Here is a 57671-nt window from a genome sequence, read left to right on the forward strand (position 1 = left end):
CTAATTCCCCTTTTCTGTTATACATCAGAACAACAAAAAAAATGCCGCCAAAGGTTGTGTTTCAACCTTGTGACAGCATTCCTTTCGCTATGATTTTACAGCATGCAGCCGTTTAGAGACTAAGCCGTGCTTCGGTGAAAAGATAAAACTGATCAGAAACACCAGGCCTGTCGCAAAAGCCATTGAGCCGGAGATCGACGTATCGATCCAGGCTGCGAGATAATAGCCGACGATTGCTGAAATGACGCCAAAGGAGCTGCTCAGAACAAGCATTGTCAACAGCTTATCTGTCCACAAATAGGCGGAAGCAGCCGGAGTAATCAGCATCGCCACGACCATAATCGCTCCAACAGCATCGAACGAAGCGACCGTCGTAATCGAAACGAGGCTCATAAAAAGATAATGCATCAGCAGGACCGGTATGCCTAAGCTTGCCGCCAGCGCCGGATCAAATGAGGTGATTTTCCACTCTTTATACAAAGCAATGACGAAGAAGAGGACAATCAGAAAGACAAGGGCCAGCATCGCCGTCGTTCTTGGAATTTCCCCGATGACCGGCAGCTCCATCATATTAAAAGGGACAAAGGTGATCTCGCCCATTAACGCATGCTTCACATCAAGATGAGCATTTCCAGCTGACGTCGCAATTAAAATAACGCCAATTGAAAATAAAGTCGTAAAGACAATTCCCATTGACGCATGAAGCTCAATGTCCAATGAATGGAGCCATTGGACGAGAAAGGCAGTCAGCAAACCGGCGAGAATCGCTCCGATTAGCATATGCGGGCCTTGGAGTTCCCGCGTGATCAAAAAAGCAATGACGATCCCGAGCAGGACGGTATGACTGATCGCATCCGACATCATCGCCATCTTTCGCAAAATAAGAAACACGCCGATCAAGCCGCAAGACAGACCAACTAAAGACGCCGTCAAAAGAATCCAGGCTGTATACGTCATGATCCTACCCCTTTAGTATAAAGCTGTGCCTTCTGCTGCTCCCGCTCTACTTGCTTTTTCTGAGCCTTAAATTGCAAATGTTGGACCAATACCCCTTTTTCCTTGCCGAAAAGAAGGGAAACGACAAAGCAGGCAGCCGCGGCGACAACGATAAACGGACCTGTCGGCCAGCCGCTTCCTAACGCACTGATCGCGGTGCCGACCGAGCCAGCTATCCCGCCAACGATTGCTGATAGCAGAACCATCCATTTAAACGATTGCGTCCAGTAACGCGCGCTGACCGGCGGAATAATCAGTAAAGCGGCGATCAAGATGACGCCGACCGCTTGGATGCCGATAACGATCGTCATGACCAGCACAGCTGTATAAAGTATATTCATCCACGTCAGCGACAAACCGAGCCCTTTGGCAAAGCCCGCATCAAACAAATAAAGCTTCCACTCCTTAAAGCCGATTACAACTACGAAGATGACGAGAAGCGCTAAGCTGGTCATCGTATACACATCGGCGCGGACCATCGATGCTGCCTGACCGAAAATGAAGCTGTCCAGACCGCTCTGATTTCCGCCGGCTGTCCGGTTCACCACCGTTAACAGCATAATTCCGAGCCCAAAAAAGACCGAAAGCACCATGCCCATCGCTGTATCAGCGGTTACCCGTGTCGCCGATTGAATCCATTGAATAAAGAAGGCACCGAGCAAGGCGCTGATCGCCGCTCCGATAATCATAATGAACAAATTCTTTTCTCCTAATAGGAAAAAAGCGAGCACCACCCCGGGTAGGGAGGCGTGAGCAAGCGCATCACTCATCAGGCTCTGCTTGCGCCAATAAGCGAGGCAGCCAATCGTGCCAGCCGCAATTCCAAGAATCATCGTACTAATCAATACCCATTGAGTGTTACTACTTAAGAGAATGGACCACATGCTGCTGCTCCTCTCTTAGTAAACGCATATTTCCACCATATGCTCTCGTAATATTATCATTTGTAAAGACTTCCTTCGTTTTACCATGATCGATCACCGTGCGGTTCAGCAGCAAGACATGGTCAAAATAATCCGCAACCGTCTGCAAATCATGGTGGACGACCATCACCGTTTTCCCGCGTGCTTTTAATTCCTTCAACGTCGTCATAATCGCCCGTTCCGTCGCGGCATCGACCCCGGCGAGCGGCTCATCCATAAAATAGAGATCAGCTTGCTGCACCAATGCCCGCGCTAAAAAGACGCGTTGCTGCTGGCCGCCTGACAGCTGGCTGATCTGCCTGTTTGCATAATCAGCCATCCCCATTTTATCGAGCGCTTCATAAGCCTTTTTCTGATGCGAACGGGATGGCCACTTGAACCATCCGATCTGTCCATATAACCCCATCGTCACAACATCCAAAGCATCGGTCGGAAAATCCCAATCAACCGATCCCCTTTGCGGCACATAGCCGATTCGCTTCTTCGCTTTTTTGAATGGCAGGCCGAAATAGCGGACCGTTCCTGACAAAGCAGGATGAAGCTGCAGAATCGTTTTCAAAAACGTCGACTTTCCCGCGCCGTTCGGGCCGACAATTCCCGTCAACGAACCGGCCTCTACTTCTACATCGACATCGTGCAACACCGTTTGCTTCCGGTAAGCCGCAGCTAAATTTTCCACTTGCAGCACTGCTTCTGCCATCTTACTCATCTCCTCCGCTTAACGCTTCATAGATCGTCTCGACATTGTGGCGGTACATCCCGATGTACGTTCCTTCCTCGGTTCCAGCTTCACCCATCGCATCCGAATACAGCTCTCCGCCCAATTCAATCTCAACGCCCTCATTCGCCGCTCCTTCGATCACCGCCTGGATCGTCCGGGCCGGGATACTCGTTTCAACGAAAATAGCAGGAATTTGGTGCTCCTTCACAATCGCAATCGTTTCATTAATGTCAGAAACCCCCACTTCATCTTCTGTGCTTAGCCCTTGGAGACCGATAACTTCCATCTCAAACGCATTTCCGAAATAGCCAAAGGCATCATGGGCTGTGACAAGGACACGCTGCTCCTCCGGGATTCCACCAAGTTTCTCAAGCGCCTCCTGATGCAGCTCATCAAGCTCGGCGAAATACGCTGCTTTATTGGCTTCAAAATCATCAGCATAGTCAGGAGCGTAGGCTTTTAATTCCTCTACCGCCGCCTCAAGCGCCTGCTTCCAAAGACGGATGTCAAACCAGATATGAGGGTCAACCACTCCGTCCTCCTCTTTTAACAATTGATCCTCTGAAATCGTATCACCAATCGCCACAACCGGTTTTTCCGCAGCAATTTGATTGAAAATCTCAACCATATTGACCTCTAAATCAAGACCACTGTAAAAAATCACGTCCGCTTCCTGCAATGTCGCAATATCTCCCTGAGTGGCATTATAGAGATGAGGATCAACGGATGGTCCCATTAAACTGTTTACCTCAATATAGTCGCCGCCAATCACCGATAACGGTTCCCCGATTTGTGCAATCGTCGTTACGACTTTTATCGTTTCTTCCGCCTCTTCCCCTTCACCACCTGTCCCGGTCTCCGCTTGATTACAAGCAGCGATCATCCAACCGAATAGGACAGCCAACACAACAAACCTCCAACTTTTCTTTTTCATGATTTCCCCTCCAAATTCTTACTCGATTATCCTGGTTGCAAATATGCGTACATGCACAAACATTTTATGTAGACAAATATATTTGTCTAGGTAATGTTTGTTTCCCTAAGGAAACTTTACTCCCAAAAAAAAACATTGTCAATATCTTTTTTTCCGCTGCCGATCTTTCCTAACAAAACCATGAACGTATTTTAACAAAAGAGAATGGACCAGACTGGACCATTCTCTCCCTTTATTCTATGCAATTGTATTCATCCGGGCCACTGGGGTTATCCCGTTCTCTTATAACCTAAGCCTCTCGTATTCCGGGCAATAAACTGCTGAGTTTCTTCCGCAATCCGTTCCTGGTCGTAATCGAGTGAAGCGACATGATAGGAATTTGTCAGCGTACGCACCTCTTTTTGTTCTGAGCCAATCGCACGTAAAATGAGATCGGTGCTCGCCGGCGGGACGACATGATCTTCAGTTGATTTGAAGCAAAAAACAGGTGTATTGATTTGGGCGAGCTTCGCTGGTGTACGGTTCATTAATGTCTGCAGCTGGTGAATCGCGGCTACCGGTACTTTGTCATAGGTGATTTCCTGAACATCCTGGCGTTTGATGTCTGGGTTGACTTCATCGACATATGCAGGAGCTGAGACATCCCGCAAATACTCATAGCCTGGAACGCGCAAAGCGGCATTGATGAGCACCAGTCCTTTCACTTCCGGGTATTTTTCGGCCAGCCAAAGTGCCAATGTTCCTCCCATTGATTGTCCGACGACAAATACAGACGAGCATTGCTCCTTTACGTATTTGTAGCCTGCTTCGATATCAGAAAACCAATCCTGATAGGTCGCGCGCTCTAAATCCTTATAATGTGTGCCATGTCCCTTTAAGCGGGGCGCATAAACAGTGTAGCCGTATTCCGCCAGCTTTTCCCCGAGAAATGCAACACTTTGCGGCGTACCGACAAAGCCGTGCGAGATCAAGATTCCAATGTCGTTTCCTTTCTTATAAAAGGCTTCTGCTCCTTCGATCACCGGGTAGCTTTCTTTCATCTCTGTTTCCTCCTTAGCTTTGTTCGCTTTTATGAAGCGCTCTTCGTTTCCGAACATTGTCATATTCTGTTTCAACCTCTGATAAGGTCAGCTCGTAAAGATGATGGCCATCTTTCTTATAAACGCCTAAGTGCAGTAATTTTTTAATTAATTCTTCTTTCCTCCGAAGAACTGCTTCACTTAATTGTGACATTTGCTTACCTCCTCAACTGATAGGTTCATGTATCAAATTGACATTGGATAAACCAGTTCCTAGCTTTCAGCTGACCTAAACAAAAACGCCTAACCTTAAAGACGAAAAGGTTAGGCCTTCGTTTGCCGATCAGCTTAAGATACACCTATTATAAATCTTATTATTCCGACCTGTCAACTATATTTTATAACAAAAAGAAAAGCAGGGATAAGACAAAAGGGTATTTTTATCTTTTGCCCAGCCCTTACCGAAAAAACAAATAATAACGTAGATATGGGGTGACTTCAATCTGAAGCCGCCGGCAGCGAAAACCTGAATACATAGGCTTGCTCGTATTGCGCCTTCACCTGATCCTGAACCGACTGAAAGTATTCACTCTCTCCAGAAATGTCGATAAAGCTGCCAGGTCTTTTTCTCATCAACTGGACATGGAAGCCTTCATTCGTAAAAGCCGAGGCAATCTGATCAAGCGTATGGACATTCGCCTTTAAATGACTGTACTGTTCAATCGTCTTTTGAAAATGAGCGGCGCTCGGGTTATCACTCAGGTCGGTATACGTTACATAATATACGCCACCCGGCTTCAATGCCTGCTTGATTTTACGCGCATGTGTTTTCAAATCGTCGATTAAATAAATAACCGACAAAGCGAAGGCTAGATCAAACGTTTGCTCCAGCTGTTCAGGAGAGCCTGTCGCCACATAGCTAAGCGGCAGATCCCGCTTTCTTTCATTGGCGAGCTTGACCGACTCCACCCCGCGATCAATGCCGACGCCTGCCTTAAATGGCTTCACGCTGTACAAATAGCGTAAAAAACCGCCGCGGTTGCAGCCGAAATCAAGCACCGAATAAGTGGAAAGATCCTCTTCCTTCATATACGAAACAATCTCTTTCCATCCATCAATATGCTGCGCTTCCATGTTTTCTTCCTCTGCGGCATGATCCCACCAAACATCGTAAAGCTGCTCATTCTTACTCATTGCTGTGCCACTCCTTCTCTATTTTAGTTAAACAGGTTCGGATAAAAGCCTTGCGCTAAAGTTTCCACCGTATAGGCCATCCGGTTTCCAGGAAGAACACTTTCGAGCGTAATTGCGACAAAACGTTCATTTTGTACGGCTTCCAGTTGCGAAAGCGCCGGATCATTTTTAATATCCTCTATTTTCTGCTCCAATGACGGCGAATCGTAATCGTGAACGACGATCACGTCTGGGTCTCGCGCCAGCACTTCCTCGTAGCTTACGGTCGTCCACTGCTGGTCGGTAATATCATCGAATACATTCCTTCCGCCGGCATATTCAATCAGTAACGTTTCAAAATTCGTCCCTCCGGCTGTGAAGACGCCATCGCCACCACTGTCATAAACAAGGACCTTCACCGGTTCTTCGCCGGAAATTGTCTCCTCTACAGCGGCAATCCGCGCTTCCTGATCGGCAACATACGCTTCCGCCGCCTCTTCAATCTCGAAAATTTTTCCGATATCGCGAATTTCCTGATACATTTCTTCAAGAGACGTTGCGCTGTTCATGTATGTTGTCATCCCTAATCCGGCTAATTCGTCAACATCCAGTCCTTCGCCGCCAAATTCCCAGTCAATGCCGTAAATAAAGTCGGCTCCGCTCGTCGTCACCGCTTCTCGCGTCGCTGAGCCATACGTCAATTCAGGAATCTTCGCATACTCTTCTTCATACTCAGGAAGCGGTCCTCTGCTGTGATTTTTAAGGCTGTTGCCAATCACATAATCCGTTAAGCCAAGAGCAATAAACAATTCAGTCGTGTTCGGACCTAATGTCAGCACCTTCGTCGGCTTTTCCGTTACCGTTACTTCTCTGCCGTAGTTATCTAAAGTCAGCGCTTCAAAATCCGTCGCGGCCTCTTCAGCCGTTCCTGTTTCCTCCTGCGAACCCGTTCCTTCTGCTTCCTCCGTCTCGCCTGTTTCCTGATCCGCCGTCCCGCAGCCGGCCAGTAGTAAGCCAATCAGCGCGATCATTATGAAGCCACCTATCCATCTTTTTTTCATCCTGTTCCTCTCCTTTATAAGTGTAGGCTTTCCGGTAAATAAGTAATTGAGATTTTTTTCGTTACCGGATGTATCATCACATCGGCTTTAATGCCGTAAACCTCCTGAATCGTTGCCGGGGTCAAAATGTCCTCCGGCGTTCCGGCCTTTTGCAATCGACCGTCTTTTAGTACGTAAAGCCGGTCACAGTACAAGGCGGCGAGATTCAAATCATGGATCGCCGACAACACTGTTACGCCGAGCCCTTTAATCAAATCAAACATTTGCAGCTGAAAGTGGATATCCAAATGATTGGTCGGCTCGTCCAAAAGCAGAAAATCTGTTTGCTGCGCGAGCACCCGTGCCAGTAACACCCGCTGTTTCTCCCCGCCGGAAAGATGAAGATAATTTCGTTTCGCCATCTCTTTCATCCCGGTCTGCGCCAACGCTTTTGCGACAATCTCTTTATCCGCCGGCGTGTCGCCATCAAACAGCTTCTTATGCGGGCTTAGCCCCATCGCGACGATTTCCTCCACTTTAAAATCAAACGGGACTGCATTTTCCTGGCCGACGACTCCGATTTTCTGAGCGGCTTTCCTGTTGTTCATTTTCAGCAGATTTTCGCCGTCTAAGAGCATCGCTCCGGAATCCGGCTTAAGCGCCCGGTATAAATTTTTCAGCACGGTCGATTTGCCGCTGCCATTCGGACCGATAATGCCGATAAACTCCCCCTTCGTCACATGAAGGTGAATATCTTCAATGATTTTGTTCTCGTCATACGAAAAGCTCAGCTGCTCTACTTGCAGTTTCATCATTTCACCACCTTCATACTCGTGATTTCCGCTTCAAAAGCCAAATGAAGAACGGTCCGCCTACTAAAGCGGTCAATAGCCCGATCGGCAATTCCTGCGGGGCGATCACCATTCGCGCCGCGACATCGGTCCAGACGACGATAATCCCGCCGAGCAAAGCGCTCACAATCAGTACCCGCTTATGGTCTGAACCAATGAGCAAGCGTGTCATATGCGGCACCATTAAGCCGATGAATCCAATCGATCCGCTGACGGCAATCGTCACCCCGGCTAAAAGCGAGGCAATCAGGACGAGCAGCTTTTGCAGCCGGCTCACATTGAATCCTAACGTCCCGGCTGCTTCATCTCCCAGCAATAAAGCATTTAATGCCCGATGCTGAATCATCAGCACCGTCATACAAACGACAATCACAATGAGAGGAAGCTGCAAATATCCCCACTTCGCTCCGGCGAGACTGCCGGACATCCAGAAGGTGGCATTATGTAACCCTAGTGCATTCGGGGCGCTTAAGGTTATAATGTTTGTAATCGCATCCATGATCATCGCGATCGCGACACCCGAAAGCAGAAGCTGGGTAATGTTGATTCTTCCTTTCACCCGGGAAATCGTATAGACGATGATAATCGTCGCCGCCGCCCCGATGAAGGCGCTGATCGAAAGCGCATATGTCCCTAAAAAGGCAAAGACACCGAACAGCATGCCCAATGTCGCGGTTGCCGCCGCTCCTGATGAGACGCCGAGAATAAACGGGTCGGCTAAATGGTTGCGGACCAGGGCCTGCATCGTTACCCCGGTGACAGCAAGCGAAGCGCCAACAATCATGCCGAGCAGCACCCGTGGCATCCGCAAGCCCCAGACGATATTTTCATCGAGGTCCGTCCAGCTCACAACAAAAGACTCGGACAGAAAGGGAATCCTGCTGAGGACGATTTTGGCCACAGTCAGTGGATGTACCGAGACAGGACCGATTCCAATTGCTAAAATAATCGATAAGATACTAATGAGGACGAGTAACGAGACAATCACCTTCATATTCGGCTCATCCCGGTTAAAAAGTTTTCTGATTCCGGCTATTTTCTTCCCAGACATTCTCTTTCCTTTCGCAGTGTTTATTTTCGATTAAGAAAAACGCGTAGTGGCTTTTCTTTGAATCATCCCGCACATTGTTCCCCATTCTTATCTTTTCTACATAACATTGAATTCACTATAAAACGATCGGTGTTACGTTTCTGTAAAATTGTAACACGATTAGACGGACGTGTATAGTTTTAATTATCAATCTTTTTTCTACGGCAGAAAAAGCGGCAGCGCCAAAAGGTAAAAACAACCTTTCGGCACTGCGCCATTTAAAATGCCTTATCTTCCATCGTGGAACTGAACAGGGTGAATGGTTTCTGAAACTTCACAGCTTAAGAGCAACCTCCTCTCCATCATTACTTCAACGAGAAGCTTGCTTTCGTATGTTCACAGAATAGTTTATTTTCCACTCTTCAAATTTATCATTGTATTGAGATTATTTTCATTTATCGGTATGATAAGAATAGTGCAACGTTAAAGGAGGACTTTTCAATGACAGAAGCAGTTAACAACGAGCAGGGATCGGTCAAGCTGGAGCGGCAGGGGGCCGTCGCCGTTCTCATTCTTTCCCGCACCCATGCATTGAATGCGATTACATGGGAAATGTATAAGCAGTTTCAGGAATATCTTCAGCAATTAGCAGAGGATTCAAGCGTGCGTGCCTTAGTCATTCGCGGCGATGGCGAGAAAGCGCTTGCGGCCGGAACGGATATTTCCCAATTTGAAGGCTTTACCGGAGCGGACGGAATCGCCTATGAAAAAAGAATTGATAAAATTATTGATGAGCTCGAAAACTTTCCAAAACCAACCATTGCCGCAGTCCACGGGTATGCCGTTGGCGGCGGAATGATGATTTCAGCCACTTGTGATTTGCGCTACGGAACACCAGATGCCCAATTTGGCGCGCCAATGGCGAGAACACTTGGAAACTGCCTCAGTCTGGCAAACTATCAGCGGTTAGATCGCCAGCTCGGTTCGATGGTGCTGAAAGACTTACTGTTCACGTCCCGCCTGCTAAAAGCGGAAGAAGCTCTGTCACGCGGCTTTTTAACTGCGATTTTTGATCAGGAGAATTTCTTCGATGAAGTTATGGCCATTGCAGAGCGAATCAGTAAGAACGCCCCATTGACGATTGAAGCGACGAAGGAAGCGCTAAACCGGATCCACCAGACTCAGGCTTCCGCTTTAGATGAAGACAGCTTCGATGATGTCGTTTCCAAAGTGTATGGAAGCGACGACTTTGCCGAAGGCGTAAAAGCCTATATGGAAAAACGCAAGCCTAATTGGCAAGGAAAATAAGCCGTTCAACGGCAGCACTGCCGATTTGCAGGCATGCAGAATGAAGCGAAAGAGAGTGTCCTCCGTTGGATACTCTCTTTTTGCCGTGCGCTTCTCCAACAGAAACAACCATCCATCGTCATTGATGAATGGCTGCTTCGTTCATTGCCGCGTATTATCTTACATGCATCTCATTCGGATGTGAGCCGCGGCGTCTATTGATGTTCAGCTGACTGATCTGTTCGATCTCCTCTGCTGTTAACGCAAAGTCGAATACATTAAAGTTCTCTTCAATTCTTGAAGGTGTTACCGATTTTGGAATAACAATTGTGTTGTTTTGCAAATGCCAGCGCAGCACAACCTGTGCCGGAGTTTTCCCGTGAGCCGCTGCGATTTTTGTAATGACATCGTCCTTTAACACATCCCCGCCCTGTTCAAGCGGGCTCCAAGCCTCAACAAAAATATCATGCTTGGCGCAAAATTCCTTTATTTCTTTTTGAACCAAATATGGATGGCACTCAACCTGGTTAAGCACCGGCTTGACATCACATTCATTCAACAGGCGCTCAAGATGCTCAATCTCAAAGTTACAAACGCCGATCGCTTTTACGCGGCCATCGTTATAAAGCTTTTCAAGCGCTTTATATGTATCTACATATTGATCAAATTTCGGTGTCGGCCAGTGGATCAAATATAAGTCAACATAGTCAAGGCCGAGCCGTTCCAAGCTTTCATCATAGGCGCGCAGCGTATTGTCGTAGCCCTGATCACTATTCCACACTTTTGTCGTAATAAACAATTCCTCGCGCGGAACAGACGATTCCTTCAACGCTTTCCCGACGCCGGCTTCATTTTTGTAAATCATCGCCGTGTCGATAGAGCGGTAGCCGACTTCCAACGCCTTTGCCACAGCTGCCGTTGCTCCGTCATTCTCCACCTGCCATACACCAAATCCAAGTTGAGGCATCTTTAAACCGTTGTTTAAAGTTACAAATTCCATCTTCGCTTCTCTCCTTTTTCTTCATACTTTGATCGTATAGCTTTTGTTACTTCGTCGTATGTTATTCTTGGTGAATGGATGATAGCATGGCATCACCTACTGTTATTTTACAAAAGCTACCATAGTATGGAAAGTAGTTCTTTCATTATAATACAGTAAATGACAAAAGTAACTTATTTAGCATTGTAAGGAGAAAGCATTGAACCGTATTGAAATTTAGTTCAGATTCTTCTAGCAAAAAGCGGTTTTAAAGGTTTACATACTGTCATCACCGTTTGTCGAAATCTGCCACGTGACACCAAACTTATCTTTCACCTGCCCATAGGAAGGGCTCCACGGCGTCTCCGCGAGTGGCATCAACACTTCGCCGCCTTGCTGCAATTTCTCATACACGTCTTTTGATTTTTCCACATCGTTTAATGTAATGGCTACATTTACCTGTGAGCCGAGTTCATACGGCTGACCGGGGAAGATATCTGACAGCATAAGAAATGTATTGCCCACCTTCAATTGTGCATGAAGCACCCGGTCCTTCGCTTCGTCAGGCAGAGGAAATTCTGGATTTTTCGGCAATTCTCCAAAAGTTTGCACACCTAACACGACAGCTTCAAGTGCATCCTCATAAAATGCAATAGCCTCTTTCCCGGTCCCATTCATTCTTAAATAAACATGAACGCCGACAATCATCAACACACCTCTTCTCAATTTTTTATTATCACGCGCTATCTGCAGAAAGCTTATAACTCTATCTTGCCCTTTTCTTACTTGCCTATGACAACATTGCAAACAGAGAAAAACTGGTCGTTAAAATCCAAATAACGCATTGACCACATATAGAATGAACGGAATCGTCAGCAATGAGAACACAGTGGAATAAATCGTTGCCATCAGCCCTGTCGTTTCATCGTTCGTATAGCGCGCCAGAAGAACAGGCGCCAGCGTAATCGTCGGCATCGCCAGCAGCACATAAGTAACCTTTCGCACCATCTCCGGCAGTGGAAAAAAGCTTAAGAGAGCGATCGTCAGCAATGGAATTAGCAGCAGCTTCATCACCAGCGAAAGACTGACAAATTTCACCGGAATGTTAATCTTCTTGCGGAAAAATTCAGGTATAAGCAGCCCGATATATATCATCGCCAGCGGAGCAGCGAGACTAGCCAGAAACGCGGCCAAATTTTTTGCAATCACAGGCGGCTCAAATCCAATCAACGCGATCACAAAGCCGGTGACAACCGCCAGGAATGGCAGATTAATAAGCGTTTTCATCCTTTTCAGGGAAAATCCGTTTCCTTCTTGAAGCATGATTACAACGATCGAGAAGACGACCACATCCAAACCGGCATCGAAAATCCCAGCGAGCAGCCCGCCAGTCGGGCCAAATAATTCTGAGCAAAGCGGAATGCCGATAAATCCGGAATTGCCGATCCCCGCCAAAACAGCAAACTTTTTGGCCTTGATGGAGCGGAAGCCAAATAAGTGCGCGCCCCCCCAGCTAAGCGCCAGACAAAAAATATTCAACGCAATCGAGAGAAGAAAGATAGTAAGCATCATTCCCAGTAAACCGTCGTCTATTTTCGTGTTGAAGATCCCATTTAAGATCACAGCCGGGATCGCTATGTTTATTATAATGATCATTAAGAGCTTTTTCGCATCTTGCGTAATTGTTATTCTTGCTCCAATCAACATGCCAAGCACCACGACAAAGCCGAGCATGCTGATTGACGTCACTACACTCATCATATTCATTATGTGTCACCTGCTGTTTCTACCTTTTTTATGTTATGTGTCATTCTTTAGAACGCCGGTGGCGTCACGGAAAATAAAATCGATGCTGGTTGCTGAAAGTCATTTTCCCACTTGTGTGTCATTTGCGCCGGAATCTTTACACTGTCGCCGGCTTCCAATACATATGCCTCATCATTTAAATAAACTTTGACCTTGCCCTCCAGCACATAGGCGACCTCCTCCGCCTTGTGCGCCAGCAGCTTTTCAGACGAAGCCGCCTGCGGCGGAACCTGCAAAATGGCCGTTCCCAAAGTGCCCGTAAAGTCCGGCGAAACAAGCTCATAGGCTAAATCCTCGATCACCATCTTCTTCCGCTGACCGGCGCGTACAACTAAATCGGCCGTCGGCGTATCTTCCATTAAAAAATGGAACGTCGGCACATCAAGTGCTTTGGCGACTACGCGAAGTGTCGTAATCGACGGATTAGCCAGTCCCCGTTCAATCTGGCTTAACATCGACGGCGTAATCTCGGCAATCCTGGCCAGCTCCCGGATACTCCAGCCCTTCTCTTTCCTGTACTTTTCGACCTTCTTCCCGATATCAATATTCTCCATGGCAGCATTCTCCTTACATACGAACCGATTTTGTTAATTACAGATTAACATACGTTAAATATCATTTCACTATTAAATTTTTTAAAACAAAAAAAGAGGGTGTCATACGAGACTACTGAAAAAGTGTAAATCGTCCTTTTACAGCAGATTCGTGCATACACCGCTCTTGAAATAGACTCCGTTAAGTTATTGCTTTGTTCGCATCAGGCTCCCTTGCACTTAGCGACCTTCATCCTTATCATACCAATAGGCAAGGAACTTGTAGGCTCCCCATTTATCATAGACGCTTTCCATTTTGCGTCCCTTCACTTTTTCGCCGTTGAAGTATTTTGTCATAACATGCGCTTTATAATCAGAATCAACCGGTAAGGAATCATATTTTCCAAGTATCATGGAAAGAGTATTGAACGCATAGGGACCGACCCCTTTAATCTCGATTAATTTTGCCAAGCTGTCTGTAGCGGAGGTAAGTCCCTCCAGCTTAAAGGCCGGGTCCAGCGCTTTTTCAGCAGCATCAATGATATATGTACTGCGATAGCCGACTCGTATTTGTTCTTTTAAAAAGGCTTCGCCTGCTTCCAGGATTCTCTCCGGTTCGGGAAAAATTTTATACTCCTGTTGATTGATAGGTAGCGTCTCTCCGAGCTGATCTACGAGGTTCCGAGCCATATTGATCGTCTGTCCCCACCTCGTATTCGTTGTTAAAATCACTTTAACAACATCCTCAAAAAGTGTCGGCGAGCGCAAAAGTCGGCCTCTTCCATTATGAGGGAGATGAAGCAGCTCGTTAAAATCGCTGCACATCGTATAAAAGGGTTCAAATGTCTCGTCCAGCCTGAACATCCACGCCACCTGCTCCTTGATGTTCTGCTGATCCGCATCATCCAAAGGGGCTTCACTTTCCATCTCAAACTGCAAATGATGCTCAAGCTTGGAGATACGAACAAGCGCCTTTTTCTGATTGCGCAATCTTACCGGGCGGCTAAGTATGTGACGCTGATCGTCCCACTCATTCGGAGAGAGCATCCACCAGCCGTGGTCGGTTACCGCCGCTGCGAAATTAAAATCCTCCTGCAAAGGAATTTTCATCGTCGAAATCATCCTTTTTCTTCTATATTACCATTTATCCTCCAATTAAAATGAGTCCGTTTTAGAAAAAAATAAAAAGCGGTTATTCAAAAAAGTTATCCCGCTTAAATGTGTTCGTCCAAGCAGCTTTTATCCCACAATCAGCCTGAACTATTGGAGAAAATGATTTGACAGAAGCGTTATTAGATGATAAATTTTGATCGACCAATCAAAATAAATATTTATCAATCAAATTGGAGTTGATCGCTGTGAGTAATAATGTAGATGAATTTCGTGACTTTCCCCGTTGGCTTCAACGGATGATCCCATTCATAAGCGTGATGTTAGCGATGCTTGCCTTTTCATATGCGTTATATCTATACAACCAAGAGTCATTAGAATTTGTACACTGGGTTCGTTTGATTGTTTTTACGATGATAAGTGTGGTGTTACTGTTTTCTGCCATTCTTTATTTTTTTCGTGCAGAGTTGGCTTGGAAATGGTTCATTGGCGGGTTAGGATTGTTGCCTATCCTGCTCCTACTGCAGCTTATTCTATTTCTTATGACGATGATAAAAATGGTGATTGCTTCCCTCTTTCAAGGAAGCCTTCCTGAACCGGTTCGATTGTTTATTGAAAACTACCCAAGCCCATTTGATAGTGTGATCCTAGCAGTGCTTTTTATCGCGGGGCTAGTATGGCTCATTCAAAAGCTGAAAAAACAAAAAACGAAGGAAAGGGAGGAATGATTATGGCGGATCGACCGTCGTTTATAGCGGAAGCAAGAAGAGAACAAATTATAAAAGCGACGATTGAAGTATTGGATGAAATCGGCTATGTCAATATTAGTTTGGCTAAAATCGCCAAAAAAGCGAAGATCAGTACGGGATTAATTTCCTATCATTTTAACGACAAGGAGGATGTGCTCAATCACACATTATTTTATTTAGTAAAAACGCAATTTGATTATATTAAAGAACGAGTCTCCAAAAAAACATCGGCCTATGATCAACTCGTTACTTTTATTGAGGCTTCGTTAGCTTATCATCAGACGCATAGCGTCAATAATATCGCCCTGCTGGAGATTCTCTTTAATGCCCGTACGGAGGATCATATTCCCTATTATAAATTATCAGCGGAGGAAGAAGATCCTTTGTATGTCTATTTGCAGGAGATTTTACAGTATGGACAAGAGACAAACGAGTTTTCCAAGTTTCAACCAAAAAGCCTTTCTACTATGCTACAAGGAGCCATCTCTGAAAGTATGCTTGTGAATGGAGAAGAATTTAACCTGGAAGAATACAAAAATGACTTAGTGACGATGATGACAAAAATCGTTACGTAAAATGGGGAGGCTTATTTATGACTGAATTGGATGCTGCTGAAACAGCTAAAAAACAACGGGCGCTATCTTTAGATATCGCCCGGGGCTCGATGCTCTTTTTGATTATCCTTTCGCATATCCCCCTGTTTTTATACATGATAGAACCGGGCGTGCTAACGAAAGTCGCTGGTAGTACCGCTTTAGATCATTTGTTGAATGTTTTAATGGAAATCATCGTAGATAACCGGGCGCGCCCCTTATTCGCCATCCTGTTTGGTTACGGGCTGGTCATGATTTACCGTAAGCAACAGGAAAGAAAAGATGCCGATGAAGCAAAACGGATTATAAAAAGACGGTGCTGGTACTTCATCATATTTGGCGCCATACTCGCTGGTGTTGCCGGTGGGCAGGATATTCTCATGACGTATGGGATTGCCGGTCTCCTACTCGTTTCCAGTTTAAACAAGGACAACAGCAAAATTCTAAAATATGTCCTTGTTTCTACAATCATATGTCTCCTGTATATCCCCCTTTTGTGGGGCGGTATTTTACTTGGCAATCAAGCTTACGGCTTGCCAATAGAATTAACCGGTCAAGAAACATACGTGAACACCTTTCTTGAAGGGCTAATTGCTATCCCTATCATTCCCTTGTTTACTCATCTCTTCTTTCCGGTGATCCCCTCCGTCCTAATCGGCATTTGGCTCGGAAATAGAAATCTCTTAAGTAAGCCGCATGACCATATCAAACTGCTGAAGCAATTAACGATTGGCGGTCTCACCCTTTCACTTGCGGGCGCCATCCCACTAGTACTGATTAATGATGTTTGGTTTCCCGGCTTTTTCGCTGCAGGGATTGCATACGGGGTCCATATTATTACCGGTTTCGCAGGCGGTGTTGGGTATGCTGCACTGTTTGGGTTGTTAGGAATCACGATAAAAAAGCACGGCACGATTGTTAAAGCGATCACGGCCATGGGGAAACGCTCGCTGACCTTTTTTGTCACACATGAAGTTTTGATTGTTCTCTTCCTGTCGCCGATCGCTTTCAATTTGGGAGCCGTCTTAACTGTCACCACTTCCGTCCTATTCGGACTCGCGATGTGGGTCGTGACGTTATCAGTCGCCTACTTGATGGATCGTCATCAAATCGAAGGACCATTAGAACGATACATGCGTTATGTAACGTATAAAAAAGGATAGCTTTTTCATCTTCGTCGTGCACCCCCGGCTTGGCCATGCCGCGGTGTAGTAATTGCTGGGCTAAGCTATGTTCTTTGCGGCACGGTTTAACCACTTGTCAACGGATAGGGACACTCTTCTCTTTCAACGTACTGACTTCAATGAACATTCCATAAGGTCTTCCCTTTTTCCCAAAAGGAATTGGACAATAAAAGGGAAAAATAGAATCATCTCGAATGTACATTTAGAAAAGTACGAGGCGCTTGGGGGTGAAGTCGTGAGTCTGGAGATCGGGATGTTTTTGATTTTGTTCGTTGCGACCCTTATCACGCTCTTCATTTCCATTCTTGCAAATCGCAGACGGGACAACTTTCCAGATACTTTTGCGGGCCATCTCGTTTTATTCTTTCGGACACGACTTTGAGATTATCAGCACACCGCCGGTTAATTTTACGACCATGGCTTCGGCACGCTCCTTATTGGTGCCGATGAAGATCGTAAGAAGTAATGGCGTCTCATATGCGGGAATCATATGGCTCGCGATTGGTGATTAACGGGACCGGAAACGGAGAGTTAAATCCGCATACCTACTAGTGCAGAACATATCAACTCAATGATGCCTTCATAAAAATTCCTGATCGCAAATTCCCCTCCTTTCATATACGAGCATCCGTTGATTTACTACCATTTGCAGATAATCATCATTCTTTAAAATACCCTTCCAATTCAAAACCTAACTTTTCAGGAATGGAACGACTTTTTGATGAAGGGAACCAGACCCTCTTTACAAACAATTGTTCTCACAAAGGGTCTCGCTCCCTGTAGGATAACTTTTCATATGCAATACATTCTGATAATAGCACAGCACAATTAATCTATACGCATCAATCGTGTTAATGTTTCTTCAAGTCCTTTTTTGAAAGGGGTTTTTGGAATCGGGCCGATTCGCTTTTTATACTTTTCGCCACTCAAAATAAACCCATCTTTAGTGAGGTACATCATTTCGACAATTTCTCTCATAAATACATCGAACAAGCCAATAAGGCGAATAGCATTTTTAGTTAGTGGAATGATAGGCTTTCGACTACCTGTTACTTGACGAGCAATTTTGATAATTTCTTTACCAGAAATCAATTCTGCGCCTGGTATATTCCAGTTCTCCCCATAAGAATCATCTTTCATAGCTATATTTACAATCATTCTAGCGGCATCTGGCAAATAGACGTATTCCCGAGGTGTTTTCAGGTTTCCAATAAAAAACGAAATTTTATTGGCTGCCATTCCTTCTAGAGTGGGCTGCAAATAAGAATTTTGTGATGTAGGACCATAATAATCCGGCAACCGAACAATTAATGCTTTCGCACTTTTCCATTTGGGACTGAATATCAACTGTTCGAATTCCACTCGAATCTTACCTTTCTTAGTATGTGGTTGATGCGGATGACTTTCATCTCCCTTTGCAACCTGATGACCATATACATAAATTCCATCTACAATAACGATCTTCTTCCCTAGAGTATCTGCTGCTTTCATCACACTTTCTCCAAGCAATAGGAGTTTATCCTTCATCTCTTGGTACTTTACATTCGCACATTGAAAAATGACTTCCACGTCTTCAGCCGCTTTTATAATTGCCTGATAATCGAATATATCCCCCAGTTTATATGTTAATTTTGGATGATAATCATGTTCCGCCATTAGTGCATTCAATTTACTTTGGGACCGACCGAAAGCAATAACTTCTATTCCTCTGCCCAATAATTCCGAAACAATAACTTGGCCTGTTCCACCAGTTGCTCCTAATACAATCGCTGTTTTCATTTACAACACCCTTGTACGTTAGTGATCAATCAATAACAAGTATATGAAAAAAAATGATCTATTACTACCTTACACTCCTTTGATTTATACATTTTGTATTTCATTTCCATCAATACTAACAAAACATTATCGTTAAACCCCCGTCATATAGCAATTTATCTTAATCCCACAATGTGAACAATGCGACCACAATAGCTATAACACCCAATACAACGGACAATGGGGAAATAGAATTCTCCTTATTGCTATTATTCATCTGTATCACCTCCTATTAGTAGGTTGATCATTTATTTTAGTCCAACCAACTAATGATACAAACGACAATTATCCCGATTGAAAGGTAGTCAATTTTGGCGAATCTCAAATTTTTCACCTCCTTTTACTATTTAGTGTTTAATCAATAAATGATCAACTAAACTTGGGTCATTTACTTTTTTTCTCCATCAATCAACTCAGGGAGATCTAAGAAGTAAGAAATATTACATAATATCCCTCTCGCTAAAAATGTAGTAACTTCGCTTTCCACATTTTTTATCCCTGCTTCTTTAAATCGTTCTAAGGTGTAGCTTCGGATACTCGACAACCCTTTTTGGGCTGCATTTCGTACAGCATTTTCTGTTACGGAGATTCCTATCACCTGTAATGCAACTTCATTAGGATATAATTCAGAAAGCTCTTCATATGCTGCGATCATTTTTGCAACGAGTTGTTCCTGATCAGCATCCACATTTTTAAAAGCTTGAAGAATTCTTTCATATGCTCGATCTAAAGCAGCAATAAACAATTCTTCCTTTGTTTTAAAAAATCGAAAGACATAAGGTTGTGATATGCCTGCTCTTTCTGCAATATGCGCGGTAGTTGTATTATAATAACCTCTTTTTGCAAATACTTCTAATCCGGCTTCAAGAATTTCCTCTTTACGATTTTCCTTACTAGACCTAACCAAAACGAACACCTACTTGTAGTTAGTTATTTATTGATCAATTACATTATAATGAAATGTAAATTCAAAGTCAAGATGGACGCAATACAAAATGCTCATCGTGCCTTCTTTTCATTATTTGTAACTAGTTCTTTCACGTCCACCTGCACACGGAAACGGTTTATTGTTCGGTAGTTTGGTTCATACCCTTAAACATAGGAATGCTTTCTTTCGGAAGAATAATAACCTTGTTACACAACCTTGCTCGTTAGCTTAAGTATATTGTTCCACAAAGCCACCTAATGTTACGCAGGATGTACCTACTATGCATTAAAGACCACTAACCCGCCCGTTGGTGACATAAGGATTTTTAAACAATTTTATTATTTTATATGACTGAATCAATTTCATAATGCCTAGTTCATGGATGACAGACGAACCCTATTTCGACTTTTTGGGAGGTACTCCTTTTTTCTTGTCTTGAAAACCGTGCGAGACTTAGGGTTCAAATTATGAAATTTACTCAAGTAAAAAAGCTTAATTCTCTTTATCCTTAAAGTGAAATTAAGCTTTAGCTTACCGCATTCGCGTTACTTTGGAATATAATTTTCTGAATATTCTACGCACTTCTTAGTAATCATTGGTTAGCAACTTTTTCAAAGGGCTCCTTGAATGTATTTTTTAATAGGAATTCCTTTTCTGTAATCCCATATTGATTTAACCTCCTCAGTAGCGGGAAACCCTGTATAGCCCACCAAGTAGCTATCCGGTAAACTCCGTAATGCTAGCTTGGCGGGTTAACCTTACTTTTTCACCTATTAGAATAAAATACTGCGTTTTTATCTTCCACAGTATAAAATAATACTCCTTATTTAATTCTTCTCTCTGTTTGGTAGCTTTAGTGCCTTTAAATAATTTCATATAAAGGGTTGGGTATACAATTATGAAGATGACTCCTAGGGATTCAGTAGTTTAATTGTATGTTTTTGTATTTCCTTTCAGATATTCCACAATTTCTTCTGGTGATTTATCCTCTAACCCCAAATCAGTTAATTGTAAGGCATTTGCTCGTAAATCCTCTTTTCTAATTAAGGATGCTAAATCAATCAGTAAATTGGAGGCAGGCGTTTCTACACCTAATTTTTCCCCTAGCTTAACAAGTGGGTGTAGCCCATAAGGAATATCTTCATAAATATATCGATAATTGATCGTTGTTGGTGCTTTTCCCGTTTTATAAGCTGGATTGTTTTGCAATGCATCGTATATATTATCTTTATCTACATCATAGAATCTGTTCAGAAGTTCTGGACAAGTAGATAGATTTATATTTAATTTTTTGCCGATTTCTAGTCGTTCCTTTTCAATTGCCTCAATTACATTTACAACCGATGGGCTGGCACCATCTGGGTAAAAGAAGAAATCTCCCTCTGATTCGATTCTTCCAGTATTCAACAACAGTATAGGCACATGAAATTGAGGGTTCAAATTGTTTAAGGTAGTCGTTAACACACTATCGGTTATCACTAATTGCGGATAAACTTCTTCGAGTCTTTCTTTGACGATGGAAGCATCCGTTGCTGGGAGAGTGGCAAACTCTAAGTTCTCCTTGATCTTTCTAATACGAACATGCCCTGGTTCAATATAGCGGCACGTATAAATAAGTGATTCCGTTTCAGCAACATAAACCTTTTTATTCATTCCCACTTCATCAAAAATATTTCTGAACTCAAGAGCTCCCCAATATCCTGGGAACATCATAATTACCTGATCATCCTTAAGATAAGGCGCTATAGCACGAGCAACACTCTTATGGGCCGTTCCCGTAGTTGTGACCATTATGACTTCGGGTTCACTCATAGCAAACTCTAAATCGGTTGTTGCCGTTACAGAAGCAAATCCATCAAAGACCCCCTCGGCCTTAATGCCGCCATTTTCTTTTATTTTTGCAATTAATTCCGTTTGGATATCGTATAAGACAACCTCATGATTTAAAACGGTAAGATGTGCAGCCATGCTTTGGCCACCATTTCCAGCTCCAATAATAGTAAATTTCATTTTTTCATCCCTCTATTTCATTTAGATTTTTTGATACTTGTTGCTCTAGGTTTCTTCGTTTTAAAAAAACTTGAATAAGCACTGCACCTACTATTAATCCCAAGCCAATTGCATCGGTCATGACCCCAGGAATAATGAGTGCTAACGCAGAACATAGTAAGAAAATTCTGGCTATTACATTTGCACGGTTGCCAAGAAACCATCCTTCTACACCACATGCTAATCCAAAGGCCCCAATTAGTGCTGTTAATGTAGAAACGATAATTTGAGTCGGTGTACCTTGTAATAAAATAGCTGGCCCATAGACGAATACAAACGGAATGATAAAGGCTACAAGTCCAATTTTCATCGATGTAAAGGCCACTTGCATTGGCTTCGCATCTGCTATACCTGCAGCTGCATAGGCTGCCAATGCCACAGGAGGTGTAAATGCGGATAAACAAGCAAAATACAAGACAAACATGTGGGCAGCTAAAGGCGATACCCCCATTTGAATTAAGACGGGAGCCACAACGGCAGCTGTAATTAAATAAGCGGCTGTAGTAGGGAGACCCATTCCCAAAATAATCGTTGCACACATCGTCATGATTAAAGCCAATGCTAAATTATCTCCAGCGATGGAAAGAATTAATGATGCAAACTTTAATCCAACACCTGTTAAATTTAAGACCCCGATTACAAGCCCGGCCGTTGCACATGCCGCAATCATTCCCAGCGCAGATTTGGCACCATCCACTAAACATTTTATAAGCTTTGAAAAGGTCATCCGTGTATGCTTTTTAATAAAAGATACAAGAATGGTTGAGGCAATCGCCCAAATCGCTGCTTTAATTGGACTTGTATTTAAAACCGTCATTGTAAAGATTAAAACAAGCAACGGAATAAACAAATGTCCTTCTTTCATCAAAACATTCTTTAAGTTAGGAAGTTCCTTTTTAGGTAATCCTTTTAAGCCTAATTTGGCTGCCTGTAAATCGATCATAATAATGACGGTAAAAAAATACAGCAAGGCAGGAACAATGGAGGCATAGACAATATTGATGTAGGATGTTCCAATTAATTGCGCCATAATAAATGCGGCTGATCCAAGGATTGGCGGCATAATTTGTCCACCAGTTGATGCTACGGATTCCACCGCTCCAGCGTAACGAGAAGGGTAACCTATTTTCTTCATCAACGGAATCGTAAAAACCCCTGTCGAAACGACATTTGCCACTGAATTTCCAGAAACTGAACCAAATAAGGCACTAGAGACGACTGCCGCCTTTGCTGGTCCTCCCCTTTTTCCACCAGTTAGACCAATCGCAAAATTGATAAAAAATTTACTTCCACCCGTCATTCCTAAAAAAGACCCAAATAGTATAAATAAGAAGACAAAGGTAGCGGAGGCACCAATGGGCACACTAAAGATGGCATCCATACTGTTTAAATAGCTTAATATCCGGTTCCACTCATATCCCCGGTGTCCGAGATCCCCTGGGATATACCTTCCATAATGTGCATACAGGATAAAAATTAACGCAAGGATAGGCAGAACCAATCCTGTCGTTCTTCTCGTAATTTCTAAAACCGTCACAATTAAAATGACACTCACAACTAAGTCCAACGGGGTTGGCGCCACACCGATTCTATAAACCAGTTCATCCATTTCAATAATGAGGTATGATCCGGCAAATAAAACTAGCACTATTAATAGATAATCAATCATCATCGTTACACTATTAGGAGCAGATTTCCTCATTGGATAAATCATTAAAATCAAAATAGCCCCTAACCCTAAGTGAACGGTGTACAAAATCCATGGTGTGATTGGATAAAATCCTAATACATATAAATGAAATACAGACATAAATACAGCTACGAACGTAATTACTTTTTGCTGTATTCCACCAAGAACTGTCTGTGATCCAGCATTTTCTTGAATGTTCAAATCAGCTATTTTATTTTCAGACACGACAAACCTCCCGTTAACAAATTCGTTCAAAATCTTCTAAGCCATTTAACCTACTTGCCTTGCTAATAGATCCCTTCTTTATTGATAGTGTCATAGAATTGGGAGGTTTTTGATTTACATTTCACCCATTAATTAATAATACCTATCATTTGATTAAAAACAGAAAATTATATATAATTGAAATGAGGGTTTCTAGGCAACATTTGTTGCCTAGATCGATTTCTGTTAAACTTACTGTGCGTCAGGAGGCATAAGGTGATCAGGAATTTCAATTCCTACTTCCTCGTAATACTTAACGGCTCCTGGATGATACGGAATCGTACTATATTGAACGTTTTCAACTAATGTTTCTTTTGCACTTGGATCTACGGCTAATAGGTCCTCATGTTTTTCAAATGTTGTTTTTACAAGGTTATATACTAAATCTTCAGGCAATTCAGACGAAGCAATGGCTATGTTCCAAAATCCTGGCAACAATATATCTTCTTCTTGGTGCTTATACGTACCATTTGGGATAATCGCCTCAGACCAGTAAGGGTACGTTTCTAATGCCTTTTTCATTTCTTCTTCTGTTAAACCAATATGTTGAACCTCATGTGTTGTTTCAAGATCAAGCATGAAGGGTCCTGGGACTCCTGTGACCGCAAAACCAGCGTCAATGGTTCCATCACGCAATCCGTCAATTGCCGTATTAGTTGGAATGGCACTAATCCTAGACGGCTCTATTCCTAATACGTCTAAAAGTCCACTTCCCGCTTCAGCACTAGTACTTCCTGGACCGCCTGTGCTAACATTATTACCAGTAAAGTCACTCATACTTGTAATGCCCTTATCTTTTAAGCTATACATATGCATCACACTTGCATACATCGGGAAAATGGAACGAATCTTTGTGTACTTTTGATCTGCCCACCCTTCACCATTATAGGCTTCACCACCTAGCCACGCTGTCACAAAGCCTAAATCCATTTCTCCACTTTCAATTAATTGAATATTTGAAGTTGGACCTCCTGTCACTTCAACTGCAATATCAGTTCCAGCGACATTCTTGCCGATAATATCGGCCCAGCCACCTCCCCATACATAGTAAGTACCACCTTGACTAGAGGTACCTAGGAGAAGTCTATATTCTTCTACCTTTTCTTCCTTACTTGTATCGTTATGGCTTACGTTTGATTCGCTGTCACTGCTTTCAGATGTGCCTCCCTGCGAAGAACATCCTACAAGTGCAAGAGTTAAAATTACCATTAAGAAATATAGCTTTGACCATGTGCTTTTCATTCATTTCTCCTCCTATCAACCATTGGTAAGTCATTTTCGTTACGAACTTGTCAAAAATTAATTCCTGCATTCCTCCTTTTCCTTGGTCTACTATCACGCTTGAACTTTTGACAATTGTTGCTTTTTATGATGAATACTATCTTGTTGCTCATTTAACCACTCTCTATCTCGTTTCAATGATTCATTTAGTTTCATTACCTGCCTTTTAACTTCTTCGGGTGCAGGCCCACCACTCGTATTTTTTAACTCAACACTTTGTATCGGATCCAACGCTTTTTGAATGCCTTCTTTTGTTAAACTAACTTCTCTGCCTATTACTACTTTTGATATATCTTTAACAATCTCAGAATTTATCTTAGAAACTGAGATTTTTTTATCCATGATTTCACTTACTAGGTACCCTACAATCTGATGAGCTTCTCTAAATGATAGATTTGCTTCACGAACGATTGTATTCGCAAGCTCAGTAACCGTTGAAAAGTTTTCTAATGTACGTAAAAACATTTTTTCTTCATTGAATTTTAACGTCTTTACTGTTACCGTCATCAGATGAAGACTCGCGTCTACCTCAGAAAATGCATCCCAAAGATATTTAAAACTCTCCGTTGCATCTCTGCTATGGCCATATGAGGTATTCTTCAAACAACTTGTTGCCGAAACTAACGCCCCCATGACATGTCCAGATTTTGCCTTGATATGTTCCAATGTAATTGGGTTTTTCTTTTGAGGCATGATGCTGCTGCAAGCTGCTACTGAGTCATCTACCTCAACTGTACCAAATTCATCCGTAGACCATATGTATAGGTCATGACTAAAACGACTTAAGTTATTCATGAGTATATTCATTGCTGAAAGTGCTTCTAATACATAGTCCCTAGAAGCTACACCATCAATGGAATTATTCATAGGGCCGTTAAACCCTAAAAGTTGAGACGTTTCTTCGCGGTCAATTTCAAAAGATGTTGATGCCATCGCTCCGGAACCTAGTGGGGAGATGTTGATCTGGTTGAAGGTTTGTATAAACCGTTGATAGTCTCTTTCCAGGGCTGAGAGAATCGCTGACAAATAATGGGCAAGTGTCACCGGCTCTGCTGGCTGCATATGAGTATAGCCAGACATTACGGTATAAAAAGAGTTTTCAGCTATCTTGATAAGTTCATCCCGTAGCCTGATGATTTGTTCACAAATCGTCAGAAGGCTATCCCTACTATTCAACCTTGCCAAAGTGGCATATAAATCATTTCGACTTCGTCCAGTGTGAAGTTGGCCCCCCACCTCAACACCCACAATATTAATTAAGGCCGCCTCTATATTGAAATATAATTCTTCTAATTTAGGGTCTAATTCTAGGTTAGATGCACCTTTTTGAATAATTTCCTCTAAGGCATCCATGATTTTTTGCCCATCTTCTCGAGTGACAATTCCTTTAGAAATTAACATGACTAAGTGCCCCTTATTAATATCCATAATATTGGTAAAAGACCTCTTCTGCTCAGCCTTTAGGGCTGGCAAAAGAAGGTACTTAATCACTTCTTCTGAAAGATCTACCTTTAAACGCTCTCTCATAACAAAAATCACTCCTTTAGTTAGTTACGTCAGAAATCATTTAATTTCAGATGAGATATACCCTTCATTCTGAACTAAATAGCAGCTTACATCTGTCTCCTCTAAAAATACTCGTACTCAACATCACAGGGTTTCCCTGCGGTGTCATTAATAGCTTTGTTATTTTTAGAGCCGGTTGATTTTCTTCCACTTCTAATACATTAGCTTCGTAAGAATTCAAGAGTACAGGCTCGATAGAACTTTTATATTTGGTCATTGTAATTCCGTACTTCTCTGTAAGGAGATCATTGAGTTTCCCCTCAAGACTATTTTCAAGCAGGTCAGGAACAATGCCTACAGGAATGTACGTTTTTTCTATTGCTGCTGGCTCTTCATTAAAAAACCGTAACCGAATGATTTCATGTACTTTTTCATCGTCTTTTAAATTAAGTGCTTTTAAATTTCCAACTGTACCTTCTATAGCTTTTATACTTATAGGAGTATGTTTTGTTCCTAGTTCCTCTGGATAAGAGAAGGTAATAAAGTTCCCTTCAAATTTCGGCTTAGAAACAAAGGTACCAACCCCTTTTTTTCTTGTCAAAATCCCTTCATTAACTAATTCTAGAATAGCTTGCCGAATTGTTGCTCTACTGACCACAAAATCCTTTGCTAAATCTAGCTCATTCGGTATTTTATCACCAGCTTTCCAATTACCATTATCAATTTTCCCTCTTATCAATTCCTTTATTTGGTAATACAGTGGAATTCTACTTTCCTCATTAATTAATTCTTTCATTTTTAATACCTCTTTTACTCACATTATTTTTTTACTCTCTGTTATTTCTTTTTAACATACCCAACCTATTTGTTTTAATATGTACGTATGTCTGTACATATGGAATTATAAATTATTATTTTTCTGAAATCAACAAAAATTTAAATTTTTTTACTTGTTTCTTACAAATAATTAATAACAATGAAATATATGAGTGGGGTATTAGAACAGTTCTTATATAACTAGTTTTTATCCTTTACACAAGAATTAAGACGATTACACTAAGTATAATTGTCTCTGTACAAGCCGAGACGATGCAGGACGGCGCGGTCATTATCGACAACGACGCCAAAAAGATTTTCGAACCATTTCTGAAATGGAACGGTGTCCGTTCATCAAATCTTTGCGTCTCATCCGGATCCGTTAACGTTTGACTATTCAAATGATTTCTAATTTCAGCCAATTTCTCTGGCGCTTCAATCAAAAAAGGGTCAGCCTCCTCACCCTCTCCTGCAAAAATGATCGCTTCAAGATTCGTATCGGCATGTGGCACTACATTCATAAACAACGCCCCTCATGATTAGCACAAGTTTACCCTTTCAAACTTCATCTGTCCCCCCGTCTAGTATTTTATTATTGCTCTAATCCAAAAATTCACGGCCTCGCAGAGTGTGTTTCCTGCAGCTCAGAGGCCTCAACGTCTAATCCTGACTCTTCTTTAAATTCTCTAACTATTGTTTCAGCTGTTGTTTCACCAGTCTTCACGGCTCCTCCAGGTAAAGTCATTGTTCCACCAGCTTCATTTGAAATTAAAATTTTTCCATCCTTTTCTAAAATTCCACAAGAGCGAACAGCAAAGCCATTTTCACTAATTTTCACTCTAATATCAGAGTTATTATACATTAGCTTCTCTTCTTCCTTTACTTAATAAAATAAAGCATAAATCGAAAATTTATGCTTTCATTCGCAATAAAAAAACCACCAACTATGTATTGGTGGAGACGGTGGGAATCGAACCCACGTCCAGAAATAACGACACTTACGCTTCTACGAGTGTAGTTGCTGTATTAGCAGTTCGCCAACGTGTCAGCCCAACAACAGGCTTCGGCGTGGCTAGTCTGATTGTTCTCTTCCTTCGCCCTCAGACGGGGGGCAACCGGCGTAGCCCACTTAGAGTGAGTCCCAGATCCTACCACATGGGCGATGGAGGGTGGAACCGCAGAGTGCTATTAGGCAGCTACTGCGAAGTTGTTGTTTTCTTTGCCAATTATAGGCTTTGGCGTTTTAACGAGGCCGACCCCCTCGACTCGCAACGTAAGCACGACCTATCCCTGTCGAATCCTAAACGTCCCCATGATCAGAGAACTTCAGGAATAGTGAGCTTAGCATCACTATTTAATTGAAGGTATGTCCAGAACATCATTGCTCTGGACTTATTATTATACCATATCGTCACCAGGTTGCAACTGTCAGGTTTATCCTTTTTGCCGTTCGCGCAGAGCGCGTTCGATATCGCGCTTCGCATCCTGACGTTTCAGCGTTTCACGCTTATCGTAATTTTTCTTCCCTTTGGCCAGACCGATCAGCACTTTGGCAAAGCCGTTTTTCAAATAGACCTTCAACGGAACAATTGAATAGCCTTTTTGCTGCGTCTTACCGATCAGCTCATTGATTTGTTTCTTATGAAGCAGCAGCTTGCGGGCCCGCACCGGATCGTGATTGTAGCGGTTGCCCTGTTCATATTCGCTTATGTGCGCGTTGTGAAGAAACGCTTCCCCGTTGGAGATGCGGGCGAAGGAATCCTTCAGGTTCATCCGTCCGGCCCGCATCGATTTTATCTCCGTCCCCTTTAAGACAATCCCTGCTTCATATGTTTCTTCGATAAAATAATCATGACCTGCTTTTTTGTTTTGTGCGATTACATGACCTTCTTTTTTCTTTGCCATTCTCCTACACCCTTTTGCCTCAAGTCGTTACTTCATCATAGCAAATTGGAAAGTTAGGCGTCAATTTCCTATTTGCGGCGCTTTTTGCCCTTTTTCCGTTTGGCGCTCGGCGCATTTTCATAAAAGGCCTTCTTCTTTTTCTTTTTCCGGCCTGTTTGTTCCGGTTGCGCCCCGTTTGACCCGCGCTGCTTCCGCTGGCCGCCGACGATCACCTTCGGCCGCTCTCTCTTTTCACGCGGCTTGCGCGGCTTCATGCCGACAATTTCAAAATCGACAGAGGCTTCGTCGGTATTGACGCTGACGACCCGCACTTCAATTTCATCGCCGATGCGGAACACCTGGCCTGTCCGCTCGCCGATCATCGCATAATGCTTTTCGTCGTAGCGGTAGTAATCGTCGGTCAAATAGCTGACGTGGACGAGGCCCTCAATCGTATTCGGAAGCTCGACGAACATCCCGAAGTTCGTCACTCCGCTGATCATGCCGACAAATGTTTCGCCGATTTTATCCTCCATGTATTGCGCCTTTTTCACACTGTCCGTGTCACGTTCCGCATCAACCGCCCGCCGCTCCCGTTCTGAAGCATGCCTTGTCAAATCAGGCAGAATATCATTCATATGCTCCTGCGTTTGCTGGTCGGTTTTTCCGTTAATGACATACGTGCGGATTAAACGATGGACGAGCAAATCCGGATAGCGGCGGATCGGCGACGTAAAATGCGTATAAAAGTCAGTCGAGAGCCCAAAGTGACCGAGACTGTTTGTGTCATATTTCGCCTGCTGCATCGAGCGGAGCATGACGGTGCTAATGACCGTTTCCTCAGGCTCGCCGCGGATTTCATCGAGCAGCTGCTGCAGGGCGCGCGGATGAACCGTGTTGGCATTGCCGCGGACGACATAGCCGAAGTTCGTGATGAACTCCAAAAACTTGTTCAGCTTTTCCGCTTTTGGATCTTCGTGAATCCGGTAAACGAACGGCAGCTTCAGCCAGTGGAAATGCTCGGCGACCGTTTCATTGGCAGCAAGCATGAATTCTTCGATCAGCTTCTCGGCAACGGAACGCTCGCGCAACACGACATCGGTCGGTTTGCCATCTTCATTGACGAGCACTTTCGCCTCTTTAAAATCAAAGTCGATCGCCCCGCGCTCAAACCGCTTTGTCCGCAAAATTTCGGCGAGCGTTTCCATTTCTTCAAAAAATGGCACGAGCGCTTCATAGCGGGCGCGCGTTTCCTCGTCTTTCTCGACGAGAATTTTATTGACGTCAGTGTACGTCATCCGCTCCGTCGTTTTAATGACGCTTGGAAAAATCTCATGGCTGACGACTTTCCCCGCCGCGTTAATTTCCATCTGGCAGGAGAGCGTTAGGCGGTCGACCTGCGGATTCAAGCTGCAGATTCCGTTTGACAGCCGGTGCGGAATCATCGGAATCACCCGGTCAACTAAGTAAACGCTCGTCGCCCGGTCCGCTGCTTCCTTGTCAATCGGCGAACCTTCCTTAATATAATGGCTGACATCGGCGATATGGACGCCCAGAAGATAGTTGCCGTTTTCAAGCCGTTTGACGTGAACAGCATCATCGAGATCCTTCGCGTCGGCCCCGTCGATTGTCACAATCGTTTCTTCGCGCAAATCGCGGCGCCCATTCAGGTCAGCCGGATCAATTTCATCCGGAACTTCGTTTGCCTGCCGAATCACTTCATCCGGAAACTCGATCTGAATGCCGTGCTTATAGATAATCGATAAAATATCCATCCCCGGGTCGTTTTTATGACCGAGAATTTTTATCACTTCACCTTCCGCGCTCATGCGCCCTTCAGGGTACTTCGTAATTTTGACGACGACTTTATGTCCGTCGACCGCTCCTTTTTCACTGCCCTGCGGGATGAAGAGATCGTTGGCGATCCGCTTATCATCGGCGGCGACAAAGCCATATTTCCCTTGATCGAGGTAGGTTCCGACGACCTCGGTCGTCCCACGCTCAAGGATGCGGATCACCTTCCCTTCCGGACGCTGGCCGGACGAGCGCTGGTTTAGGCGGACGAGCACCGTATCCCCGTTCATTGCGCTGCCAAGATCCGGATGGGCGACATACACATCATCCTGCCCCTCTTCCTCCGGTATGACAAAAGCAAATCCTTTTGCATTCCCCTGTACCCGGCCACGGATCAGGTTCATTTTCTCCGGAACCCCGTAGCGGTTGCTGCGGGTGCGGACGATCAGTCCGCGGCTCTCCATTTCATTGAGCGCTTTGATCAGCTCTTTAAACTCATCACTTTCCGTAACGCCAAAAGCTTCCTCGATTTCACTTGTTGATAGCGGCTTTTCTGCTGTCTCGCGAAAGTATGTTAATAATTGCTGGATTTTGGCTTCATTCATAAGGAAAACTCCTTTCGTATTCGAACAGCTTAGGCTCGCATCATATTAGACTGTCCAATCAAGTCCCTCTAAAAAATGATACACGTCCTGATGAAGCTGTTCTTTTTCTTTATCTAACGTAATGACATGGGTCGAATTCTCATACCATTTTAATGTTTTCTCGTCGGTCTCGACGCCTTCATAAATGATCTCCGCACTGTCCACATCAATCATTTGATCATGACGGGCCTGCACGACGAAGACAGGCGAGTAAATATGATCAAGATGCTCCTTGACCTCTTTTATCAGCTGCTGGAGCCCTAAAAGCGTATCCATCGGTGTCTTCTCAAAGGCTTCCATTTCAGCCTGAATCTGTTCATCCGACTTTTGCTCGCGCTTTTTATACTCCCTGGCGTAGGCCAAGACACCTTTGTATAAAGCATCCTCTGTTTTCGGTCTCATCGGTGCACACATTGGGACAATACCCTTTATAGGAAAAGTGTAACCGATTTTCAAGGAGAATACCCCTCCAAGCGAGAGACCGACCACGGCAATTTCATCGTGGCCGCTCTCTTTTAAAAACTGATAGCCTGCCTTTACGTTTTCCCACCAGTCCTCAGGTCCGGTCCGCACGAGCTGCTCCGGCGGCACCCCGTGTCCCTCATATAAGGGAGCATGGCATGTGTAGCCTTCTTTTTGTAAAAACCTTCCGAGCATTCTCACATCCGCCGTCGTCCCGGTAAAACCGTGCAACAGCAGAACGGCTCTTTTTCCTCCTTCAAATGTAAATGGTTTAGGAGCAACCACTTTCATCTTCATCTTCCTCTCCACACAAAAATACTTCGATGTTGTTTATTAGCTGTTTCTGTTCAAAGCCGTGGCAAATCATATGCCTCGCTTCAGGAAGGAATTGGATTTCCTTCTGTTTTGATTGGATCGTATCGTACAAAAATTTGGCGCTTTTTTGCGGCACGACCTCATCCAGTCCTCCCTGAATGATCAATGTTGGTACTTGAACCCGGTTAATAAACGGACGAATGCTCTTGACCGCCTGCATAAATTGAAAAACCGCCGTCATCGGCGTATCGATAATCTTTTTCCGATAAAGCTGATAATGCTCATCTTGCTCGAGCTCACCGCGCAGTCTGAGCCGGACGACCTCCTTCAGCTCATGCAGCAGCTGCAGCGGGTTAATATAATAAGCCGCCGCACTTAGCAGCACAAGCTTGTCAATCGGATACTTAGCGGCGATATAGCAGGCAAGTATCCCACCCATCGAAAAGCCGATCACAAACACTTTTTCACAGCGGCTGAGCAATTCCTGAACCGCGACCTCCGCCGCATACACCCATTGTTTATAGGTGACATCCTTTAAGTTGCCAGCCGGTCCGTGTCCCGGCAAGGTTGGCGTGTAGACGAGCCATTTTTTCTGTTCGAGAAAATAGTCCGCCACAGGCTCGACCTCCCATGGTTCCCCAGTAAAGCCATGCAGGCAAAGACAACCGATCATCCCTCTCACCTTTTTCTACGTGACCTCATTTCTTCTATTGTACCCTAATCGCGAGATAAACAATCGTTTTTCGCCTCGGGCGCAGTAACAACATGAAGAGCCGAACAAATGAAAAAGAGGGTCACCCATCACTGCTGAAAACGTATCAGTACCTTCTTTAACAGCTTTCTTCCAAGGGTCTCTTCATCCACTCTGTTAGGATTTGTTCTAGTAGGTATGTGCCAGCCTTCTTTTTTCCTTTCAGGCCTTTAGACAAACAAAAAAGATGCTTCAAAGTGAACGAACCCCCTTTGAAACATCCTGTCGTCTCAATTACATAAAGTAAGCGACGGTAATCGTCAATACGAAGAATAACACAGCTAATACAACTGTCGCTTTACTTAAAACGGCATCAATGCCGCGTGCTTTTTGTTTTCCAATTAACTGTTCAGCCCCACCTGAGATCGCGCCGGAAAGACCTGCACTTCTTCCAGATTGCAACAGGACGACAGCAATTAAGCTAATTGATACGATAATCAGTAAAATCGTTGCAACTAATTGCATAATCGAACACCTCCAAGCCCAGTTTACGCTTCTATTAATGTACCACAGGCAGGAATAAAAGAGCAAGAGGGTGCGACAAAAGGATTCGTTTTTCCTTTCGTCACACCCCCGAAACAGCGGGTCGTATCCAGCACCGAACCACGCCCTCGCTCATCTTGCTTGCGAAGTCTGTCAGACCATTATTTTTTCAAGTTATAAAACGCGTTAATGCCGCCGTAGGTTGCTACGTTGGCAAGCTCGTCCTCAATGCGGAGCAGCTGATTGTACTTCGCGACGCGGTCTGTCCGTGATGGCGCACCCGTCTTAATTTGACCGGCGTTTGTCGCGACGGCGATATCCGCAATCGTCGCATCTTCTGTTTCACCAGAACGGTGAGAGATGACAGCCGTGTAGCCGGCGCGCTTCGCCATTTCAATCGCTTCAAAGGTTTCTGTCAACGTTCCGATTTGGTTCACCTTAATAAGAATCGAATTGCCAACCCCTTTTTCAATGCCTTCTGAAAGCTTCGCCGTATTCGTCACAAACAAATCGTCACCGACGAGCTGAACTTTTTTGCCAAGGCGGTCTGTCAGCAGCTTATGGCCTTCCCAGTCGTTTTCATCCAATCCATCCTCGATTGAAATGATCGGATATTTCGCGACAAGCTCTTCATAGAAGGACACCATTTCCTCGGAAGAAAGCACCTTTCCTTCTCCAGCCAGGTGGTATTTCCCGTCTTCTTTATTAAACAGCTCAGAAGACGCGACGTCCATCGCCAGCTTGACTTCCTCACCCGGCTTATAGCCTGCTTTTTCGATCGCTTCAATAATCGTTGACAGGGCTTCTTCGTTTGATGAAAGGTTCGGCGCAAATCCGCCTTCATCGCCGACTGCCGTGTTGTAGCCTTTGCTCTTCAGTACAGCCTTCAGGTTATGGAAAATTTCCGCTCCCATCCGCAATGCTTCACGGAAGTTTGGCGCACCTACCGGCATTACCATGAATTCCTGGATATCAACATTGTTATCGGCATGCTCCCCGCCATTGATGATATTCATCATTGGCACTGGAAGCTGCTTCGCATTGAATCCACCCAAATAGACGTACAACGGCAGTCCAAGCGCATCAGCGGCAGCATGAGCGACAGCCATTGACACACCGAGGATTGCGTTTGCTCCAAGCTTGCCTTTATTATCCGTTCCATCAAGCTCGATCATCATCTGGTCGATCCCAACCTGATCAAGCGCGTCAAAGCCGATCAGCTCAGGGGCAATGATTTCATTGACATTATCAACCGCCTGCAGGACGCCTTTGCCCATATAACGCTCGCCCCCGTCACGCAGTTCAACGGCTTCATACTCACCAGTCGAGGCACCACTTGGTACGAGCGCACGGCCCATTGCTCCCGATTCTAAATAAACTTCCACCTCTACTGTCGGATTCCCGCGGGAATCAAGTACTTCACGAGCATATACATCTGTAATCATTGTCATATTACATTCACTCCTTTAGTAAAATATGGGGCGGTTTCAAATTGGCGATGGCCTGCGTTCACTACCCGCTTACAGAAAAGGGCCCCGGTCTCCTCAGGCGCGAAACCTGTAGTGAGGCCGCTCATCGCTTTTTTAGTTTATCAAATTAAAATAATGGCTTCCCTGTCATTTCAGGCGGCTGTTCAGCCTGCAACAGCTTCAGCACCGTTGGAGCCAGGTCGGCTAAAATCCCATCCGTACGTAACGTTACTCCTTTTTCGGTCACAATAACCGGCACGTGATTCGTCGTATGGGCAGTCATCGGCTTCCCATCCAATGTCACAACTTCGTCAGCGTTACCATGATCCGCCGTGATAATGGCCGCGCCACCTTTCGCCAGAATCGCGTCGACGATCCGACCCAAACATTCATCAACGGTTTCGACCGCTTTTATTGTCGGTTCGAGCATGCCGGAATGTCCGACCATATCAGGGTTGGCAAAGTTTAAAATAATCGCGTCATGGCGGTCAGCCTCAATATCGGCAAGCAGCGCCTCCGTTACTTCATAGGCGCTCATCTCCGGCTGCAAATCATACGTCGCCACCTTTGGAGAGTCAATTAAAATCCGATCCTCTCCCGGAAACGGCTCCTCACGTCCTCCACTGAAAAAGAAAGTGACATGCGGATATTTTTCCGTCTCGGCAATTCGCAGCTGGGTAAACTTCTGCTGCGCGAGCACTTCACCTAGCGTATTATCGAGGTTCGTCGGTTTAAACGCAACAAAGCCATCGACCGTCTCGCTGAAATGGGTCAGGCAGACATAATGAAGCCGCTTCGGCTGCTTCTCCCCGCGGTCAAAGCCGCGGAAATCATCATTCGTAAATACTTGGGACATTTGAATCGCGCGGTCAGGGCGGAAATTAAAAAAGATGACCGCATCATCATCCTGAATCGTCGCAACCGGCGCGCCATTTTCGCGGGTGATGACCGACGGAATGATAAATTCATCAAAAATGCCATTCTTGTAATTATCCGTGATCACTTCAAGCGGCTCACTGTAGGTTGGCCCTTCGCCATACACCATCGCGCGGTACGATTTGTTGACGCGCTCCCAGCGCTTATCGCGGTCCATCGCATAATAGCGGCCGTGCAGCGAGGCGATTTCGCCAAGGCCAAGCTCATCGAGCTTTTCCTGAAGACCGCGCACGTAGACTTCGGCCGATGTTTGTCCAACATCACGTCCATCAAGAAAACCGTGAATATAGACGTTGTCGACTTGTTCTCTTTTCGCCAGCTCAAGCAAAGCAAACAAGTGATCAATATGGCTATGAATGCCCCCGTCAGAAAGCAAGCCATAAATATGTAATGCACTTTTCTTTGCTTTCACATGGTTCATCGCATTCAAAAAGGTTTCATTTTCAAAAAACTCACCTTCCCGAATGGAGAGATTAACCCGCGTTAAGCTCTGGTAGACGATCCGGCCGGCACCGATGTTTAAATGACCAACCTCGGAATTTCCCATCTGTCCTTCCGGCAATCCAACCGCCTCGCCCTGGGCTTCCAGCGTCGCATGCGGATACTGCTCCCAATAACGGTCGAAATTCGGCTTCCGGGCCTGCGCCACCGCGTTGCCAATAACTTCATCACGGATCGCAAAACCATCAAGGATAATCAAAGCTACCGGCTTCTTACTCATTGAGCCGCCTCCACTAACGCGACAAACGATGCAGGTTCCAGACTCGCCCCGCCAACAAGTGCCCCATCAATGTCAGATTGAGCCATGTACTCTTTTATATTAGCAGGTTTTACACTTCCGCCATACTGTATTCTGATCGCCTGCGCCGCTTCTGCGGAAAACTGTTCAGCTACCACTTGACGAATATAGCGGCACACTTCATTCGCATCATCAGCAGAGGACGATTTTCCGGTACCGATCGCCCAGATTGGCTCATAAGCAATCACCGTTTGTTTGATTTGCTCCTCATTGAGACCGTCTAGGCCAGCCTCTACTTGAGATTTGACAACGTCATTTGTTTTTCCTGCTTCACGTTCGGCATCCGTCTCGCCGCAGCACATAATCGGGGTCAGCTGATGGGCAAAAGCGGCTTTCACCTTTTTATTGACGGTTTCATCCGTTTCCGCAAACATTTCACGACGCTCCGAGTGGCCGATAATGACATAGTCGACATTCATATCAGCTAAAGCGACAGGGCTGATTTCTCCTGTGAACGCGCCGCTTTCTTCAAAGTGGACATTTTGTGCACCGACTTTTAAATCCGTTCCAGCTGCTTCCTTCACCAGGCTTTCTAAAAAAAGGGCCGGCGCACAGACGACTGCATCAACCGCTGCTGCTGAAGGAATGCTTTCTTTTACTTCCTGCACAAATTGCTTTGCTTCGCCGAGCGTTTTGTTCATTTTCCAGTTTCCTGCAATAATTGCCTTACGCATCATTTCACCTCTTTTAATTCTTTCCTGCTTATTTATCCGTTAATGCGACAACACCTGGAAGCTGCTTGCCTTCCATAAATTCCAATGACGCACCGCCACCTGTGGAAATGTGGCTCATTTTATCAGCAAGCTTAAACTTTTCCACCGCGGCGGCTGAATCGCCACCGCCGATAACCGAATACGTGTCCGTGCTCGCCGCAAGCGCCTCAGCAACACCTTTCGTTCCTTTTGCAAATGAGTCAAGCTCAAAGACGCCCATCGGGCCATTCCAAATGACGAGCTTCGACTGTTCGATGACCTTACGATATGTATCAATCGTTTTCGGCCCGATATCCAATGCTTCCCAATCGGCGGGAATGGAATCGATATCCACCACTTTTTTGTTCGCATCATCTGAAAAATCATCGGCTACGGTGACATCAAGCGGTAAATGAAACTGTACCCCGTTCGCCTTCGCTTTTTCCATAAATGATGCGGCAAGGTCAATTTTATCTTCTTCCAGCAACGATTTTCCGACTTCATGGCCGCACGCTTTCACAAATGTATAAGCAAGACCGCCGCCGATGATCAAATTGTCGACTTTATCAAGCAAATGATCAATCACGCCAATTTTATCTTTCACTTTAGCTCCGCCGATAATTGCGGTAAATGGCCGCTCCGGATCGGACAGCGCTTTGCCAAGCACATCCAGCTCCTTTTCCATTAAAAATCCAGCCGCCGCCTGAAGATGATGAGCAATCCCTTCTGTCGAAGCATGAGCCCGGTGTGCCGCGCCAAACGCGTCATTGACATACAGGTCCGCCAGTTCGGCAAAGGCTTTTGCCAGTTCAGGATCGTTTTTCTCTTCTCCCGGGTAAAAGCGGACGTTCTCAAGAAGAGCGACTTCGCCGTCCTGTAACGCCGCTGCCGCTTCCTGCGCAACCGGTCCATAAGCTTCCGTAACCATCTTAACGTCTTTTCCAAGCAATTCTCCCAAGCGTGTGGCGACAGGGGCAAGCCGCAGTTCTTCCACCACTTCTCCTTTTGGACGACCAAGATGCGAGGCGAGCAAAACCCGCGCTCCTTGTCCGATTAAGTATTCGATCGTCGGAAGGGCAGCCCGGATCCGGGTTTCATCTGTAATGACCCCATCTTTCATCGGGACGTTAAAGTCTACTCGGCAGAAGACCTTTTTTCCTTTCAGTTCCAAATCATGCAACGTTATTTTGTTCAAGCCGCTAACCTCCTTATTCACCAAAACATTCTACAAACAGCGGAAAAAGAGAGGCAGAATTATTTTTCTCCTCTCTGCATCCGTCTACTTGATTATAGACCTTGCTTCGCCATATATTCAACAAGATCAATCACGCGGTGTGAATAGCCTGATTCGTTATCATACCAAGAGATGACCTTGACCATGTTACCTTCCATCACCATCGTGGAAAGAGCATCGATTGTCGAAGATGCCGGATTGCCATTGTAGTCCCCTGAAACAAGCGGCTCTTCACTGTAAGCAAGAATGCCTTTTAACGGACCTTCCGCAGCTGCCTGGAATGCGGCGTTAACTTCTTCCACTGTCACATCCTGATTCAGTTCCGCTACTAAATCAACTAGTGAAACGTTAGGCGTCGGTACACGCATGGCACCGCCATTCAGCTTTCCTTTAAGCTCAGGCAATACGAGAGCAACGGCTTTCGCAGCGCCTGTCGTCGTTGGAATAATATTTTCCGCTGCGGCACGCGCACGACGGTAGTCTTTATGCGGCAAATCAAGAATTTGCTGGTCATTCGTATACGAGTGAACAGTTGTCATCATGCCGCGCTTGATGCCAAATTTATCATTAAGTACTTTCGCAAACGGCGCAAGGCAGTTTGTTGTACAAGAAGCATTAGAAATGACATGGTGGCTGGCCGCATCATATTTTTCTTCATTTACTCCCATAACAATTGTAATATCTTCATCGGAAGCCGGTGCAGAAATAATGACCTTCTTCGCTCCTGCTTCAATATGTTTTGCCGCATCAGCCCGCTTCGTGAAGAAGCCTGTCGATTCAACAACAATTTCCACTCCGCGCTCATTCCAGGCAAGCTTAGCCGGGTCGCGTTCAGCAGAAACGTTGATTTCCTGCCCGTTCACAATTAACGCATTTTCCTGCACCGACACGTCAGCGTCGAGCTTTCCGTGTACAGAATCATACTTTAACAAGTGAGCTAGCATCTTCGCATCGGTTAAATCATTGATCGCCACTACTTCTACATTCGGGTTTTTCAACGCTGCACGGAAGACATTACGACCAATCCGGCCGAAACCATTAATTCCAATTTTTGTTGTCATCTTACATTCCTCCTAAAAGTTTAAGGCTACTCAGTTTATTTTCGGTGCTGGAAAGTCAATTGCCATTCCATCCACCTTCTACAGTTCATCCGCATGCATCAGACAGTTTCCAGCCATGCTATAGGAAGCCCTGTATTCTTCATTCATTCCCCGGGACACGTAGCAGTGATCTGGCTGCTGCTTCATCTGTAATGAGGACATCGCTCGGCCGGTACTTCATATAAGCCGCAATCGCTTCTGCCTTTGAACGCCCACCGGCAACAGAGATGACATATTTGTGCTCACCTAAATCATCCAGCTGGAGACCGATCGTTCGTTGCTTATGAATCGGCTGACCGGCCCGGTTAAAGTAGTAGCCAAATGCTTCTGCTACCGCCTCTTCCCGTTTCAGCTTATCGATAAACGAACCGGAAGAATCCCGACGCTCCGCCATCATTTGAGCATCACCGATGCCGTGGATAACCGTGCTAGCAGACTTTATCAGCTTTAGGATATCCTGCACGGACGGTTCTAATACAAGCGATGTATACGCCTCTTCACTTAGCTGATCAGGCACATGCAGCAGGCGGTACTGCGCCTTGGCGCGGCTCGCAAACTCGGCACTGATCGTATTGGCCTGATTCTCAACCTGTTCACCAAGCCCGCCACGAGCCGGCACAAACACAACTTCACGCGTTTGCGTATCGGGCGTCATCATTTCCGCGACGGCCGCCAATGTTGTCCCTCCCATTACGGCAACGACATCCTTTGGCCTTAGCCTTGCTTTTAATTCGCCGATACAGGCCCGCCCCATTTCACGCTTCACCCAGGAATCCTCGTCGCTATCTCCGGCGACAACAAGCACCTGCTTTACGCCGAGCTGTTGGGAAAGGCTCATTTCCAAATGCCTTAATCCTAAAAGCTCCTTCATCACATCTTCAAGCTGACTGAAAAGCTGCTCGCCTTCTTCGGTCACACTCATTCCCGAGGTCGCAAAGTGCACAAGGCCCTGCTCTTTCAGAAACGTTACCTCGCCTCTTAGCACCCGCTCTGATAGCTGAAGATTTGTAGATAGACTGCGCCTTCCAATTGGTTGCATCAGCTTAATATAATGGAGAATCCGATAGCGCTTTACCATCACATCAAGCAGATCCGGCAATAATTTCTTTTGGATATCCAATAATCCTTGCATCTGCCACACTCCTAGTTGGACATAATATGTCCCTCATAGACTTTTTCTGTCCCGATATAGCCAAAAAAAGACCAGATCCTTATCTACGCTTTTATTTTAACAAGGATAAGGTCAGGCGACAAGTTATATTTCACTCGAATTTTTTTAAGAAAAGCGCGCAGCGTTTTTCTTAGCTTCCTTCCCTTTCAAGCAAACGCTTCCTTACCTTCTCCTTTGAAATCTGGCCAAAATCGACTTCTTCGGCTCCAATCCGGACGACCGGGATCATAATTTGATACTTTTCCAACAACTGATCGTCCTGATAAATATCAATAATTGTCAGCGTAAACGGAATGTCCCGCTTCAGCTCCTCCAGCACCGTCTCTGCTTTATCACAAAGCGGGCAATCCGTTTTAGACAACAGCTCTACCTCTAGCATCCGTCCTGATCTCCCTTTTTATTCATTTACTCAAAACGCTTTCGTTTGGATGAAGACGGAATTCCCAGCTCATCACGGTATTTGGCGATTGCTCTTCTGGAAACCGTTATCCCTTCCTGCGCTTTAAGCTCCGCTACTATTTTAGCATCTGAAAGCGGCTTTTGCTTATTTTCTTTCGCAATTAATTGCTTCATATGCTCTTTAATCGATTGGCTCGACGCGCTGTCGCCGACGCTTGTTTTCACGGCGGAGGAGAATAGAGCTTTCAGTTCAATGACTCCCCGCGGCGTTTCCGCATATTTATTCGTAGTCGCCCGGCTCACCGTTGATTCATGCACGCCAATTTCGTCGGCGATTTGCTTTAACGTCAATGGCTTCAGCACACCATTATACAGAAAATACTCAACCTGGTGCCTCGCGATCGCCTCACCAACTTTGATAATCGTCTGCTGCCGCTGCTGAATGCTTCGGATCAGCCAGTGTACTTGCTGCACCTTTTCCTTCGCGTATTCTGAAGCGGTTCGATCCTTTGAGCTGATCAACAATCGTTCATAGTGGGTATTGAGACGAATCGTTGGAATAAGCTCATCATTAAGCTGAACATGGAGCCGGTCCTGTTCTCGGAAAATTTTGATTTCTGGCGTCACAAATGGAATCGGTTCTGCACTAAATTGCAAGCCTGGTCTTGGATCAAGTGTTCGGATCAGGTCATTGACCTTCTGGATATCATGTAATGTTACATGAAGGGCAAGCGAGACGTCTTTCCATTTTCGCCTGGCGAATTCGTCCATATACAGCTCGACGATTTTTTCAGCTAACGGTTGACGCTTCGGCAGCCGCTCCAGCTGCAGCAGCAGACATTCCTGCAAATTTCTCGCGCCGACCCCGGCCGGCTCAAAACGTTGCAGAATCTCCAGCAATTCTTCTCCTTGTTCAACGGTTATTTGCGCCTCTTGACAAATTTCTTCAAAAGGCCGTGAAAAATAACCATCCTCTCTTAAACTATAAATAAAATAAGTAATTAGCTTCTTCGTTTGGTGAGATAGGCGCAACTCGGTGAGTTGGGCGAGTAAATGATCATTTAAACTTCTGCGGTCGATGACGGCATAATCAAGCGGTGACATTCTTTCCTCGCGGCCGGATTGCTCATAGACCGGGTAGGCGTGCACATCAGAAAACTCTTCTTTCACCACTTTTTCATCAGGCTGCTCCTGCACGTCCAGTAACGGGTTTTCAAGCGCCTGCTCCTGAAGGAACGCCGTCAGGTCCGCGGCTGAATATTGCAATAAACGAATCGCCTGACTCAACTCCTGAGTCATCACGAGGCTTGTTGACTGCTGCTGAAAAAGTCCAAATTCCATGCCAAACCTCCTCCCGTTTTTATTATAGCACATTTTCCAATGAAAGCGTTTTCTTATCAATATGCAATACATCTTCCGACGATGCGTGAACCGCTTGGCTGTTTTTTAGTTTTTGTATTCGGAACGTTTGCTGTTTGAGAAATTCAAAAAACGGATAACATGAAAGGAGGGTTTATTTAGCTTGATAGGGAATAGTTATGAAGAAAAGAAGTGTTCTCATTTGACCTTCTTTGACCATTTAGGTATGATGTACATAGAAGTTGCACATGATGATCAAACATTAAGGAGGAACTAGTAATGAACTTAATCCCAACAGTTATTGAACAGACGAACCGCGGAGAGCGTGCTTATGACATCTATTCCCGCTTATTAAAAGATCGTATTATTATGCTTGGAAGCGGAATCGACGATAATGTCGCCAACTCGATTGTCGCCCAGCTCCTGTTCTTACAGGCCGAGGATCCTGAAAAAGATATTTCGCTTTACATTAACAGCCCAGGCGGCTCGATCACAGCCGGAATGGCGATTTATGATACGATGCAATACATTAAGCCTGATGTATCTACAATTTGTATCGGAATGGCCGCTTCAATGGGTGCTTTCCTGCTTGCCGCCGGCCAGAAAGGTAAACGCTTTGCGCTGCCTAACAGTGAAATTATGATTCACCAGCCATTAGGCGGTACACAAGGTCAAGCGTCCGATATTGAAATTCACGCCCGCCGCATTATCGAAATGCGCGAAAAACTTAACCAGATTCTTTCTGAGCGTACGGGTCAACCGATTGAAGTCATCGAGAAGGATACGGACCGCGACAACTTCATGATCGCTGAAAAAGCAAAAGAATACGGCTTGATCGACCAGGTCATCCCGGCAACAACAAAATAATTCAAAAAGGGAAGTTCCGAGTGCGGAACTTCCCTTTTTGATTAGTAGTCAGGGCTTGACTCTTCGACCTCGCTGCTTACGGCTGATCTCAAAAGGAAAAGCACCTTTTGAGATCAGCGTTGCAGAAGTTCCGCCGGGATGGTGGTGAGGTCGATGCCCCAGACGAGTGGGACTAAATAATAGACGCTGGCAACAATCAGGGCCGAGCCGACGAGGTTGATGATGAAGCCGGTCCGCGCCATTTCGATTATTCTCAGCTTCCCGGTTCCGAAGATGATCGCATTCGGCGGTGTTCCGACAGGCAGCATAAACGCACAGTTGGCCGCCATCGCACATGGAATCATCAGCGCGAATGGATGAATATTTAACGCGAGAGCCAATGCTGCCACGACAGGGAGAATCATCGTTGCCGTTGCTGTGTTGGACGTGATTTCCGTCATAAACATAATTAGCAACGTCGCCGCTGTAATAATAACGATTAAGTGCAGGCCATCAAGCACGGTCAGCTGTTCACCCATCCAGTCTGATAACCCGGTCTCCCTGAACCCAGATGCAATGGCGAGCCCTCCGCCAAACAGGAGCAGCACTCCCCACGGAATATCGCGTGAATCTTTCCACGATAAGAGGCGCCCTCCGCTTAAGCGGGTTGGAATCGTAAAGAGCAAGACCGCAGCAAGGACGGCGATCATCCCGTCCGAAAGGCCTGGAATCACATAAATTCCGCCTTCCGACCAGAGAAAACTGCGTGAAATCCACATAAAAGCCGCAAAGATAAAGACAGCGCTGACCATTTGTTCTTCATATTTAATTTTGCCAAGCTTCTGTCTTTCCTGTTGAATTAATTCTTTTCCGCCAGGCAGCTGAGTCAGCTTCACTTTAAAAGCGGATTTGCTTAAATAGAGCCAAGTGAAAATAAGCATGACAATGACGACCGGAACAGCAAATAACATCCACGTTGCAAATGAAAGCGTTATCCCAAACAGCTGCTCTAATTGACCGGCAAGGATGATATTCGGCGGTGTGCCGATTAACGTACCGAGTCCGCCAATCGTTCCAGCGTAGCCGATACTGAAAATAAGCGACTTCTCAAATTTCGGCAGTTCTTTTTCATCCGGCTTCCCTTTCAGGACATCGGCGACCTGGGCTGTGATCGCCAGGCCCATCGGAATCATCATCATGACGGCAGCCGTGTTCGAGACCCACATTGACAAAAATCCGGTCGCGACCATAAAGCCAAGCAAAATCCGTTGTGTGCTCGTGCCGATGACGGCGATAATAAACAGAGCCATCCGTTTATGAAGATTCCATTTCTCCATTGCCGTAGCGATAAAGAAACCACCAAGAAATAAGAAAATGATGTCATCACCGTAGGAAGACGCTACTGCATTGCCCTCCATCGCTCCCATAATCGGCAATAAAATTAACGGTAATAAGGACGTAGCCGGAATTGGAATCGCTTCTGTAATCCACCATGTTGCAATCCAAAGCGTAACGGCGAGAACAGCCTTCCCTTCAGGCGCCAACCCTTCCGGATGAAAAAACAGCATCGTGACAAGAAACAAAGCAGGACCAAGCAAAAGACCGATAAGCTGCGCCTGCGAGTACGGACGCGACGGCTTTTCCGAAGGGGGACGCGGCTCCCTTCCGCCGAGAGACTCATCCGTGCCTCCCTGGCCGGCCGCCGCCGCATTGCTGCCCGCATGTTTATGCAAAGCAAATATGTTTAACAGGTTTTTCGTACGTTGATGTTGTTTCCAAAGATTTTCCCATGTTGACGTAAGCAAATTGTTCATTCTTATCTCCCTTTCATGAAATCGCTTACAGTCATTTTCTTAAATCTTACAACTTTTGTATAGTTTTTTTAACTAAATGAAATCAGATTGTTCCAACACTTTTTTTCCACTTTCAGCAAGGCGGTATTGCTGAAGCGGGCGACCGAAGCTGTGATAGACGACATCCTTTTGAATCCAGTTCTGCTGCTCGAAGTAGCGCAAGTATTTACGCAGGGACACATGGGAAACGCCTATCATGTCGCTTAATTCAGTTGCCGACTTCCAGCCCTCCTGCGCTGCCATCGCCTGCAAAATCCGGATACATGTTTCCTTCGTAATGCCTTTCGGAAGAACATAGCTGCTTTTCGGCTGTCCTGGCTGACGCGGATAAAAGAAACGGTCAACCTCTTCCTGCCGGAAATGAGCAGAAGACACGGCCATCTCATCCTTGTAATGCAGCAGCGCTTCCTGAAAGCGCTCAAATGTGAACGGTTTGATTAAGTAGTCGACGACGCCGTAACGGTAGCCTGTCTGCACAGATTGCTGGTCATTCGCTGATGTGATCAGAATGACATCGACATTCACATTTTGCGCTCTGATTTTTTTTAAGAGATCGAGGCCGTTTTGGTCATGAATATAAATGTCAAGTAAGACAAGATCAACTTCCGGCTTCTTGACCAGCTGCTCACCCTCTTCAATTGTTGAGGCGCTGCCAAGCCATGAAAAGCCTTCAACCTTTTCAACATATTTACGGTGAAATTTAGCGACAAGTGGATCATCTTCAACGGCTACAATTTTAATCATGCTGCTCATCCCCTGTTTTCTGATTATGTGACGTGATTGGCAGGCTGACGCGAAAGGTCGTTCCGACTCCCGGTTCTGAAGCGACATGATAATTGCCGGCTGCCGCCTGGATCGCCTTGATCATGATCGACAGTCCGTATCCTCTGTTCATTCCCTTCGTCGAGACTCCTTTTTCCACCAGCACAGGCAGGCTCTCCTGCGGAAAGCCGCGACCATTGTCCCGAAGCTGATAAACCATTTCTCCGTTTTCAACTTCAAATGTCAGCTCAACTTGCTTCTCCTCTTGGCCAACCATCGCTTCGACCGCGTTTTCAAGGCTGTTTCCTATAATGGTAATCCAGCGGTCAACCATCACGGGATCGTCCAGTGTCGGCCACTTTCTCGCTCCACGCAGCTCGATGCTAATATTGGCACGCTCCAGCCGCTCCATTTGACTGAATACAAAGCCGGCAATCGCCACATCGTCAATATGGGCCGAGATCCGCCCTGTTTCCTTTTGGTAATTTTGCGACAAATGTTCAACATATTCTTTCAACTCATCATAGGATTCCGTATAAACCATCGCGCTAATAATATGAAGCTTATTCATAAATTCATGTGTCTGCATCCTTAACGTATGAGCGTAGGACTCTACCCCGGAGAGCTGCTTCATCACCGCATCAAGCTCATTGCGGTCACGGAAAGTGACCAATGCACCGACGCATTCCCCGTCAACAATTACCGGCACCGAGCTCGTCATCATGTCAAACTGCCCGAGCTGAACAACCTGATCGTAGACGGCTTCCTTGTTTATAATTTGCGGCTCAAGGGTAAGAGCGGGCCACACCTTACTGATCGGCTCTCCCGTCAAGCTTCCTTGATAGCCTGCCGTTCGTAATAATTGTTCGGCTGCCCGGTTTGTGATAATGATTGTCTGATCGGCATTGACCGCCACGATTCCTTCCCCGACACTTTCCAGCATCGCCTCGCGCTCCTGCATCATTTTGGCAATCTCCCACGGTTCAAGATTGAATAAAGTTTGCTTCAGCCTGCTTGCCAAGACGTAGGAGCCGAGCAGACCAAGCATCAAACTGATCGCCGTCCCGAAAAAAGTGCTGCGAATGCTTTCCCATACAGCTCCATCAATGAATTCTGTGGAAATGCCGACCGAAACGGCGCCGATTTGCCGGCCTTGATGAAACACCGGCTCAAAAGCCCGCATCGATGGACCCAACGTCCCAACCGCTTCCGACGTATAGGTCTTTCCTTCGAGGACATCTCCGACATCACCGCCAACGAAATGCTGACCAATCCGTTCTTCCACTGGATGGGTCAAACGGACTCCCTCCATGTCAACAATGACGATATATTGCAGCTGATGACTTTCGCGTATGCTTTTTGCCAAATTCCGTAGCTCCTCACTCGCTTCGCCGGCTTCAAGCGCCTCTGCGACGAGCGGCATTCTCGCAAAGTGACTCGCACTTAAGCTTGCTTTGCTGGCGAGTGCTTCTTTCGTCTGAACAGCTTGACCATAGCCGATCACCAGCCCCATCACAAGCAGCGTCAGGCATAGTAAGCCACTGGAAAATAACATCATCTGATAAGTAAGTGGAAGACTTCTTTTCCTCATAAGCTGCTCTCTCCTCGTTCAACATTCTTCAACCTTTTAAAAATACCATAATTTTGCTTGAAGAAAAACGAAGAAGACATGCGAGCGAGCATCGCCCCAGCTAGTTGATCATTCTCCGCAGCTTCACGATGACAACGTCCGTACCTGACTGACAGCCTCTTAACAGATAGAAAGCTTCCTCATTACCGCGCTCCTCCCGAATGATGCCATTACAGCTCATTTCTGCTTTCACCGGCCCCGAGCCTCTGTATTGATCCTCGGAACGATCGACCTCAATCTTTATTTTCTCTCCGTCATACTCAAGATCATATAATAGTGGATCCCCTTCATTTGTATATTCAACAATCCGCACCTGGTCAGGCGTCTTCCCCTCGACCTTTGTTAAAAACGTCTGCAAAACAGCAACGTTATAGACATCTCCGTGTACGTTGATCACATCGCCATTTTCAATCCCCTGCTCAAAATCGTAGGAACAGGCAGCTAACGTGACCGTCATCACCAAAAGCATCGCGTACATTAAACGGTTCATCTTATCCCCCCTTGAATAGAACGACTGTCCCTGCTTGAAAGTTGCCGTATCATAATCAGTAAAATAAAAGGGGCTCAGACAAAAGGTTGTTTTCCCTTTTGCCCGGCCCCTAAAGTCACGATGATGACTGCTTTATTCTGATTCAATGAAAGCGACCAACGCTTCCAATGCTTCTTCCTCGTCTCTGCCCTCCGTCACAAGCGTAATTTTCGCTCCGTGGCCAACGGCAAGGCTCATTAAGCCCATAATACTTTTCGCGTTAACTTTCTTGCTCTCTCTTTCAATGTAAACATCTGAATTAAAACGGTTCGCTTCCTGTACGAACAATGCAGCCGGTCTGGCCTGCAATCCTGTTTTTTTCTTAACAACTACCTCTTTTTTTACCATAATTGTATTCCTCCTTAGCTTTATTCGTTTATTTTTTTGCTGTAAACGGTTGCCCATTTCGAAGTTTATCGGCAATTTCATCGATTTTGCGCAGACGGTGATTGACACCCGACTTGCTCACCTTCCCGCTTTCGACCATTTCACCGAGCTCCTTAAGCGTTACATCCTGATGCGCCACGCGAAGCTCGGCAATCTCCCTCAGCTTCGGCGGAAGCTGACTTAAGCCAATTTCACGCTCCAGAAAGCGAATGTTCTCAACCTGCCGCAACGCCGCTCCGACCGTTTTGTTCAGATTAGCGGTTTCACAATTGACAAGCCGATTAACTGAATTTCGCATATCCTTCATAATTCGGACATCCTCAAAATAGAGCAACGCTTGATGGGCCCCAATAATACTGAGAAACTCTGTAATTTTTTCGCTCTCTTTTATATACGTGATGAACCCCTTTTTACGTTCCAACGTTTTGGCATTTAATTGATATTCGTTCATCAATTCACATAATGACTGATTATGCTCGCCATAGAGAGAGAAGATCTCAAGATGATAAGAGGACGTTTCCGGATGATTGATCGAGCCTCCCGCGAGAAAAGCTCCCCGCAAATAGGCGCGCTTGCAGCATGGAGATTTCGTAATTTCCTTTGAAATCGTCCGGACAATGACGAATCCTTCCTCTAAAATACCCAAGTCCTCTAAAAGCATTTTCGCCTCATGCTTCATCCGCACAAGGTAGACGTTATTTTTTTTCAGTCTCATTTTCTTACGAACGAGCAGCTCGACAAAGATTTCAGCATACAGTCTTTTGATCAGGACATAAATCCGTCTGGCAATCGCGGCATTTTCCGTTGTGACATCTAAAACGAGCTTCTTTTGATTAAAGGAAAGCGACCCGTTCATCCGAATGAGTGCGGCCAGCTCCGCTTTTGCACAACAATCCTCTTGTTCAAGCTGCGTTAATTCTTTTTTTGTGGTCGCGGCAAAAGACACAGTACTCACTCCTTTCGGCCGAGGGCGGCAGCTTTGCTACCTTCCGAGCAGCCAACCTCTTGATACGTACTTTATGATGAAAGATTTAGCAGGGCATGGGATACTTTCACAGCATCATGCCGCAGCATATGATGCCACTCCAGGACAAACCGGTCTGCTATAATTTCGACCCCCATATGACGTAACCGGTTCTGATCCACGACAACCTGGCTCGCGCCTTCCTCCGCATACCTTACCTGCAAAGCGGATGAAACGGGTGAGCTGTGGACAAGAATGTCTTCGACAAGCCCCTCTCCGCAATGGTCGACAATCGCCTGCAAATGATCAGCAGCGGAATAACCGTCCGTCTCACCTTCCTGGGTCATGACATTGCATATATACACTTTTCTTGCTTTTGCCTTTCGGATCGCCTGCGAAATTCCCGGAACGAGTAAATTTGGCAGGACGCTTGTGTACAAGCTTCCTGGTCCGAGGACAATCAAGTCTGCTTCCTCAATCGCCTGGATACTCTCCTGCAACGGTTCCACTTCCTCAGGTGTCAGAAAAACACGCTTGATTTTCTTGTGAACCCGCGGAATTTGTGATTCCCCCGTGACAATGCTTCCGTCCTCCATTTCAGCGTGAAGAACGATGCTGCGATTGGCCGCAGGATAGACTTTTCCCCTGACGTTTAACACCTTAGAAAGCTCTGATATCCCCCGAGCAAAATCGCCTGTAATCGACGTCATCCCGGCCAGAAGCAAATTTCCAAGTGAATGACCTGATAAGCCATTTCCGTTTTCAAACCGGTGTTGAAAGAGCTGCTCGACTAAAGGCTCAACTTCCGCTAACGCGACAAGAACGTTGCGGACATCCCCCGGCGGCGGAATATCTAATTCCTTGCGCAGCCTGCCTGAGCTTCCGCCATCGTCGGCGACTGTGACAATCGCCGTAATCGAAACAGGGAATGTTTTCAGTCCTCTCAGCAACACGGACAGGCCCGTTCCTCCCCCAATGACAACAATATTCTTTTTTTTCACGTAATCCTTTCCTTCCCTTTGTCAATATCCCGATGACTGACATGGAGCATATATTCTTCAGAGAAGGCTTTACCGAAATACTCCGCAAGTGTCACCGAGCGATGCTTGCCGCCAGTGCAGCCAATTCCTATGACGACCTGGCTTTTCCCTTCCCGCTTATACTGCGGGAGCATAAACGAAAGAAGATCGGTCAGTTTTTCCACGAATGTTTGCGTTTCCGACCACTTCATCACATAGGAGGAAACCTCCTCCTCCAGCCCCGTTTTCGGACGCATATGGTCGATGTAATGAGGGTTGGGCAGAAAGCGAACATCGAAGACGAGATCAGCGTCAATCGGAATCCCGTATTTAAAACCAAATGACATAATGTTTACCGAAAAAGGATGGCGCTCCGTTGAACAAAAGCGCTGAATAATACGCTCGCGCAATTGAATCGGCTTCAAATCAGTTGTATCAATAATCTGCTGACTTCGCCCTTTCAATTCCTCCAGCATTTCCCGCTCAAGCTGAATCCCTTCAAGTGGAAGACCGTTCGGAGCAAGTGGATGAGAGCGTCTCGTTTCCTTGTAACGCTGAACGAGCTTCGCATCCTTCGCATCCAAATAAACAATCTGCACCTTCAGATTCATATCAGGCGGCTGCGTAATTGAATCAATCGCTTCAAAAAGATGGTCGAAAAACTTTCTGCCGCGCAAATCGATGACGAGAGCGACTTTATTCATTTTTCCGTTTGAGCCGTCAATCAGTTCGACAAATTTTGGAATAAGCGCCGGGGGCAAATTATCAACACAGAAATAGCCAAGATCCTCAAAGCTTTGCATCGCTACAGTCTTTCCGGCCCCTGACATACCTGTAATAATGACAATTTGAATTTCTTCATTTTCCGCTTTCATCGTTTGCTCCCCCCCATCCCTTTTTTATGTATATTCAGGCTCTAAGCGATAAGATAGTAAATCAAAATCCTTCGTATAATAGAACGTGCCAAACATCATCCCTTTTTCCTTTAAAATGTGATGGAAAATATGCTTATCCCCTTCAGCCATCGGCAGATTGCTCACTTCTCCGATTTCCTTCCAGGCAAGCTTTCCTTCAGGAGATGTTGCAAGGAGTTCGCCGGAATAGTCGGTGGCCTGAAAGGTAAACATCATCCACTCCTTAACCGGCTTGTCATTTTCCATGATGATCATCGTCAGCACAGCCCGCAATTGGCAATCTTTAAGCGAAATACCTGTTTCCTCACGAAACTCGCGCTCTGCTGCTTCCTTTATTGATTCTCCCTGTTCCATTTTCCCGCCTGGAGCGACCCACCAGCCGCGTCTCGGCTTTTGTAATAACAGGGCTTTATTTCCTGATGTCAAGATACAGTTTGCTACTCGTTGCAATCCATTCACCTCAGTTCTCCTATCCACTTATTATACAATTAATCCAAACGTCTCACAATTCCTAAGCTATACACTGTGAGAAGAAAAAGTGAAAGTTACACCGGATGTGGAAGGTACACGCACTGAGGTGACAAGCAACAGTATGATGTAAGCCCTTACTTATTTGCGCAGCAAGGAAACTGGAGGAAATGAAGTTAAAAAAAGGGCACGGACGCAAAGGTCCGTGCAACAATTATATAAAAAAGGGGGTCAATTACTTAATCCTATAGTAACCCTTTTTTATTTCACATGTGTTACAGAAGCATTAAGAACGAATGACGTTTCTTATCTTGATCAAGCGTTCAGCTTCTCTTCAAGGCTTTCCAGATAATGCTGGACATTTTGCGCCGCCAAACTACCGTCTCCTGTCGCCGTCACAATTTGCCGTAATGATTTTTCCCGGATATCGCCAGCGGCAAAAATCCCCGGCACCTTCGTTTCCATCTCTTCATTTGTCACGATATAGCCTTCGTCGTTAGTGATTCCCAAGGAAAGCACGCTGCTGTTTAACGGCAGCAATCCAATATAAATAAAGACGCCATCCGTTTTAAATTCGCGCTGTTCTCCTGTTTCTGTACTCTCAAGCGTCACGCTGCCGACCTTGCCATTTTCCGCGTTGATTTCCTTGACGACATGATTCCAGATGAAATCAATTTTTTCATTTTGAAAGGCGCGGTCTTGAAGAATCTTTTGCGCACGCAGCTGATCGCGACGGTGAACAACCGTTACCTTTGAGGCAAAGCGCGTTAAATAGACCGCTTCCTCAACGGCGGAATCGCCGCCGCCGACGACGACAAGCTCTTTTCCTTTAAAGAATGCACCATCACACACCGCACAATAGGATACCCCGCGTCCACCTAATTCCTGTTCCCCGGGAACGCCGAGCTTTTTGTATTCCGCGCCGGTAGCAACGATGACGGCACGGGCCTTGTATTCCTTGCTTCCCGCTTTCACGAGCTTCCATTCCCCTTGATCGACGATTTCTTTAATGTCGCCATACCCATATTCGGCGCCGAATTTCTTCGCATGCTCGAACATTTTATTGGAAAGCTCCGGACCGAGAATATGGTCAAAGCCCGGATAGTTTTCTACATCCTCTGTGTTTGCCATTTGTCCGCCCGGCACACCACGCTCAAGCATGAGGGTTGACAGGTTGGCGCGTGACGTATAGACGGCCGCCGTCATTCCTGCCGGTCCCGCCCCGGCGATAATGACATCATATACTTTTTCTTCAGTCATGGTTCTTCACTCCTTTTCCAGCTTGTACTCACTTTTATCTTTATCCAGTCATATCGTAGCCAAAAAGCGGCCCTTTGTCTAACTTCCTGCTCAGTTATTCAGCCCAAATCTGATACCGTAGCTCACTAAGCGACAGCTTAGATTGTAAAAACCGCTCCGCTTGCCGACACGAAAGCCTCGCAGCCCGTTCAATCAGCTGCTTCGCCTTTTTTTCCTCACCGACATGAGCAAGCGCGACCGCATAACAAAAGAGAAGCGCCGGCCTCTGTTCCAGCTGCCATTGCTGTAATTCCTTCAGCCTCTCATAGGCCTCCTGATAGTGGCCGACCGCGCATAACGTTTCGGCTATTTTGATATAGTGATCTTCCTGAAGAGGATAGACATTTTTTAACGTGCGTATATAATGGTCTGCCTGCTTAGCATCCCCTTTTTCGGTATAAAACAATGCCAGGTTGCAAATGGCGATCAAATTTCCTTTATCCTTTTCCAATACAGCTTCGCATATCGCAAATGCCCGCTGCTCCCCCTGTCTGAACAAGGCCTCCGCCAAATGGTTGTGAGCGGCCCAGCAGGTTGGATGATCGTTCACAATCGCTTGCAGAATCGGAATGGAAGATTGAACTTCCCCTTTTCGCAGCAGTCTATGGGCATGCTCATGTCTGGCAACCAGCTCATCCTCCTGCGCGTCCAATTCCTCCCAGTCGTCGTCCTCTTCCCGTTCAAACCGCAGCAAGTCGAGCAATTCATACGCATCCGCAGAGAAACGCTCATTCGGATGAAGCTCTAAATAGCGCAAAGTGGCACGTTCCGCTTGTTCAAACAGACCTAAATAAGCGTAATTATTGGCCATGAAAAAATAACATTCCGATAATTTGTCCCCTCTTTCATTCAGGACATCGTGCAAAATATCATTGGAACGCTCATATTCGCCGAGCTCCGAGAGCACAGCCGCGAGCTGAATGCGAAAGACAGGCTCCTGAGCTGTGAGCTTTACCGCTCGTTCAAAAAGCCTGACTGCTTTTTGCAAATGATTTTTGCGGTAGGCCTCAAGTCCGCGTTGAAAAAAATAATCGCCGTTTTGATACAATGGAACGACCTTGCGTTTGTTTTGTTCATTTTGTGGTGTTACATCCATGAAGTTATGGTCCTCCAGCTTCTCATCATACCACCTAGTATACATCATTTTAACAATGAACAGTACTATGTTGTTCGATAACACGTCTATCAAAAAGCTTCCGAAAAAAATGACGAATTGTAAAATAAAAAAACATGAGCTGCAGCAGTTCATGTTTTTGGCAAAGACTATTCATATTAATCAAATTTCCGGTGCTTATTTGCCCGCTACTGTGGGTAGGAATGAACAATCGTACCATCATGATCGTACGCGGTTATTGAAAAAGACAGGATCTCTTCGTCGGTCATTCGTAAAAAAAGACGTGTCTGATCAGTTCCGGTGATAAAATCAGTGATTTCATACAGGTTCTCATTTTGTTCGACAATCACTTTATTGACAGCAGGATTGTCAATCATCCCAAAGAAAAAAGACTTATTTTCATTTGAGCCGGCATCTGAATAACCCGCGCCCCCTAACACGACAGTTGAGTCTGTCTCTTCGATTGGAATACTTCCCAACAAAGCCTCACCTTGGTGAAAGTCAACTAGATCCCACGTCCCGAACAGATTCTTTTCTAATCTCCCAAGTTGGAGAAAGTCGCTCGTTCGAAAAAAGACAAACCAGTCATCATCGATCTGCTCAATGGCAAGAACATCCGTCACCTGCATCGTCCACGGTTCCGTTATTCGATAGATGTCCCCTTCGTGCGGATCACGTTGATGAAGAAACACGTAAAACAAGAAGAGACATACGATTATAGATGAGATTATTAGCTTTCGTCTCATTGATTTTCTCCTGGCTAGTTTTGTCTTTTACCCAACTTAGCCAAGCCTGCCATCCGTGTAACACGCGAAGCCGGCGCCCTTCCTCGAATCTACCTGAAAGTTTTATACTTTCTTAGCTCATAAAAAAAGCCAAAACCGGGCTTTCCCTCGCTTCGCTCTGCCTGTCTTCACCAGAAAATCACTGGTGAAGAACTGTTGGGGCAGGCTTCGCTGGAGGGGTCGCTCATAAAAAAAGCCTAAACCGGGCTTTCCCTCGCTTCGCTCTGCCCGTCTTCACCAGAAGAGCACTGGTGAAGAACTGTTGGGGCAGGCTTCGCTGGAGGGGTCGCTCATAAAAAAAGCCTAAACCGGGCTTTCCCTCGCTTCGCTCTGCCCGTCTTCACCAGAAGAACACTGGTAAAGAACTGTTGGGGCAGGCTTCGCTAGAGGGTTCGCTCATAAAAAAAGCCTAAACCGGGCTTTTTTTATGAGCTGCTGTGGCGTTCTTCGAGGACGCTTAGGACTTGGTCGAGGGGGAGTTTTTGTTCGCGCAGAAGGACGAGAAGGTGATAGAGGAGGTCGGCGACTTCCCATTTCAACTCTTCGTGATCGCGGTTTTTCGCGGCGATAATCACTTCGCCCGCTTCTTCTCCTACTTTTTTCAGGATTTTGTCGACGCCTTTTTCAAATAAATACGTCGTGTAGGCGCCCTCTGGCATTTCCGCTTCCCGTTTGGCGATAACCTGCTCCAGCTCATTAATAATCGCAAAGCGGTCTTGGCTTGTCTCGTTCTTTTCCTCCGTCAGCAAGGAGTCACTAAAGCACGAGTACACACCTTTATGGCAGGCCGGGCCGGCCGGTACTACAAGGACGACAAGCGCGTCGGCATCGCAGTCAAAGCGGATATCAACAATTTTCTGCGTGTTGCCGGAGGTTGCCCCTTTGTGCCACAGCTCCTGGCGCGAGCGTGAATAGAACCATGTCTCCCTCGTTTCCAGCGATTTCTCGAGCGACTCCTTGTTCATATAAGCTAACGTCAGCACTTCCTTGCTTTGGGCATCCTGGACGATTGCCGGAACGAGGCCGTTCTTATCAAAGTTGATCTCTTGCGTTGTCATCGTATGCTCACTCCCTGCTCTTTTAAGTACCCCTTGACCTGGGCGACTGATGTTTCTTTATAATGAAAAATCGAAGCTGCCAGCGCTGCGTCCGCCTTCGCTTCCTGAAAAACAGCGGCGAAGTCTTCCTTTTTCCCTGCCCCGCCGGAGGCAATCACGGGCACGGTCACAGCTTCGCTGACTGTTTTCGTTAAGGCCTGATCAAAGCCGGTCTTCGCTCCGTCCTGATCCATGCTCGTCAGCAAAATTTCTCCTGCTCCAAGCCGGACGGCTTCGCGCGCCCAAGCGACAACCTCCCAGTCAGTCGGTGTTCGTCCGCCATGGGTGTAAATCCGCCACGAACCAAGCTCGGCATCATACTTCGCATCAATCGCGACGACGATGCATTGCGAACCAAAAAAGTCCGCACCCTCGCGAATCAGCTCCGGACGCTTGACAGCCGCTGTATTAAGCGACACTTTATCGGCGCCGGCGCGCAGCACGCGCTTCATATCGGCAAGAGAGTTGATCCCGCCGCCGACCGTAAACGGAATCGCCAGCGTCCCCGCCACCTGCTCGACGACTTCAATCATCGTTTCCCGGCCTTCATGCGAGGCGGAAATATCAAGAAAAACGAGTTCATCGGCGCCTTCCTGATCGTAAAACGCCGCCAGCTCGACCGGATCGCCGGCATCGCGAAGATCGACGAACTGCACGCCTTTCACAACGCGTCCTTCTTTTACATCAAGGCAAGGAATAATACGTTTTGTCAGCATTCTACTCCTCCCCTTTCAACGCCTCGGCAAGCGTAAACTGATTCGTGTAGAGCGCCTTTCCGACAATCGCGCCGCTCACTCCGCGCTTCGAACGTTGACGAAGCTCCGTTAAATCCGCTAATGAGCTGACACCTCCGGAAGCGATGACCTGCTTTCCTGTTGCTTCAGCGAGCGCCGTAATCGCTTCTGTGTTCGGCCCTGATAGCATTCCGTCACGTGAAATGTCGGTAAAAATAAACACCTCTGCTCCGAAGCGGGCCAGCTCCTGCGCCAGCGTCTCAGCTTTAACAGATGACGTTTCCAGCCAGCCTTCCGTCGCGACATAGCCGTCCCGCGCGTCGAGACCGATCGCAATCCGTTCTCCTCCATATGTAGCGAGCATCTCTTTCGTAAATGCCGGATCGTTGACGGCGACACTGCCAAGAATGACACGGTCGACTCCTTGATCGAGATAATAAGCGACATCGTCCGCTGTGCGGATGCCGCCGCCAACCTGGACCCGGACGTCTAGCTCTT

The 57671-nt window shown here is 45.7% G+C and carries 57 protein-coding genes and 1 other RNA gene (1 of these 58 only partly in view); 5 read left to right on the plus strand and 53 right to left on the minus strand.

Annotation, left to right across the window (positions count from 1 at the left end):
- Positions 1 to 87 precede the first annotated feature (87 nt).
- The 10 genes from M3202_RS10675 to M3202_RS10720 all read right to left on the minus strand — a co-directional run bounded on the left by M3202_RS10675 (position 88) and on the right by M3202_RS10720 (position 8651).
- On the minus strand, positions 88 to 957 hold the full coding sequence (locus tag M3202_RS10675; protein ID WP_251223326.1) for a metal ABC transporter permease: 870 nt from the start codon (positions 955 to 957) through the stop codon (positions 88 to 90).
- Positions 954 to 1880, minus strand: a complete 927-nt coding sequence (locus M3202_RS10680) for a metal ABC transporter permease (RefSeq protein WP_251223327.1) — start codon at positions 1878 to 1880, stop codon at positions 954 to 956. The genes M3202_RS10675 and M3202_RS10680 overlap by 4 nt, the downstream gene beginning before the upstream one ends.
- The gene (locus M3202_RS10685; protein WP_251223328.1) at positions 1858 to 2619 is read right to left on the minus strand and encodes a metal ABC transporter ATP-binding protein; all 762 of its coding nucleotides are present in this window, start codon (positions 2617 to 2619) and stop codon (positions 1858 to 1860) included. The genes M3202_RS10680 and M3202_RS10685 overlap by 23 nt, the downstream gene beginning before the upstream one ends.
- A gap of 1 nt (position 2620) precedes the next feature.
- Entirely contained in the window at positions 2621 to 3574 is a 954-nt protein-coding gene (locus tag M3202_RS10690) for a metal ABC transporter solute-binding protein, Zn/Mn family (RefSeq protein WP_251223329.1), read from the minus strand.
- Positions 3575 to 3843: 269 nt separating this feature from the next.
- On the minus strand, positions 3844 to 4614 hold the full coding sequence (locus tag M3202_RS10695; RefSeq protein ID WP_251223330.1) for an alpha/beta hydrolase: 771 nt from the start codon (positions 4612 to 4614) through the stop codon (positions 3844 to 3846).
- A gap of 13 nt (positions 4615 to 4627) precedes the next feature.
- The gene (locus tag M3202_RS10700; RefSeq protein ID WP_251193281.1) at positions 4628 to 4807 is read right to left on the minus strand and encodes a Fur-regulated basic protein FbpA; all 180 of its coding nucleotides are present in this window, start codon (positions 4805 to 4807) and stop codon (positions 4628 to 4630) included.
- Positions 4808 to 5091: 284 nt separating this feature from the next.
- Complete coding sequence (locus M3202_RS10705) at positions 5092 to 5787, minus strand: class I SAM-dependent methyltransferase (RefSeq protein ID WP_251223331.1); 696 nt, start codon at positions 5785 to 5787, stop codon at positions 5092 to 5094.
- Between the two features lie 23 nt (positions 5788 to 5810).
- Entirely contained in the window at positions 5811 to 6827 is a 1017-nt protein-coding gene (locus tag M3202_RS10710) for an ABC transporter substrate-binding protein (RefSeq protein ID WP_251223332.1), read from the minus strand.
- Positions 6828 to 6841: 14 nt separating this feature from the next.
- The gene (locus M3202_RS10715; protein ID WP_251223333.1) at positions 6842 to 7618 is read right to left on the minus strand and encodes a heme ABC transporter ATP-binding protein; all 777 of its coding nucleotides are present in this window, start codon (positions 7616 to 7618) and stop codon (positions 6842 to 6844) included.
- A gap of 13 nt (positions 7619 to 7631) precedes the next feature.
- Positions 7632 to 8651 carry a FecCD family ABC transporter permease gene (locus tag M3202_RS10720; protein ID WP_251223334.1) on the minus strand — a complete coding sequence of 340 codons (1020 nt, stop codon included), beginning with the start codon at positions 8649 to 8651 and terminating at the stop codon, positions 7632 to 7634.
- 537 nt (positions 8652 to 9188) lie between these two features.
- Between M3202_RS10720 and M3202_RS10725 the strand changes: the two genes are divergently transcribed.
- The gene (locus M3202_RS10725; RefSeq protein ID WP_251223335.1) at positions 9189 to 9995 is read left to right on the plus strand and encodes an enoyl-CoA hydratase; all 807 of its coding nucleotides are present in this window, start codon (positions 9189 to 9191) and stop codon (positions 9993 to 9995) included.
- 154 nt (positions 9996 to 10149) lie between these two features.
- Here the strand turns inward: M3202_RS10725 and M3202_RS10730 are convergent, their stop codons facing one another.
- The 5 genes from M3202_RS10730 to M3202_RS10750 form a co-directional block, all read right to left on the minus strand.
- On the minus strand, positions 10150 to 10974 hold the full coding sequence (locus M3202_RS10730; protein WP_251223336.1) for an aldo/keto reductase: 825 nt from the start codon (positions 10972 to 10974) through the stop codon (positions 10150 to 10152).
- A gap of 255 nt (positions 10975 to 11229) precedes the next feature.
- Positions 11230 to 11661: a VOC family protein gene (locus tag M3202_RS10735; RefSeq protein WP_251223337.1), complete on the minus strand. Its 432-nt coding sequence runs from the start codon at positions 11659 to 11661 to the stop codon at positions 11230 to 11232.
- A 117-nt stretch (positions 11662 to 11778) separates the two neighbouring features.
- Positions 11779 to 12720 (minus strand): AEC family transporter, encoded by a 942-nt coding sequence (locus M3202_RS10740; RefSeq protein ID WP_251223338.1) that lies wholly within the window; start codon positions 12718 to 12720, stop codon positions 11779 to 11781.
- A 47-nt stretch (positions 12721 to 12767) separates the two neighbouring features.
- On the minus strand, positions 12768 to 13313 hold the full coding sequence (locus M3202_RS10745; protein WP_251223339.1) for a cupin domain-containing protein: 546 nt from the start codon (positions 13311 to 13313) through the stop codon (positions 12768 to 12770).
- 219 nt (positions 13314 to 13532) lie between these two features.
- A complete protein-coding gene (locus M3202_RS10750) occupies positions 13533 to 14402 on the minus strand; it encodes a DNA-3-methyladenine glycosylase family protein (protein ID WP_251223340.1) in 870 nt (289 codons plus the stop codon).
- A gap of 248 nt (positions 14403 to 14650) precedes the next feature.
- Between M3202_RS10750 and M3202_RS10755 the strand changes: the two genes are divergently transcribed.
- The 3 genes from M3202_RS10755 to M3202_RS10765 are packed head-to-tail and all read left to right on the plus strand — an operon-like array spanning position 14651 to position 16907.
- The gene (locus tag M3202_RS10755) at positions 14651 to 15130 is read left to right on the plus strand and encodes a hypothetical protein (RefSeq protein WP_251223341.1); all 480 of its coding nucleotides are present in this window, start codon (positions 14651 to 14653) and stop codon (positions 15128 to 15130) included.
- Positions 15131 to 15132: 2 nt separating this feature from the next.
- On the plus strand, positions 15133 to 15726 hold the full coding sequence (locus M3202_RS10760; protein WP_251223342.1) for a TetR/AcrR family transcriptional regulator: 594 nt from the start codon (positions 15133 to 15135) through the stop codon (positions 15724 to 15726).
- Positions 15727 to 15743: 17 nt separating this feature from the next.
- A complete protein-coding gene (locus M3202_RS10765) occupies positions 15744 to 16907 on the plus strand; it encodes a DUF418 domain-containing protein (RefSeq protein WP_251223343.1) in 1164 nt (387 codons plus the stop codon).
- An 849-nt stretch (positions 16908 to 17756) separates the two neighbouring features.
- On the opposite strand, the gene M3202_RS10770 is transcribed toward M3202_RS10765, so the two are convergent.
- The 23 genes from M3202_RS10770 to rpoN form a co-directional block, all read right to left on the minus strand.
- Positions 17757 to 18707 carry an SDR family oxidoreductase gene (locus M3202_RS10770; protein ID WP_251223344.1) on the minus strand — a complete coding sequence of 317 codons (951 nt, stop codon included), beginning with the start codon at positions 18705 to 18707 and terminating at the stop codon, positions 17757 to 17759.
- A gap of 427 nt (positions 18708 to 19134) precedes the next feature.
- Positions 19135 to 19653, minus strand: coding sequence for a TetR/AcrR family transcriptional regulator (locus M3202_RS10775; RefSeq protein WP_251223345.1), 519 nt, complete (start codon positions 19651 to 19653; stop codon positions 19135 to 19137).
- Positions 19654 to 20601: 948 nt separating this feature from the next.
- Entirely contained in the window at positions 20602 to 21684 is a 1083-nt protein-coding gene (locus tag M3202_RS10780) for an NAD/NADP octopine/nopaline dehydrogenase family protein (protein ID WP_251223346.1), read from the minus strand.
- 4 nt (positions 21685 to 21688) lie between these two features.
- Positions 21689 to 23638 carry a TRAP transporter permease gene (locus M3202_RS10785; protein WP_251223347.1) on the minus strand — a complete coding sequence of 650 codons (1950 nt, stop codon included), beginning with the start codon at positions 23636 to 23638 and terminating at the stop codon, positions 21689 to 21691.
- A 231-nt stretch (positions 23639 to 23869) separates the two neighbouring features.
- Positions 23870 to 24919, minus strand: a complete 1050-nt coding sequence (locus tag M3202_RS10790) for a TAXI family TRAP transporter solute-binding subunit (RefSeq protein ID WP_251223348.1) — start codon at positions 24917 to 24919, stop codon at positions 23870 to 23872.
- Positions 24920 to 25012: 93 nt separating this feature from the next.
- Positions 25013 to 26485 carry an argininosuccinate lyase gene (gene argH / locus M3202_RS10795; RefSeq protein WP_251223349.1) on the minus strand — a complete coding sequence of 491 codons (1473 nt, stop codon included), beginning with the start codon at positions 26483 to 26485 and terminating at the stop codon, positions 25013 to 25015.
- Between the two features lie 64 nt (positions 26486 to 26549).
- A complete protein-coding gene (locus M3202_RS10800; RefSeq protein WP_251223350.1) occupies positions 26550 to 27260 on the minus strand; it encodes a GntR family transcriptional regulator in 711 nt (236 codons plus the stop codon).
- 235 nt (positions 27261 to 27495) lie between these two features.
- Positions 27496 to 27801, minus strand: a complete 306-nt coding sequence (locus M3202_RS10805; RefSeq protein WP_251223351.1) for a hypothetical protein — start codon at positions 27799 to 27801, stop codon at positions 27496 to 27498.
- 92 nt (positions 27802 to 27893) lie between these two features.
- The gene (locus M3202_RS10810) at positions 27894 to 28142 is read right to left on the minus strand and encodes an NUDIX domain-containing protein (protein WP_251223352.1); all 249 of its coding nucleotides are present in this window, start codon (positions 28140 to 28142) and stop codon (positions 27894 to 27896) included.
- Between the two features lie 90 nt (positions 28143 to 28232).
- Positions 28233 to 28592, minus strand: a transfer-messenger RNA (tmRNA) gene (ssrA, locus tag M3202_RS10815).
- Between the two features lie 122 nt (positions 28593 to 28714).
- Positions 28715 to 29185, minus strand: a complete 471-nt coding sequence (smpB, locus tag M3202_RS10820; RefSeq protein ID WP_251223353.1) for an SsrA-binding protein SmpB — start codon at positions 29183 to 29185, stop codon at positions 28715 to 28717.
- 68 nt (positions 29186 to 29253) lie between these two features.
- Positions 29254 to 31563: a ribonuclease R gene (gene rnr, locus M3202_RS10825; protein WP_251223354.1), complete on the minus strand. Its 2310-nt coding sequence runs from the start codon at positions 31561 to 31563 to the stop codon at positions 29254 to 29256.
- A gap of 45 nt (positions 31564 to 31608) precedes the next feature.
- Positions 31609 to 32355: an alpha/beta hydrolase gene (locus tag M3202_RS10830; protein ID WP_251223432.1), complete on the minus strand. Its 747-nt coding sequence runs from the start codon at positions 32353 to 32355 to the stop codon at positions 31609 to 31611.
- The gene (locus M3202_RS10835; RefSeq protein WP_251223355.1) at positions 32336 to 33052 is read right to left on the minus strand and encodes an alpha/beta hydrolase; all 717 of its coding nucleotides are present in this window, start codon (positions 33050 to 33052) and stop codon (positions 32336 to 32338) included. Before M3202_RS10835 ends, M3202_RS10830 begins: the two co-directional genes overlap by 20 nt.
- Positions 33053 to 33364: 312 nt before the next feature.
- Positions 33365 to 33595, minus strand: coding sequence for a preprotein translocase subunit SecG (secG, locus tag M3202_RS10840; RefSeq protein ID WP_251223356.1), 231 nt, complete (start codon positions 33593 to 33595; stop codon positions 33365 to 33367).
- A 179-nt stretch (positions 33596 to 33774) separates the two neighbouring features.
- Positions 33775 to 35064 (minus strand): phosphopyruvate hydratase, encoded by a 1290-nt coding sequence (gene eno / locus M3202_RS10845; protein ID WP_251223357.1) that lies wholly within the window; start codon positions 35062 to 35064, stop codon positions 33775 to 33777.
- Positions 35065 to 35209: 145 nt separating this feature from the next.
- Entirely contained in the window at positions 35210 to 36739 is a 1530-nt protein-coding gene (gpmI, locus tag M3202_RS10850; protein WP_251223358.1) for a 2,3-bisphosphoglycerate-independent phosphoglycerate mutase, read from the minus strand.
- On the minus strand, positions 36736 to 37491 hold the full coding sequence (tpiA, locus tag M3202_RS10855; RefSeq protein WP_251223359.1) for a triose-phosphate isomerase: 756 nt from the start codon (positions 37489 to 37491) through the stop codon (positions 36736 to 36738). The genes gpmI and tpiA overlap by 4 nt, the downstream gene beginning before the upstream one ends.
- A gap of 28 nt (positions 37492 to 37519) precedes the next feature.
- Complete coding sequence (locus tag M3202_RS10860; RefSeq protein WP_251223360.1) at positions 37520 to 38704, minus strand: phosphoglycerate kinase; 1185 nt, start codon at positions 38702 to 38704, stop codon at positions 37520 to 37522.
- Between the two features lie 92 nt (positions 38705 to 38796).
- Positions 38797 to 39804, minus strand: a complete 1008-nt coding sequence (gene gap, locus M3202_RS10865) for a type I glyceraldehyde-3-phosphate dehydrogenase (protein WP_251223361.1) — start codon at positions 39802 to 39804, stop codon at positions 38797 to 38799.
- Positions 39805 to 39943: 139 nt separating this feature from the next.
- On the minus strand, positions 39944 to 40975 hold the full coding sequence (locus tag M3202_RS10870) for a sugar-binding transcriptional regulator (protein WP_251223362.1): 1032 nt from the start codon (positions 40973 to 40975) through the stop codon (positions 39944 to 39946).
- Between the two features lie 169 nt (positions 40976 to 41144).
- The gene (locus M3202_RS10875; protein WP_251223363.1) at positions 41145 to 41393 is read right to left on the minus strand and encodes a glutaredoxin family protein; all 249 of its coding nucleotides are present in this window, start codon (positions 41391 to 41393) and stop codon (positions 41145 to 41147) included.
- Positions 41394 to 41419: 26 nt separating this feature from the next.
- Positions 41420 to 42754, minus strand: a complete 1335-nt coding sequence (gene rpoN / locus M3202_RS10880; protein WP_251223364.1) for an RNA polymerase factor sigma-54 — start codon at positions 42752 to 42754, stop codon at positions 41420 to 41422.
- Positions 42755 to 43051: 297 nt separating this feature from the next.
- On the opposite strand from rpoN, the gene clpP reads away from it, so the two are divergent.
- Positions 43052 to 43639 (plus strand): ATP-dependent Clp endopeptidase proteolytic subunit ClpP, encoded by a 588-nt coding sequence (gene clpP / locus M3202_RS10885; protein ID WP_251223365.1) that lies wholly within the window; start codon positions 43052 to 43054, stop codon positions 43637 to 43639.
- A 113-nt stretch (positions 43640 to 43752) separates the two neighbouring features.
- Here clpP and M3202_RS10890 read toward each other — a convergent pair whose 3' ends face one another.
- The 15 genes from M3202_RS10890 to hisA all read right to left on the minus strand — a co-directional run.
- Positions 43753 to 45432 carry an SLC13 family permease gene (locus tag M3202_RS10890; RefSeq protein WP_251223366.1) on the minus strand — a complete coding sequence of 560 codons (1680 nt, stop codon included), beginning with the start codon at positions 45430 to 45432 and terminating at the stop codon, positions 43753 to 43755.
- A gap of 72 nt (positions 45433 to 45504) precedes the next feature.
- A complete protein-coding gene (locus tag M3202_RS10895) occupies positions 45505 to 46215 on the minus strand; it encodes a response regulator (RefSeq protein WP_251223367.1) in 711 nt (236 codons plus the stop codon).
- On the minus strand, positions 46208 to 47824 hold the full coding sequence (locus tag M3202_RS10900; RefSeq protein WP_251223368.1) for an ATP-binding protein: 1617 nt from the start codon (positions 47822 to 47824) through the stop codon (positions 46208 to 46210). Before M3202_RS10900 ends, M3202_RS10895 begins: the two co-directional genes overlap by 8 nt.
- A 100-nt stretch (positions 47825 to 47924) precedes the next feature.
- A complete protein-coding gene (locus M3202_RS10905; RefSeq protein ID WP_251223369.1) occupies positions 47925 to 48353 on the minus strand; it encodes a DUF4362 domain-containing protein in 429 nt (142 codons plus the stop codon).
- Positions 48354 to 48485: 132 nt separating this feature from the next.
- Positions 48486 to 48740, minus strand: coding sequence for an HPr family phosphocarrier protein (locus M3202_RS10910; protein WP_251223370.1), 255 nt, complete (start codon positions 48738 to 48740; stop codon positions 48486 to 48488).
- 28 nt (positions 48741 to 48768) lie between these two features.
- The gene (gene whiA / locus M3202_RS10915) at positions 48769 to 49725 is read right to left on the minus strand and encodes a DNA-binding protein WhiA (protein WP_251223371.1); all 957 of its coding nucleotides are present in this window, start codon (positions 49723 to 49725) and stop codon (positions 48769 to 48771) included.
- A 71-nt stretch (positions 49726 to 49796) separates the two neighbouring features.
- On the minus strand, positions 49797 to 50744 hold the full coding sequence (locus M3202_RS10920) for a gluconeogenesis factor YvcK family protein (protein WP_251223372.1): 948 nt from the start codon (positions 50742 to 50744) through the stop codon (positions 49797 to 49799).
- Positions 50741 to 51637 (minus strand): RNase adapter RapZ, encoded by an 897-nt coding sequence (gene rapZ, locus M3202_RS10925; protein WP_251223373.1) that lies wholly within the window; start codon positions 51635 to 51637, stop codon positions 50741 to 50743. The genes M3202_RS10920 and rapZ overlap by 4 nt, the downstream gene beginning before the upstream one ends.
- A gap of 24 nt (positions 51638 to 51661) precedes the next feature.
- Positions 51662 to 52126: an NUDIX hydrolase gene (locus M3202_RS10930; RefSeq protein WP_251223433.1), complete on the minus strand. Its 465-nt coding sequence runs from the start codon at positions 52124 to 52126 to the stop codon at positions 51662 to 51664.
- Between the two features lie 333 nt (positions 52127 to 52459).
- Positions 52460 to 53404: a thioredoxin-disulfide reductase gene (trxB, locus tag M3202_RS10935; protein ID WP_251223374.1), complete on the minus strand. Its 945-nt coding sequence runs from the start codon at positions 53402 to 53404 to the stop codon at positions 52460 to 52462.
- A gap of 94 nt (positions 53405 to 53498) precedes the next feature.
- A complete protein-coding gene (locus tag M3202_RS10940) occupies positions 53499 to 54539 on the minus strand; it encodes a tetratricopeptide repeat protein (RefSeq protein ID WP_251223375.1) in 1041 nt (346 codons plus the stop codon).
- Between the two features lie 206 nt (positions 54540 to 54745).
- Positions 54746 to 55303, minus strand: coding sequence for a hypothetical protein (locus M3202_RS10945; RefSeq protein ID WP_251223376.1), 558 nt, complete (start codon positions 55301 to 55303; stop codon positions 54746 to 54748).
- Positions 55304 to 55767: 464 nt separating this feature from the next.
- Entirely contained in the window at positions 55768 to 56400 is a 633-nt protein-coding gene (gene hisIE, locus M3202_RS10950) for a bifunctional phosphoribosyl-AMP cyclohydrolase/phosphoribosyl-ATP diphosphatase HisIE (RefSeq protein WP_251223377.1), read from the minus strand.
- Entirely contained in the window at positions 56397 to 57155 is a 759-nt protein-coding gene (hisF, locus tag M3202_RS10955) for an imidazole glycerol phosphate synthase subunit HisF (protein WP_251223378.1), read from the minus strand. Before hisF ends, hisIE begins: the two co-directional genes overlap by 4 nt.
- 1 nt (position 57156) lies before the next feature.
- On the minus strand, positions 57157 to 57671 hold the 3' portion of the coding sequence (gene hisA, locus M3202_RS10960; protein ID WP_251223379.1) for a 1-(5-phosphoribosyl)-5-[(5-phosphoribosylamino)methylideneamino]imidazole-4-carboxamide isomerase. 220 nt of this gene lie beyond the right edge of the window; the window shows 515 of its 735 coding nt (coding positions 221-735); its start codon lies off the right edge, out of view; it ends in the stop codon at positions 57157 to 57159.

Origin of the sequence: Halalkalibacter oceani, from assembly GCF_023715605.1 — a bacterium.
Classification (GTDB): Bacteria; Bacillota; Bacilli; order Bacillales; family Bacillaceae_D; genus Halalkalibacter; species Halalkalibacter oceani.

Excerpts from the sequence above, each read along its gene's own strand:
- M3202_RS10675 (WP_251223326.1), bottom strand. The coding sequence starts at position 957 with ATGACGTATACAGCCTGGATTCTTTTGACGGCGTCTTTAGTTGGTCTG.
- M3202_RS10680 (WP_251223327.1), bottom strand. The coding sequence starts at position 1,880 with ATGTGGTCCATTCTCTTAAGTAGTAACACTCAATGGGTATTGATTAGT.
- M3202_RS10685 (WP_251223328.1), bottom strand. The coding sequence starts at position 2,619 with ATGGCAGAAGCAGTGCTGCAAGTGGAAAATTTAGCTGCGGCTTACCGG.
- M3202_RS10690 (WP_251223329.1), bottom strand. The coding sequence starts at position 3,574 with ATGAAAAAGAAAAGTTGGAGGTTTGTTGTGTTGGCTGTCCTATTCGGT.
- M3202_RS10695 (WP_251223330.1), bottom strand. The coding sequence starts at position 4,614 with ATGAAAGAAAGCTACCCGGTGATCGAAGGAGCAGAAGCCTTTTATAAG.
- M3202_RS10700 (WP_251193281.1), bottom strand. The coding sequence starts at position 4,807 with ATGTCACAATTAAGTGAAGCAGTTCTTCGGAGGAAAGAAGAATTAATT.
- M3202_RS10705 (WP_251223331.1), bottom strand. The coding sequence starts at position 5,787 with ATGAGTAAGAATGAGCAGCTTTACGATGTTTGGTGGGATCATGCCGCA.
- M3202_RS10710 (WP_251223332.1), bottom strand. The coding sequence starts at position 6,827 with ATGAAAAAAAGATGGATAGGTGGCTTCATAATGATCGCGCTGATTGGC.
- M3202_RS10715 (WP_251223333.1), bottom strand. The coding sequence starts at position 7,618 with ATGAAACTGCAAGTAGAGCAGCTGAGCTTTTCGTATGACGAGAACAAA.
- M3202_RS10720 (WP_251223334.1), bottom strand. The coding sequence starts at position 8,651 with ATGAAGGTGATTGTCTCGTTACTCGTCCTCATTAGTATCTTATCGATT.
- M3202_RS10725 (WP_251223335.1), top strand. The coding sequence starts at position 9,189 with ATGACAGAAGCAGTTAACAACGAGCAGGGATCGGTCAAGCTGGAGCGG.
- M3202_RS10730 (WP_251223336.1), bottom strand. The coding sequence starts at position 10,974 with ATGGAATTTGTAACTTTAAACAACGGTTTAAAGATGCCTCAACTTGGA.
- M3202_RS10735 (WP_251223337.1), bottom strand. The coding sequence starts at position 11,661 with ATGATTGTCGGCGTTCATGTTTATTTAAGAATGAATGGGACCGGGAAA.
- M3202_RS10740 (WP_251223338.1), bottom strand. The coding sequence starts at position 12,720 with ATGAATATGATGAGTGTAGTGACGTCAATCAGCATGCTCGGCTTTGTC.
- M3202_RS10745 (WP_251223339.1), bottom strand. The coding sequence starts at position 13,313 with ATGGAGAATATTGATATCGGGAAGAAGGTCGAAAAGTACAGGAAAGAG.
- M3202_RS10750 (WP_251223340.1), bottom strand. The coding sequence starts at position 14,402 with ATGAAAATTCCTTTGCAGGAGGATTTTAATTTCGCAGCGGCGGTAACC.
- M3202_RS10760 (WP_251223342.1), top strand. The coding sequence starts at position 15,133 with ATGGCGGATCGACCGTCGTTTATAGCGGAAGCAAGAAGAGAACAAATT.
- M3202_RS10765 (WP_251223343.1), top strand. The coding sequence starts at position 15,744 with ATGACTGAATTGGATGCTGCTGAAACAGCTAAAAAACAACGGGCGCTA.
- M3202_RS10770 (WP_251223344.1), bottom strand. The coding sequence starts at position 18,707 with ATGAAAACAGCGATTGTATTAGGAGCAACTGGTGGAACAGGCCAAGTT.
- M3202_RS10780 (WP_251223346.1), bottom strand. The coding sequence starts at position 21,684 with ATGAAATTTACTATTATTGGAGCTGGAAATGGTGGCCAAAGCATGGCT.
- M3202_RS10790 (WP_251223348.1), bottom strand. The coding sequence starts at position 24,919 with ATGAAAAGCACATGGTCAAAGCTATATTTCTTAATGGTAATTTTAACT.
- argH (WP_251223349.1), bottom strand. The coding sequence starts at position 26,485 with ATGAGAGAGCGTTTAAAGGTAGATCTTTCAGAAGAAGTGATTAAGTAC.
- M3202_RS10800 (WP_251223350.1), bottom strand. The coding sequence starts at position 27,260 with ATGAAAGAATTAATTAATGAGGAAAGTAGAATTCCACTGTATTACCAA.
- M3202_RS10805 (WP_251223351.1), bottom strand. The coding sequence starts at position 27,801 with ATGAATGTAGTGCCACATGCCGATACGAATCTTGAAGCGATCATTTTT.
- M3202_RS10810 (WP_251223352.1), bottom strand. The coding sequence starts at position 28,142 with ATGTATAATAACTCTGATATTAGAGTGAAAATTAGTGAAAATGGCTTT.
- smpB (WP_251223353.1), bottom strand. The coding sequence starts at position 29,185 with ATGGCAAAGAAAAAAGAAGGTCATGTAATCGCACAAAACAAAAAAGCA.
- rnr (WP_251223354.1), bottom strand. The coding sequence starts at position 31,563 with ATGAATGAAGCCAAAATCCAGCAATTATTAACATACTTTCGCGAGACA.
- M3202_RS10830 (WP_251223432.1), bottom strand. The coding sequence starts at position 32,355 with ATGAAAGTGGTTGCTCCTAAACCATTTACATTTGAAGGAGGAAAAAGA.
- M3202_RS10835 (WP_251223355.1), bottom strand. The coding sequence starts at position 33,052 with ATGATCGGTTGTCTTTGCCTGCATGGCTTTACTGGGGAACCATGGGAG.
- secG (WP_251223356.1), bottom strand. The coding sequence starts at position 33,595 with ATGCAATTAGTTGCAACGATTTTACTGATTATCGTATCAATTAGCTTA.
- eno (WP_251223357.1), bottom strand. The coding sequence starts at position 35,064 with ATGACAATGATTACAGATGTATATGCTCGTGAAGTACTTGATTCCCGC.
- gpmI (WP_251223358.1), bottom strand. The coding sequence starts at position 36,739 with ATGAGTAAGAAGCCGGTAGCTTTGATTATCCTTGATGGTTTTGCGATC.
- tpiA (WP_251223359.1), bottom strand. The coding sequence starts at position 37,491 with ATGCGTAAGGCAATTATTGCAGGAAACTGGAAAATGAACAAAACGCTC.
- gap (WP_251223361.1), bottom strand. The coding sequence starts at position 39,804 with ATGACAACAAAAATTGGAATTAATGGTTTCGGCCGGATTGGTCGTAAT.
- M3202_RS10870 (WP_251223362.1), bottom strand. The coding sequence starts at position 40,975 with ATGCAAGGATTATTGGATATCCAAAAGAAATTATTGCCGGATCTGCTT.
- M3202_RS10875 (WP_251223363.1), bottom strand. The coding sequence starts at position 41,393 with ATGCTAGAGGTAGAGCTGTTGTCTAAAACGGATTGCCCGCTTTGTGAT.
- rpoN (WP_251223364.1), bottom strand. The coding sequence starts at position 42,754 with ATGGAATTTGGACTTTTTCAGCAGCAGTCAACAAGCCTCGTGATGACT.
- clpP (WP_251223365.1), top strand. The coding sequence starts at position 43,052 with ATGAACTTAATCCCAACAGTTATTGAACAGACGAACCGCGGAGAGCGT.
- M3202_RS10890 (WP_251223366.1), bottom strand. The coding sequence starts at position 45,432 with ATGAACAATTTGCTTACGTCAACATGGGAAAATCTTTGGAAACAACAT.
- M3202_RS10895 (WP_251223367.1), bottom strand. The coding sequence starts at position 46,215 with ATGATTAAAATTGTAGCCGTTGAAGATGATCCACTTGTCGCTAAATTT.
- M3202_RS10900 (WP_251223368.1), bottom strand. The coding sequence starts at position 47,824 with ATGAGGAAAAGAAGTCTTCCACTTACTTATCAGATGATGTTATTTTCC.
- M3202_RS10905 (WP_251223369.1), bottom strand. The coding sequence starts at position 48,353 with ATGAACCGTTTAATGTACGCGATGCTTTTGGTGATGACGGTCACGTTA.
- M3202_RS10910 (WP_251223370.1), bottom strand. The coding sequence starts at position 48,740 with ATGGTAAAAAAAGAGGTAGTTGTTAAGAAAAAAACAGGATTGCAGGCC.
- rapZ (WP_251223373.1), bottom strand. The coding sequence starts at position 51,637 with ATGAAAGCGGAAAATGAAGAAATTCAAATTGTCATTATTACAGGTATG.
- trxB (WP_251223374.1), bottom strand. The coding sequence starts at position 53,404 with ATGACTGAAGAAAAAGTATATGATGTCATTATCGCCGGGGCGGGACCG.
- M3202_RS10940 (WP_251223375.1), bottom strand. The coding sequence starts at position 54,539 with ATGGATGTAACACCACAAAATGAACAAAACAAACGCAAGGTCGTTCCA.
- M3202_RS10945 (WP_251223376.1), bottom strand. The coding sequence starts at position 55,303 with ATGAGACGAAAGCTAATAATCTCATCTATAATCGTATGTCTCTTCTTG.
- hisIE (WP_251223377.1), bottom strand. The coding sequence starts at position 56,400 with ATGACAACGCAAGAGATCAACTTTGATAAGAACGGCCTCGTTCCGGCA.
- hisF (WP_251223378.1), bottom strand. The coding sequence starts at position 57,155 with ATGCTGACAAAACGTATTATTCCTTGCCTTGATGTAAAAGAAGGACGC.